This window comes from Methylomicrobium lacus (genome assembly GCF_041897535.1).
In the GTDB taxonomy this organism is placed as follows: Bacteria; Pseudomonadota; Gammaproteobacteria; order Methylococcales; family Methylomonadaceae; genus Methylomicrobium; species Methylomicrobium lacus_A.
Genome location: NZ_CP169217.1, coordinates 746462 through 804132, shown reverse-complemented (window position 1 = coordinate 804132; position 57671 = coordinate 746462). Strand labels below are relative to the sequence as shown.

General features: G+C 55.0%; 41 protein-coding genes (2 of these 41 running past the window's edge). 25 read left to right on the top strand and 16 right to left on the bottom strand.

Translation table 11 applies throughout. From position 1 onward, the window contains the following. The 4 genes in view from modC to ACEPPP_RS03490 are tightly spaced (at most 38 nt apart) and all read right to left on the bottom strand, a layout consistent with a single transcriptional unit that may run on beyond the window. On the bottom strand, nucleotides 1-541 hold the 5' portion of the coding sequence (gene modC / locus ACEPPP_RS03505; protein ID WP_374089671.1) for a molybdenum ABC transporter ATP-binding protein. The gene continues 539 nt to the left of window position 1, outside the view; only the first 541 of its 1080 coding nucleotides appear in the window; it begins with the start codon at nucleotides 539-541; the stop codon falls past the left edge of the window. After that, on the bottom strand, nucleotides 538-1224 hold the full coding sequence (gene modB / locus ACEPPP_RS03500) for a molybdate ABC transporter permease subunit (protein ID WP_374089670.1): 687 nt from the start codon (nucleotides 1222-1224) through the stop codon (nucleotides 538-540). The genes modC and modB overlap by 4 nt, the downstream gene beginning before the upstream one ends. A 16-nt stretch (nucleotides 1225-1240) precedes the next feature. After that, entirely contained in the window at nucleotides 1241-2011 is a 771-nt protein-coding gene (modA, locus tag ACEPPP_RS03495; RefSeq protein ID WP_374089669.1) for a molybdate ABC transporter substrate-binding protein, read from the bottom strand. Between the two features lie 38 nt (nucleotides 2012-2049). After that, a complete protein-coding gene (locus ACEPPP_RS03490; protein WP_374089668.1) occupies nucleotides 2050-3558 on the bottom strand; it encodes an alginate export family protein in 1509 nt (502 codons plus the stop codon). Nucleotides 3559-3743: 185 nt separating this feature from the next. Between ACEPPP_RS03490 and ACEPPP_RS03485 the strand changes: the two genes are divergently transcribed. Then, complete coding sequence (locus tag ACEPPP_RS03485; protein ID WP_374089667.1) at nucleotides 3744-4556, top strand: TOBE domain-containing protein; 813 nt, start codon at nucleotides 3744-3746, stop codon at nucleotides 4554-4556. A 33-nt stretch (nucleotides 4557-4589) separates the two neighbouring features. Continuing rightward, nucleotides 4590-4844, top strand: a complete 255-nt coding sequence (locus tag ACEPPP_RS03480) for a hypothetical protein (protein ID WP_374089666.1) — start codon at nucleotides 4590-4592, stop codon at nucleotides 4842-4844. Between the two features lie 51 nt (nucleotides 4845-4895). Here the strand turns inward: ACEPPP_RS03480 and ACEPPP_RS03475 are convergent, their stop codons facing one another. The 4 genes from ACEPPP_RS03475 to ACEPPP_RS03460 form a co-directional block, all read right to left on the bottom strand. Continuing rightward, nucleotides 4896-6500 (bottom strand): SagB/ThcOx family dehydrogenase, encoded by a 1605-nt coding sequence (locus ACEPPP_RS03475; RefSeq protein ID WP_374089665.1) that lies wholly within the window; start codon nucleotides 6498-6500, stop codon nucleotides 4896-4898. 132 nt (nucleotides 6501-6632) lie between these two features. After that, nucleotides 6633-7046 (bottom strand): response regulator transcription factor, encoded by a 414-nt coding sequence (locus ACEPPP_RS03470; RefSeq protein WP_374089664.1) that lies wholly within the window; start codon nucleotides 7044-7046, stop codon nucleotides 6633-6635. A gap of 264 nt (nucleotides 7047-7310) precedes the next feature. Further along, on the bottom strand, nucleotides 7311-9788 hold the full coding sequence (locus ACEPPP_RS03465; RefSeq protein ID WP_374089663.1) for a fibronectin type III domain-containing protein: 2478 nt from the start codon (nucleotides 9786-9788) through the stop codon (nucleotides 7311-7313). A gap of 853 nt (nucleotides 9789-10641) precedes the next feature. Next, nucleotides 10642-11229, bottom strand: coding sequence for a septal ring lytic transglycosylase RlpA family protein (locus ACEPPP_RS03460; RefSeq protein ID WP_374089662.1), 588 nt, complete (start codon nucleotides 11227-11229; stop codon nucleotides 10642-10644). Nucleotides 11230-11563: 334 nt separating this feature from the next. On the opposite strand from ACEPPP_RS03460, the gene ACEPPP_RS03455 reads away from it, so the two are divergent. The 13 genes from ACEPPP_RS03455 to ACEPPP_RS03395 all read left to right on the top strand — a co-directional run bounded on the left by ACEPPP_RS03455 (nucleotide 11564) and on the right by ACEPPP_RS03395 (nucleotide 36954). Further along, nucleotides 11564-11956 carry a hypothetical protein gene (locus ACEPPP_RS03455; RefSeq protein ID WP_374089661.1) on the top strand — a complete coding sequence of 131 codons (393 nt, stop codon included), beginning with the start codon at nucleotides 11564-11566 and terminating at the stop codon, nucleotides 11954-11956. Nucleotides 11957-12353: 397 nt separating this feature from the next. Further along, entirely contained in the window at nucleotides 12354-14948 is a 2595-nt protein-coding gene (locus ACEPPP_RS03450; RefSeq protein WP_374089660.1) for a cation-translocating P-type ATPase, read from the top strand. A 292-nt stretch (nucleotides 14949-15240) separates the two neighbouring features. Further along, nucleotides 15241-17181 (top strand): 1,4-alpha-glucan branching protein GlgB, encoded by a 1941-nt coding sequence (gene glgB, locus ACEPPP_RS03445; RefSeq protein ID WP_374089659.1) that lies wholly within the window; start codon nucleotides 15241-15243, stop codon nucleotides 17179-17181. Next, on the top strand, nucleotides 17178-19169 hold the full coding sequence (locus tag ACEPPP_RS03440) for an alpha-1,4-glucan--maltose-1-phosphate maltosyltransferase (RefSeq protein WP_374089658.1): 1992 nt from the start codon (nucleotides 17178-17180) through the stop codon (nucleotides 19167-19169). Before glgB ends, ACEPPP_RS03440 begins: the two co-directional genes overlap by 4 nt. 9 nt (nucleotides 19170-19178) lie before the next feature. Then, on the top strand, nucleotides 19179-22514 hold the full coding sequence (treS, locus tag ACEPPP_RS03435; RefSeq protein WP_374089657.1) for a maltose alpha-D-glucosyltransferase: 3336 nt from the start codon (nucleotides 19179-19181) through the stop codon (nucleotides 22512-22514). A gap of 29 nt (nucleotides 22515-22543) precedes the next feature. Next, nucleotides 22544-24661, top strand: coding sequence for a glycogen debranching protein GlgX (glgX, locus tag ACEPPP_RS03430; protein WP_374089656.1), 2118 nt, complete (start codon nucleotides 22544-22546; stop codon nucleotides 24659-24661). 5 nt (nucleotides 24662-24666) lie between these two features. Then, nucleotides 24667-26496, top strand: a complete 1830-nt coding sequence (gene treZ, locus ACEPPP_RS03425) for a malto-oligosyltrehalose trehalohydrolase (RefSeq protein WP_374089655.1) — start codon at nucleotides 24667-24669, stop codon at nucleotides 26494-26496. Beyond that, nucleotides 26493-29426 carry a malto-oligosyltrehalose synthase gene (gene treY, locus ACEPPP_RS03420; RefSeq protein WP_374089654.1) on the top strand — a complete coding sequence of 978 codons (2934 nt, stop codon included), beginning with the start codon at nucleotides 26493-26495 and terminating at the stop codon, nucleotides 29424-29426. Before treZ (ACEPPP_RS03425) ends, treY begins: the two co-directional genes overlap by 4 nt. 14 nt (nucleotides 29427-29440) lie before the next feature. Beyond that, entirely contained in the window at nucleotides 29441-31390 is a 1950-nt protein-coding gene (gene treZ / locus ACEPPP_RS03415) for a malto-oligosyltrehalose trehalohydrolase (protein WP_374089653.1), read from the top strand. Then, a complete protein-coding gene (locus ACEPPP_RS03410) occupies nucleotides 31380-33440 on the top strand; it encodes an amylo-alpha-1,6-glucosidase (protein WP_374089652.1) in 2061 nt (686 codons plus the stop codon). Before treZ (ACEPPP_RS03415) ends, ACEPPP_RS03410 begins: the two co-directional genes overlap by 11 nt. Before the next feature lie 68 nt (nucleotides 33441-33508). Continuing rightward, the gene (gene shc, locus ACEPPP_RS03405; RefSeq protein WP_374089651.1) at nucleotides 33509-35479 is read left to right on the top strand and encodes a squalene--hopene cyclase; all 1971 of its coding nucleotides are present in this window, start codon (nucleotides 33509-33511) and stop codon (nucleotides 35477-35479) included. A 250-nt stretch (nucleotides 35480-35729) separates the two neighbouring features. After that, nucleotides 35730-36254, top strand: coding sequence for a helix-turn-helix domain-containing protein (locus ACEPPP_RS03400; RefSeq protein ID WP_374088053.1), 525 nt, complete (start codon nucleotides 35730-35732; stop codon nucleotides 36252-36254). Continuing rightward, nucleotides 36193-36954: a transposase gene (locus ACEPPP_RS03395; RefSeq protein WP_374088051.1), complete on the top strand. Its 762-nt coding sequence runs from the start codon at nucleotides 36193-36195 to the stop codon at nucleotides 36952-36954. The genes ACEPPP_RS03400 and ACEPPP_RS03395 overlap by 62 nt, the downstream gene beginning before the upstream one ends. Before the next feature lie 579 nt (nucleotides 36955-37533). Here ACEPPP_RS03395 and ACEPPP_RS03390 read toward each other — a convergent pair. The 3 genes from ACEPPP_RS03390 to ACEPPP_RS03380 form a co-directional block, all read right to left on the bottom strand. Beyond that, entirely contained in the window at nucleotides 37534-38145 is a 612-nt protein-coding gene (locus ACEPPP_RS03390; RefSeq protein WP_374089650.1) for an OmpA family protein, read from the bottom strand. Nucleotides 38146-38347: 202 nt separating this feature from the next. After that, a complete protein-coding gene (locus ACEPPP_RS03385) occupies nucleotides 38348-39085 on the bottom strand; it encodes a Crp/Fnr family transcriptional regulator (RefSeq protein WP_374089649.1) in 738 nt (245 codons plus the stop codon). Nucleotides 39086-39187: 102 nt separating this feature from the next. Then, nucleotides 39188-39844: a hemolysin III family protein gene (locus tag ACEPPP_RS03380; RefSeq protein WP_374089647.1), complete on the bottom strand. Its 657-nt coding sequence runs from the start codon at nucleotides 39842-39844 to the stop codon at nucleotides 39188-39190. 640 nt (nucleotides 39845-40484) lie between these two features. Between ACEPPP_RS03380 and ACEPPP_RS03375 the strand changes: the two genes are divergently transcribed. Both ACEPPP_RS03375 and ACEPPP_RS03370 read left to right on the top strand, forming a co-directional pair. Continuing rightward, entirely contained in the window at nucleotides 40485-40751 is a 267-nt protein-coding gene (locus ACEPPP_RS03375; RefSeq protein ID WP_374089646.1) for a VPEID-CTERM sorting domain-containing protein, read from the top strand. Nucleotides 40752-40778: 27 nt separating this feature from the next. Further along, the gene (locus ACEPPP_RS03370) at nucleotides 40779-41045 is read left to right on the top strand and encodes a DUF2934 domain-containing protein (RefSeq protein WP_374089645.1); all 267 of its coding nucleotides are present in this window, start codon (nucleotides 40779-40781) and stop codon (nucleotides 41043-41045) included. A 311-nt stretch (nucleotides 41046-41356) separates the two neighbouring features. Here the strand turns inward: ACEPPP_RS03370 and ACEPPP_RS03365 are convergent, their stop codons facing one another. Together ACEPPP_RS03365 and ACEPPP_RS03360 are read right to left on the bottom strand one after the other, a co-directional pair. Beyond that, the gene (locus ACEPPP_RS03365; protein ID WP_374089644.1) at nucleotides 41357-41905 is read right to left on the bottom strand and encodes a hypothetical protein; all 549 of its coding nucleotides are present in this window, start codon (nucleotides 41903-41905) and stop codon (nucleotides 41357-41359) included. A gap of 153 nt (nucleotides 41906-42058) precedes the next feature. Next, on the bottom strand, nucleotides 42059-42805 hold the full coding sequence (locus ACEPPP_RS03360) for a class I SAM-dependent methyltransferase (RefSeq protein ID WP_374089643.1): 747 nt from the start codon (nucleotides 42803-42805) through the stop codon (nucleotides 42059-42061). A gap of 433 nt (nucleotides 42806-43238) precedes the next feature. Between ACEPPP_RS03360 and ACEPPP_RS03355 the strand changes: the two genes are divergently transcribed. The 3 genes from ACEPPP_RS03355 (at nucleotide 43239) to ACEPPP_RS03345 (ending at nucleotide 52838) form a co-directional block, all read left to right on the top strand. Next, on the top strand, nucleotides 43239-43397 hold the full coding sequence (locus ACEPPP_RS03355; protein ID WP_374089642.1) for a DUF3309 family protein: 159 nt from the start codon (nucleotides 43239-43241) through the stop codon (nucleotides 43395-43397). 131 nt (nucleotides 43398-43528) lie between these two features. Then, on the top strand, nucleotides 43529-52252 hold the full coding sequence (locus ACEPPP_RS03350) for a GH36-type glycosyl hydrolase domain-containing protein (protein ID WP_374089641.1): 8724 nt from the start codon (nucleotides 43529-43531) through the stop codon (nucleotides 52250-52252). Between the two features lie 49 nt (nucleotides 52253-52301). Then, nucleotides 52302-52838, top strand: a complete 537-nt coding sequence (locus ACEPPP_RS03345) for a Thivi_2564 family membrane protein (RefSeq protein ID WP_374089640.1) — start codon at nucleotides 52302-52304, stop codon at nucleotides 52836-52838. 278 nt (nucleotides 52839-53116) lie between these two features. On the opposite strand, the gene ACEPPP_RS03340 is transcribed toward ACEPPP_RS03345, so the two are convergent. Both ACEPPP_RS03340 and ACEPPP_RS03335 read right to left on the bottom strand, forming a co-directional pair. Further along, complete coding sequence (locus tag ACEPPP_RS03340) at nucleotides 53117-53317, bottom strand: CsbD family protein (RefSeq protein WP_374089639.1); 201 nt, start codon at nucleotides 53315-53317, stop codon at nucleotides 53117-53119. Nucleotides 53318-53391: 74 nt separating this feature from the next. Further along, entirely contained in the window at nucleotides 53392-53937 is a 546-nt protein-coding gene (locus ACEPPP_RS03335) for a PRC-barrel domain-containing protein (protein WP_374089638.1), read from the bottom strand. Nucleotides 53938-54223: 286 nt separating this feature from the next. On the opposite strand from ACEPPP_RS03335, the gene ACEPPP_RS03330 reads away from it, so the two are divergent. Then, a complete protein-coding gene (locus ACEPPP_RS03330; RefSeq protein WP_374089637.1) occupies nucleotides 54224-54481 on the top strand; it encodes a CsbD family protein in 258 nt (85 codons plus the stop codon). Nucleotides 54482-54660: 179 nt separating this feature from the next. Continuing rightward, entirely contained in the window at nucleotides 54661-54807 is a 147-nt protein-coding gene (locus ACEPPP_RS03325; protein ID WP_374089636.1) for a lmo0937 family membrane protein, read from the top strand. A gap of 608 nt (nucleotides 54808-55415) precedes the next feature. Here ACEPPP_RS03325 and ACEPPP_RS03320 read toward each other — a convergent pair. Beyond that, the gene (locus tag ACEPPP_RS03320) at nucleotides 55416-55835 is read right to left on the bottom strand and encodes a TRL-like family protein (RefSeq protein WP_374089635.1); all 420 of its coding nucleotides are present in this window, start codon (nucleotides 55833-55835) and stop codon (nucleotides 55416-55418) included. Between the two features lie 232 nt (nucleotides 55836-56067). Here ACEPPP_RS03320 and ACEPPP_RS03315 point away from each other — a divergent pair, with 232 nt between their 5' ends. The 3 genes in view from ACEPPP_RS03315 to ACEPPP_RS03305 are tightly spaced (at most 32 nt apart) and all read left to right on the top strand, a layout consistent with a single transcriptional unit that may run on beyond the window. Beyond that, nucleotides 56068-56844: a lysophospholipid acyltransferase family protein gene (locus ACEPPP_RS03315; protein ID WP_374089634.1), complete on the top strand. Its 777-nt coding sequence runs from the start codon at nucleotides 56068-56070 to the stop codon at nucleotides 56842-56844. 5 nt (nucleotides 56845-56849) lie between these two features. Continuing rightward, the gene (locus ACEPPP_RS03310; RefSeq protein ID WP_374089633.1) at nucleotides 56850-57098 is read left to right on the top strand and encodes a phosphopantetheine-binding protein; all 249 of its coding nucleotides are present in this window, start codon (nucleotides 56850-56852) and stop codon (nucleotides 57096-57098) included. 32 nt (nucleotides 57099-57130) lie between these two features. Continuing rightward, nucleotides 57131-57671 carry the 5' portion of a glycosyltransferase family 2 protein gene (locus ACEPPP_RS03305; RefSeq protein ID WP_374089632.1) on the top strand. Its footprint extends 194 nt past the window's final position, so only the first 541 of its 735 coding nucleotides appear in the window; the start codon lies at nucleotides 57131-57133; its stop codon lies beyond the right edge, outside the window.

Here is a 57671-nt window from a genome sequence, read left to right as displayed (position 1 = left end):
GGCGCGTCAGGTAGGGCAGAATCTCCTGCTTGCGCTGGAAATCCAGCGCGGCCAAGGGCTCGTCCATCAGCAGGATGTCCGGCTGCAAGACTAGCGCCCGGGCGATCGCGACCCGTTGGCGTTCGCCTCCTGAAAGGCGGGCCGGCATCCGATCCAGCAGATGGCCGATGCCCAGCAGCTCGATCGTTGGGTCGAGGCCGGCGTCGGCGGGCCGTTTGCCGATGCGTTTCAGGCCGAAACAGACGTTGCGGTACACGTTCAGATGCGGAAACAGGTTGGCTTCCTGAAACACGTAGCCTAGCGCGCGCTGATAAGTGGGCAGGAATATGTTGCGTGCGCTGTCCTGCCAAATTTTGCCGTTGACGGAAAGAAAGCCGTGCGGCGACCGTTGCAGGCCGGCGATGCAGCGCAGCAATGTGGTTTTGCCGGAACCTGACGGGCCGAACAACACCGTGATGCCGGAACCCGGCAGGGTAAGATCGGCGTCGAAACGAAAGTCTCCATAGTCGAGGCGAAAGCGGGCGCTGATGGTTTGAGTCATTTGCTTGGATGGGCGACGGGATGCGTTTTCAATAGGGTGTACATCAGCAAGAGCACGGTAAAGGAGAATGCCAGCAAGCCGCCTGCCAGCCAGTGCGCTTGTTCGTACTCCAGCGCTTCGACATGGTTGTAGATTTGTACCGACACCACGCGCGTTTTATCGGGTATGTTACCGCCGACCATCAGCACCACACCGAATTCGCCGACGGTATGCGCAAAGCCTAAAATGACCGCGGTCAAAAATCCTGGCTTCGCCAGCGGCACGGCCACACTGAAAAACGTATCCAAGGGGCCGGCGCGTAAAGTAGCCGCAGCTTCCAGAATGCGCTCGTCGATCGCAGTGAACGCGGCTTGCAATGGCTGTACCACAAAAGGCATCGAATACAGCACAGACGCGATCACCAGGCCGGAAAAAGTGAACGGCAAGGTGCCGATGCCTAGCCAGTCGGTGAGGCGGCCGATGATGCCGTTCGGCCCCATCAGCACCAGTAAATAAAAGCCCAACACCGTCGGCGGCAGCACCAGCGGCAGCGCCACCAGCGCATTGATGACGCCTTTCCATTGGGAATGCGTGCGCGCCAGCCACCAGGCCAGCGGCGTGCCGATCAACAGCAGGACTAAAGTGGCGAGACTTGCTACTTTAAAGGTCAAAAAAAGGGTAATGATGTCGGCTTGGTTAAACATATGGCTGACCGGTTGTTTAGTTGGGGCGGCCGAATCCATACTTTTCGATGATCGCCAAGGCGGCGGGCGATTTGAGGAAATCCACCAAAGCCAGTGCGGCAGGATTGCCGGCGCCTTTTTTCAACAACACGGCCGTTTGTCTGAAAGGCCCGTGCAGATCGCTGGGAATGAGCCAGCCGGAACCTGTGCCGATGTTGCCGCTGCCGGTGTCGATCACTTGCGCGAGCGCGATAAAGCCCAGTTCGGCATTGCCGGTGCTGACAAACTGAAAGGTTTGCGCGATATTTTCGCCCTGTACGAACAAGGGCCGCAGCTTGTCCAAAACGCCCAGGTTTTGCATCACCTCTTCCGCCGCCACGCCGTAGGGCGCATGGGTGGGGTCGGCGAGAGCAATGTGCTTAAAGCCGCCCGTTTTCAGAATATTTCCTTGCACGTCGACATAGCCCGGCGTTGCCGACCACAACACCAGCTTGCCGATGGCGTAAACGAAATGACTGTCGGCCACGGCGTGACCGGATTTTTCCAGTTCCAGCGGGTATTTTTCGCTGGCCGAGAGATAGACTTCAAACGGCGCCCCGCTTTGAATTTGCGCGAACGCTTTACCGGACGAGCCGAACGACAGTTTGGCGCTGTGCCCGGTGGTTTTTTCAAAAGCGGCAGCAATTTCGGTCATGGGTTTGGTGAAGTCCGAGGCGACTGCGGCCAGCGTCGTGTCCGCGAAGGCCGGCGAGGCCGCGAACAGCACGGCGGCTATGACCGCCAAACGATAACGATAGTTGCTAAACATAGAGAGGCTCCTGTGAAAGGGAAGAGTGTTTGGGCCTGTCAAAACCGGAGTTGGCTTTGCACATAAAAATAATCCACGTCCTGGCTGTCCGGCGCGCCAGCGGTCGTTTTCGCGAATGGGCCTTTGAAGAGATGCGCCCAGCCGGTTTCAAAATTCAAACTGCTGTTGCAGTTCCAACGCGCCGACATTTCCAGCTGCTGGCCGATGAAATTATTGGTTTTGCCTGTTTTGTCGCGCAGGCCCGCCGTCGTCCAACTGTCCTTGTCTTCGGCCAACCAATAAAAACGGTGGCTGACGAAGGCCTGCACGGATCGATGCGGATTAAAGCCGATACGGTAGCCCGGTGTGTTGATGTTGCTGCGCGCAAACGCGCCGTAGATGCCGGTCGGACCGAACTCGAAGCGGCGCGCGCCGAACAGGGTGTCGAATTGCTGATCCTTATTGTCTTTAGGATCGTGATCGCCGCTGGCATAGTCGTACTCGAACGCGAAGCGCGGCGTCCAGGGCATATCGAAGGTGTAGCCGACGTCGAGATGCTGGTACCAGGCTGAGTGATCCAGATCCTTGCCGTCGCCGGACTCTTTGGTCGCCCGCACCGTGCCGAACTGGCCGATCGTTTCGCTTTGGAAGTCGAATTCCCCCTTGGCGGGCTTGATGTACCAGCGCATGCCGGGCGTAAAATAGCGGCGGTTGCGGGTTTGGCTACGCTTGCGGTCGCCTTCGGCGAGATGGTACAGGTACAATTCGGCGTTGAGCTTGCCGGGCAAATCGTACACTTCGAAAAAACCGCCGGAAAACCACGCCTGCTCCTCGGGTTCGTCGAAGCTGTGGAAGTGATCGAGCAGTTGCTCGGAATCGTTCGGATAGCGTCCGACCGGCTTGGTCACGAAGGCATTGAATTGCCAACGGTTGTAATCGACGACTCGGAGCCGGAAGCCGTCGAAGCTGTTGATCGTGTTGCGCATCGCATTGCGGGCGATCAGGCGGCGGCTGCCGAAATTCAGGGTCTGCCGGCCGGCGATCGCTTCGACGCCGAAACCGCTATGGGCCAGGTTCTGCTCGGACCAGGCCAGGTAACCCTGGATGAAATCAGCCTCATCGACATGGGTATTGTTGATTTGGGAGCCTTTGTCGGCGCCGAATTGCCGTGCATCCAGAAATTCGCCGCCCAGCCGCCAGCGCTCGGAATGCGCTTCCAGCCACAGGTCGGTCTGCAACGGAATCTGCTGATCGCCGCCTTTGCCGTCCTTGCGGAAGCTGCCGTCCATCGTTTCGTAGCGGGTGCGCTGTTCGAGCGAGAGGGACAGCCATTCGGGCAAGCCCAGTGCATCGTGCAGGTTCCAGACCGGTCTCTCGTATTTGTAAGAGCCGAGCAGGGCGTCCGGCATTTGACTCGAAAACGCCGCGAACGGCGGTTGCGTGTAGCTTTTCTTTTCCGCGGCCGCATGGGTCGGGCCGGGATGGATGACGACACCGGCGGAAATGCCGAGCAGCCCGATCACGCGGCCAAAACGGGAAGGGAGAGTGGGTTGACTTTGAGAATTCATGGACGCCTCGCCAAACGCCGTTCTTGTGGTAGTCGATGTCAAAAAGGATGTTGCCCAAGCATGTCATTGAATTGGGACGGCGCCAGTATATATCGTTATATACAAAAATACATAACGATATTTTGCGATACATTATTTCCATTCGTGAAACAATAAAACACCGAGTTTTTTTGATTGGACAGACCATGAGTGTGAACGACAACGCATCCCAACAATGGATAGAAGGCCGATTGCGGCTCGCGGGCATGCTGGATGACCGGGTGATCGGCCTGCTGCGGGCGATCGAGCAGAGCGGCTCGATCAATCAGGCCGCCAAACAAATGGGCTTGAGCTATAAAGGCGCCTGGCAAATCCTCGAACGCGCCAACAACGGCGCGCCGCAAGCCTTATTGAACACCGCGACCGGCGGCAGCAAGGGCGGCGGCAGCGCTTTGACCCCGGCCGGGCGCGCGTTGCTGGCGTTGTTCAACCGTCTGGAACGTCAGCATGATGCCTTCATCGCCGAACTGAACCGCAGCCTTGCCGACGACCCGGATACGGTCCTGCTGCTGCAGCGTTTGGTGGTCAAAACCAGCACGCGCAACCAGTTGTTCGGAACTGTTACCGCCATCGACCGGGCGGAAGAGGATACCGAGGTGACCGTGCTGCTGAAAGGCGGGGAGCGGATCGTCGCCTCACTCGGCTCGGCGCAGCTTGGCGAGATGGGCATCGGCATCGGCGTCGATGCGGTGCTGATGATCAACAGCGCCGACATCGTGTTGTCGCTTGACGCCGGCCATCAACGCATCTCGGCCCGCAACCGCCTGTTCGGCAACGTGCTGCGCATCCGCCATGACGTGGTGGATTCCGAAGTCATCGTGTTGCTGCCCAGCGGCGAAATTCTGGCCGCGAGGGTGACCGAGCAAAGCCTGCAAAATCTGGCGCTGGCGCCGGGGATGCCGGTATGGGCGCTGTTTAAAGCTCATGCGCCGATGTTGGGCATCAGGCCGGCGGTTTAGCCTTGCCGGTAACCTCGTGCGTAGGACGAAAAGATGCAGCAACCGCGTTTGCAGTCGATGAATCAAGGCAAACGCCAGCAGCAACACAGACAACGCTATTTCCGGCAGCCAGTCGTCTGCCATCGCCTGCGGCAGCAGACGATCGGCAAGACCACGCCCGCCAGCATCAGTTATATCCGCCCAACGAGCCGCAATTTACCGAAGATCAGCTCTCGGACAGGTTGGTCAAGGCTTTGCTTAGAGCGTAGTTTTTTTGAAGAGACGGGCTTTTCAATCGTCACCGTTTGAAAAGCCTCCGCTTGGCGAAAGGATGGGCTCTGCATGAGGGCAATGGAGAAATCACCGCAAATGGCCGTAAGCCGGCAGGCTTTGCAGCCTTGCATCTTCCAGCGCTTCGCCGATGGTAAAGTGATACAGGCTTTGCCAATGGTTGTCCGTTAATCCCAGGACGCCGTGAACCGCATCGTCAAAGAAGCAGCCGATACCGGTGCCGCGCACGCCGGCGGCTTCGGCCTCCAGATAGAGAATCTGCCCCAACAGGCCGCACTCCCAGAATAAACGTCGATAGCGCCACGGCTCCGCGGTGATATTGTCGGCAAAACGCGCCAACATGCCCAGACTGAATGCGCTGTCGCCGGCAATGTTTTGATGGCAGGATAAGGTTTTGGCGGCCTGCCGGACATTGCCGGCAACCAAGCGGAATAAGGCGAAAGGGCTGGCAACGGTTTCCCAGGTAAAATCCTCTGAAAACGCCTGCCGCAATTCGCTTACGGCGTTGGTATCGCGCGGCAAGCAATACAAACCCGGTTCCATTCCTTCTACACGGTGGACAAAGAGCAGCAAATGCACCTGCGGCGGCCAGTTCCAGGCGGTAAAAGGCGCTTTGGCGTTGGGCAGCACCGCTTGCAGTATCCGTTGGAAGTCGGTCAGCGCTAATTCCTTGGCCCGGGCGTTGAAGTGCTGAGCGCTGCGGCGCTGCCGGATCAAACGGCTTGCACATTGATCATGACTGACGCCGGGTAGGGGCCAAAAGGACGCTTGCCAGCGTTCGGCCCGCGTGGAGGGTTTTTGCGCGTGTTGGGAGATCTCATCGATGATCGACCAGTGATAAAAATGATGTTGGCTCAAACGTTGAGCCTTGCCGAACCACTGCGCATTTTGCAGGCTTGCCGACAAATCAGCGGGTTCGAAATTGCCATGACGTGTGTCGATATGCAGGCGGCAAAACAAATCCGGCGCTTCTTGTTCATGTTCGACAAAATCTTCACTTCGATCCAAGCCCAGCCAGCTTGCCAGGTCGGCGTCGGCGGTTTCGCCGAGCAATTCTATCCGCCAGCCCAAACAGGCCGCGGCATAGCTCAAGGCCGCCAGGGCATGGCCTATATCATGTTGGCAATAGCGGAAAGCGCGTTCGCCGTATTTCCAGGCTTCGCGCCAGTGAATGGAGGTCAAGCCGATGAAGAGCGCGGACTCTATTGTTTCAGGGGTAAAACCGCAGCGCCGTTCCAGCAAGTGATCGTGGCTAAGATAGTGATAAACGCCCGCGGGCAGAATGGAGGCATCGGTGCAGACCAAATACCCTTCGGTAGGATGGAGATTGCCGCTGGAGGGATTACAGCGCAGCGCCCAGCGATCCGGACCGTAGCGTTTCCAGGCGGACAAGCCCAACGCCAACTCCAGGAATAAGCCCAGCGACTTCAGGTTAAGCGGCTGAGGCGCAATCTTGCCGGGCCGATCCAGGTCGCCGAACAGCCATGCGACATCCTCACCCGGCATTGGCAACGGGACGGTTTCACAGCCTTCAAAACGGCGAAATGGGTTGGGTTGATCGTCCCAATCCAATGATTCCGGCCCTTTGGCATACGCATTGAACTGGTGCTTGGTCCGTTGGTGGTAATCAAGCACGGCTTCGCTTTTTGTCAGGCTGTTGTTTTCGATAGGCATGGTCGCGGCGGTCAAGGCATCGGGTGAATGCTCTATCGTAGCGCGGAAATGCGGAATTACGGAAAATTGACCGAAATATTATTACTGGTTTATCTGAGTTCTTGAGCGGCTCATGCGATGATTTCTTCAGAACTATTTTCTCTGCAAGCGACGTGCTGGCACTGTATGAGTCGGGCAGACTTGGCTTAGTGCGTCATGGATGCGTGCGTATAGAATCGATCCTGAAATGGGTTTAATCAGAAAATCAACTGCCCCGGCCTTTAAAGAGGCTGTGGCATCCTGAGCCGTCCCGTATCCTGTCATGAAAATAATAGGCATCTGAATGTTGCGCCTGTTGAGTTCCTGCTGCACCTCCAGACCGTTCATTCGCGGCATGTGTAAGTCTATCAGCAAGCACCCTGGACGATACTCGCCATAGGCGTTCAAGAAATCCGGTCCGGATGCATAAGTCTCGATTGTAAATCCAGCGAGTCGCAAGGAAAGGCTCAATGAGTCTCGGATGACTTCATTGTCGTCGACCAAAAATACGATGCATTCATTATCCATAGCTTTTCCTATCCAATTGGTGGTTGCACAAAATTAGATCAAGCCGATGCTTAAATCCGCGTCCATCAGGAGATCGTCAAAAGTACTCGCCAAACAGCATCAGGAGCTATCGATTCTAAACCGTCAATTCAGGCCGAATTCAAGATGGAATCCGGCCCGTTTGGGTGTGTTTTCCTTGCCCATCATCCTTGTGTTTCAGGATGATGGGCGGATTTACCATTTGGCTCGCCATCAAGTCGCTTCGTACATGATGACAGAGCGAACTTAAGGTTTCACGGTAAGGGTCACTGTTTTAGAATTGTTTGAGGGATTAGGATCGGTTCCGTTGAATGTCACCGAGCCGGTCGTCGAAACATCGCCTACCACCGTTGGTGTCACGTTAATCGTGATACTTGACTGGGCTTTTGCGGCAAGATTTCCCAGATTACAGACTACCGATCCGCCCAGTTGGCCGGCCACTGTCGTCCCGCCACAAACATTGCCACCAGCGCTTGCCGAGGTGAATTTCAGGGTACTCGGCAGTTGCGCGTTGAAAACGGTATCATTGGCGACATCGGTTCCGTTTCTCACTTGGAAGGTATAAGAAATTCCGGTATTCACCTGGGGGCCGCCATTGCTCGCGGATCCGGATATCTGCACGTCAGTTGTGGTTTGCGGCGCGGGCGGTGGAGGTGCAATGGAAGTGGTGACCGATCCGGTGTTGTCGACGGGTAGCGCATCGTCCAATTGAGTTAGGCCATCGGCTTGATAAGCCGCGACACTGGCGTTGTCGGTGACAGTCGTTGTCACATTGGTTAAAGTTACCGTCACCGTGCCGGTTTGACCTGGATTCATCGGACCTAGGTTGCAGGTCAGATTCGTTCCGGCCAATGGCAAGCATGCACCGCGTGTGGTTGAGAAAGACGCCGAGCCGAATCCGCCGGCTGGCAAGATATTGTCGACGCGCACTTGTGGTACAGGCAGGCCGCCGGTGTTGGTGACCAACAAGCTGTAAACGGCGTCAGCGCCGGATTGGACTTCGGCCGGGCCGCTCATCGAAAGCGCCAAGTCCAGCGAGGCGGCTGCCCCCGTTGGATTTAGGTTCACCGTATTTGAATAGGGGCCTGGGCCAACGGCATTCACCGCATGCACTTGCGCGGTATAGAGTGTACCGTTGGTCAAGCCGGTGATGGTTGTCCCGGTCACATTGCCTGGGACACTGAGCGTCTTCAAGGTAATGCTATCTGTATATTCAACCGTATAGGAAGTGATCGGGCTGCCGCCATCTGAAATCGGTGGTTGCCATGCCAACGCTGCGGCCGCGTTGCCAGACGTTCCCGTCAAGCCTTGCGGTGCGTCCGGCGGCAACGCGGCTTGCGGCGTGACTGGCGGGGTGGCAGGCTCTGAAAGGGCGCTGGTTCCAACTGAATTGGTGGCGCTGACTTTGAATGCATAAGCGGTTCCATTGGCGAGGCCGGTTACGGTTAACGTGGTAGGCACAGGCGATGCGGCAGTTGTCGTCTGGCTGCCGACCTCATTAACTAAATCGGGCGGCACAAACTCATGAACGGTATAACTCGATGTCGGTGCACTTCCATTCGGGCCCGGAGTCCAGTTCACGACGGCCACACTGTCGCCTGCCTTCGCGCTGACGTTAGTCGGCGTTCCCGGCGCGGTGGGAGTGATTTGTTCGCTGACGGTGTATATTCGCCCCTGAAGCTGGCCAGCTCCGGCCGTTGGATCGTCGGCTATAAACACATCAGGGACGGAGACGGCAGCCGTGTCTACATTGATGCTGGAGGGCAGGGACATGCCCGTGGCCCAATTCTTCGTAATCTGTGCCGTACCATTGGGATCATCGATTTTAGTAACCGAAGCGGCATCAGAAATATACAGTGTCGTGCCGTTTGGTGTGGCTCCTAATTGATTGCTGCCGATTCCGGAAGGAATGATCGCTGCGGTGGTAAATATAGACGATGCTGTACAAGAACCGGGGTTAGCGGCCGTGACGCACTTATCGGCGTTGGCTATTATCCAGGGAAAGCCGCCGTCCAGGCCGTACAAAGCGTGATTGATCCAAGCAAGTCCCAGCGTTCTCTTGCCGTCGGTACCTGCCCCGATCGTTTGGAAACTGCTGCAAGGCACGGTAGCATCGCCCGGTCCCCTGATGCGTAAAATATTGCCGCTTTTAAAAAATCCCAGATAAAGGTTGCCATCTGGCCCCATTGCCATGGAGGAAGGACGGTTGCTGGGAACGCCGCAACTTGAAGCGTCGCCAAGACGCGTTGCTTGCCCGTCAACCGTTCCATGACCGCCGCCACCGGTCGGCAGAAATTTTTGGCGCACCACGCCTTTATTCAGCTTATTCGCCACGTCATCGGCAATGTAGACTTTCTGCCCTTGCGGATCATAAACGGCCGGGCCACCGGTTGTACACGTTGCCGAATTGATGGCCGCGCTGCCTGGGGGGAGCGTGGCCGCGGTATCCAGATCTGGGTCGATGCGGCATAAGCCTTGCAAATGGTCGGAAACCCATAGATGGCGGAACGGCGTACCCGTGCTGGGATTGATGGCGCTGCCACTGGCGACGAAACCATTTAATGGTGCGGTTATTCCACTGGGAACCATGGTGGTTGTCGTTGCGGCAATAGATGCAGCTGAATTGATGCCCAGGATCAATAAGGCGGCCCCTTTCGGCAATGCCGTTCTTGGGTTTAGCTTTGCCAAGGGGGGGATTAATACTTTATGCTGTGACAGTTTCATTATGATTCACCATTTAAGTAAGGATTGATTAACGTCTAACTAAACTCCATGATTTAATGCATTTTCATGCGCAGTAGTGCTGTATTGATGATTGAACTACAAATTGGGATGGCATAAAGTTTTCACCCTATAATGCCTCCAACTCGTACCTGTCATCACCATCGGCACTAATCCATCAGCTATTTAACCCATCAATTTTTTGAGATTGGGTCGCTGTCCGTTGGTCTCCATCCAGTAAAGATATTCGGCGATATAGGTGGGGTTTCTTAACGCCGGACATGTTCCCCAGCCTTGCAATGGCTCGATGCCTTACTTGATTACGCCGATGTGCGGGGTTTTGTCCCTATCAAGAACCGGATCCGAAAAATAAAGTCACAGAAGTTCTCAATCTAAAGTTTTGACTTCAGACCATAGAATCAAAAAACTTAAATTTAACTTAATAAGTTGTCCTGTTAATTCTGCCGGCTTGTAAGAAGGTTCAATGCGACTAAAAAAAATATGGGAATGTCAGGTAATGATGTAATCCAGTGATGATCAACTACAGCAGAATGCGGGCAAAACGAAGGATGAGTTTTTCCTGTGTTGGTCTCCGAGGTCAGAGGTGAATAAGGAAAGCTTTGAAATCTTGCTGAAATGGTGGGATTTGTCACTCGGTAGTCACTAGTACTGCTGGAGAGGTCTGGTCAACGCCCAGCCCCCGGTGATGCGGGCCTGCACCCAACTGACTCACTTGGGCGACTCCAAATTAGGGTATATCAGACCGGAGCTTTTGAAGCTAAAAAAGTCGCTTAGGGGCGTGTCCGTGAAAGCAGGTAAGATAAGTCAATTCGATGGTGGGGTCTTATTTTGCGCCCTATTTTTTGCTGGATTGGTTGGCTGATCCCTTCTTCTTGATAGATTTGGTCTCAATCTTGACCTGGCTGGTGCCGTCCTCTTTCATGCCCAGCTTTTTAGCGGCTGCGCGGGAGAGATCGATGACGCGTTCCTCGGCATAGGGCCCACGGTCATTGATCCTGACAACGACCTTCTTGTCATTCTCGAGGTTGGTCACTGTGGCCTTGGTCCCCATCGGCAAACTCGGATGGGCGGCGGTCATCTCTTTTTGATCAAAGGTCTCGCCACTGGCGGTCTCCTGACCTTGAAATCCCGGTCCATACCAAGACGCCTCGCCCACTTCCTTATGAACAGATTTGGCCGCGGAACGCCCCTTCTCTTGCTGCGATAGTTTGTCTTTCCCGTCCGAGTGTTCGGAGGAACAGCCGGCAATAGCCAAGGCGCCGATCAGGGTTATTCGCGAGGCACCTAAAAGCCATTTACGGAGGGTCATGAGACTGCTGAGCGCTATCCTGACTTTACAGGACAAGCGCTGTAAACCGGAAATCAAGCGGCGTTTATCGCCGTCGGGCGATACATCGGTGGGTTGTACTGGTTGATATGGCATGTTATCACCTGCTGGTGTAAAGGTAAGGGGTGTATTTTCAGACACAGTTAATCGGCATTTGGTGCCGCTTATCACCGACAACGGCTTTATGTGCGTTACCCTACCGACGGCGCCTAATATTGCGGCTAAGATATTTTCTAGCGTCTGTAACGACGAGCAAATGACTTGCGGCACCCAAGATAAATCCATGGAATCCAAAGACGCGTACATAAAAAGTCTGGCTTCGGAACTGAAAGAGCGGAGCGTCTAGTCGGTTGAAATGGAGAGCTTAACGTACTGATTTTCTATTATTTATCCTTAATATCCTGATTGCGGCATAACCGCCGGAGGTTTTATGAAACATATCACGTTATACGCCAAACTGAGTCTGCTGACCCTGTCGGCTATGTTGGTTCTGTCGGGTTGTAGCCAATCCCTGATCAAGGATGACACGCGCGATGCCACTGAAGGCACCAGTCATTGCTCAGGTTCGGAGTGGGTGGATGACTCTTCCCTGGCTGTGCTGCCAATCCCCGTGGTGGCGTTTTTTATGCCACACACCGACCTGAATGAGATCAAAAGCGATGATTACCTCAAGCGGTGCGGGGAGGGCAACCAGTTGATCAACCGAGATGTGAGCATCGGACGCGCGATGTGTTTCCCAACCGCGCTGACCCGGATCGTGACGCTGGGCGTCTGGCAATGGTGTCCGGCGCGCGTTTCCTGGGAAGCTGATGTGCAGCCCTAAGCATCAGTCCACAGTCGGCCTAGCCATCGGAGTTTACCGTCCAATAAGGATTTTGCCAAAAATGACTTCCCGAAACTGGTCGGCTATGTGGATAGTGGGAGCGGTTTGGATCCGCGACCAAAGATTACGTGCTCGCGGTAGTGCGGTCACGTCGCGCTTAAAATGCGCTCCCACCGTCCATACTCCGACATGCAGCGATGGCTAAGTCGAGCGGCTTTATGTGCTTTCCTACTGGCTGGCCGCCAAGCAGTTGCGGGACGAACCGGGCGATTGGCAGATCCAGCGCCCCAATATGCAGGGCGGAGGCCGGGGGGCATTGTCAGCAGCCGCTGCATCGATTATTTGCACAACGAGCGCCTAGTCGCCGCATAAAGAACCGTGGCATATGGAACCCTCTATGAAAGAACATGCACCCATTACCGGCCTGAGTAGTGCAGCGGCGGCAAAACATCTGAAACTGGACGGATACAATGAGTTGCCGAGGTCAGACAAGCGGGGATTTTGGCGCATCTTGTTCGAAGTGCTGCGCCAACCCATGTTTGCGCTGCTAATAGGCGGAGGTATCGTCTATTTTTTAATGGGCGATCGAATCGAAGCCATACTCTTGCTTATCTTCGCATCCCTCTCGGTAATGATCACCCTGGTTCAGGAGACGCGCAGTGAAAAAGTATTGGAAGCGCTGCGAAATCTCGCGAGTCCCCGGGCGCTGGTCATCCGGGACGGCAAGAGGATTCTCATTGCCGGCCGGGAGGTGGTGCGAGACGACCTGATCGTCATTTCCGAGGGTGACCGGATTGCGGCAGATGCCACTCTGGTCGAGTCGCATGACCTATTGCTCGATGAATCGCTGCTGACCGGCGAATCCATGCCGGTGCGCAAATTGGCTCAGGATGGCTCAGCTACGACTCCAGATCAGCGCGCCGTGCCGAAGCCGGGCGGTGAAGACTTACCCTATATTTTTGCCGGAACGCTGGTGGTGCGCGGTACCGGACAAGCTCTGGTGCACGCGACCGGCATGCGCAGTGAAATGGGCAAAATCGGACGCGCCCTTGGCGCCATCGAAACGGAACAACCGCGTTTACAACGCCAGATACATTCGTTTGTGAGGACCTTCGCCCTTATCGGCGTTCTCGTAGGATCGCTAACGGTATTATTGTTTGGGCTGCTGCGCGGCTCCTGGCTTGAGGCCATACTGGGCGGCATCGCGATCGGCATGTCCATGCTGCCGGAAGAGTTCCCTCTCGTCATGACCGTATTCATGGCGATGGGCGCGTGGCGTATTTCCCAGGTCCGCGTACTGACCCGCCGCGCGTCAGCGATAGAGACGCTGGGAGCCACCACGGTATTATGCACCGACAAGACCGGCACGCTCACCGAAAATCGTATGACGGTCGTTTCCCTATGCAGCGAGGAGGCACGCTGGGATCAAGATGAAAAAAATAAGCTATCGGATAAGCCGCGAGAAATCCTGGAAGCGGCCCTTTTCGCTTGTCCGCGCGAACCCACCGATCCGATGGACATGGCCGTGCACGCGCTCTGGGAGGCGCAAGGGGGGTCGAGCAAGGCCAGCTTCGCCGAGCGCACCCTGATTCGCGCTTACGGTCTCCGGCCGGATTTGTTCGCGGTTGCGAACATACTGTCCAGCGGTGGCGATGCAAACGGCACGGTCTATGCCAAGGGCGCTCTCGAAGCCATAGCGGAGCTGTGTCAACTGCCCCCTGAGCGCCTGGTTAAAATTCGCGCACAGGTTGATGCACTGGCGCATGATGGAGTTCGCGTACTGGGGGTCGCCAAGGCGACCGTCCTAAATGCCGCGCAGCAACACGACCTGCCGGAAACGCCTCGCGGCTTTGAGTTTGAATATGTGGGACTGATTGGATTTGCCGACCCCATACGCGCCAATGTACCAGCGGCCGTCGCCGAATGCCGTTCTGCAGGCATCCGGGTGGTGATGATTACCGGAGACTATCCGGCCACGGCCCGCGCCATTGGCCTGAAGGCCGGGCTCGACTCGACGGAGGTGCTGGCCGGTGAAGAAATTGACGCCATGTCGGAAGATAGTCTTGCCGTGCGCATGAAATCAACATCGATATTTGCGCGCATCCAGCCCAATCAAAAACTTCGTATTGTCCAGAGTCTGAAGGCAAATGGCGAAATCGTCGCCATGACCGGGGATGGGGTTAACGACGCGCCGGCAATCAAGGCCGCCCACATTGGTATTGCCATGGGCGGGCGCGGCACTGACGTCGCACGGGAAGCCTCCGCAATCGTCCTGCTCGACGATGATTTCGGCTCAATCGTGACGACGATCCGCTTGGGGCGGCGCATCTACGATAATCTGCGCAAGGCGATTGAGTACATCATCGCTGTGCATATCCCGATAGCCGGTCTCGCGCTTCTGCCGCTTTTAATGGGGCTGCCGCTGATGCTCACGCCGATTCATATCGCCTTTCTCGAAATGGTGATTGACCCGGCGTGTTCGGTGGTGTTTGAAGCCGAAAAGGAGGAGGACGACGTGATGCAGCGTCCCCCGCGTGATCCCGAGAGTCCGTTGCTGCTGCCGAAGCGAATTTTATGGGCGATCCTGCAAGGTCTGATTGTTCTCGCGATCCTGGCGGGCGTTTTGATCAGCGCGTCGCGCATGGGAATGCCTGAGGCGGATTTGCGCGCGCTGGTCTTCACCTCTCTGGTGCTGATGAACATCGGGCTGATTTTGATCAATCGCTCGTTCAAAGCTTCTCTGTTTCGGGCGTTTCTGCGGCCCAACCGCTCGCTCTGGATTCTCCTAGGCAGTGTCATTGTGCTCCTGGCGACGGCTGTATTCTGGCGCCCGGCGCAATTGCTTTTCCATTTTGGCCGATTGCATTGGGACGATCTGGCGGTAAGCGCAGCCGCCGGCTTCTTCAGCTTGCTGCTATTGGTAGCGATCAAGTCACTATGGTTTCGCGTTGGCGGCAGGGATAACAAGGCAAAATTGCCGAGGCGGACTTGATCGAAGTTAAGTTGGCGCGTATGGGGGATCCCTGATAGTGATCGTATGTACGACACCGTACATACGACGTCCGATCTTCCCGATAAATTACTTAAAGGAGGGCCACCATGAATATCGCGATCGAACCCCTTCTGGCGTCTTAATGAAAGGGGTATTAATTTTGCTGGCGCTAAATTTATCCGTGGTCGTGTATTTGATTGCTGTGGGTATCTTGGGGGCTAATGCACCATCCCCTTATGTGAGGCGGTGAACCCAAGAGTTCAATTCGCAAAAAAACAATGAGGGTAAGCGAATGTCCACGTTAATGAATCTTCCCGTGGAAGCCGTGTTTCACGCCAGCCTGCTTACGGATCTCGATATTTATTTGTTTAAACAAGGCAGTCATTTTCGCCTGTATGAAAAACTGGGCTCGCACCTGATCACCGTTGATGGCGTAAAAGGTTGCAGCTTCGCCGTGTGGGCGCCCAATGCCTCTGCCATCTCGGTGATCGGTGAGTTCAATCAATGGGAGGCAACAGCGAATGCATTGCGTCTTCGTGACGACGGCTCGGGGATTTGGGAAGGATTCGTTGCCGATGTGATGGTCGGGGCAGGCTATAAATACCGTATAGTTTCCCGCGACGGAAACATTGCCGACAAGGGCGATCCCTTTGCGTTCTGCTGGGAGATGCCGCCGTTAACCGCTTCCCGTGTCTGGGAACTGGACTATGCCTGGAATGATGCTGCGTGGATGGCGCGGCGAGGAGGGAAAAACCAGCTGAACGCGCCTTTTTCCATTTACGAAGTCCATCTGGGCTCCTGGCGCCGGGTACCGGAAGACGGCAACCGTTTCCTGAGCTACCGAGAAATGGCGGAATGGCTGCCGCGTTATCTCGAAGAGATGAATTTTACCCACGTCGAATTCATGCCGGTGACAGAGCATCCTTTCTATGGATCGTGGGGCTACGAAACCACCGGCTATTTTGCGCCCACCGCGCGCTACGGCACGCCGCAGGACTTCATGTTTCTGGTGGATGCCTTGCATCAGCAGGGTATCGGCGTGATCCTGGACTGGGTGCCTGCGCATTTTCCAGGTGACGCCCATGGCCTCGGTCATTTCGATGGAACCTATCTCTACGAGCACGCCGACCCCCGTCAGGGCTATCAACCGGATTGGCATAGCTCGATTTTTAATTATGGCCGGCACGAGGTGGGCGCATTCCTGACCAGCAGTGCGATGTTTTGGCTTGATAAATATCATATTGACGGCCTGCGCATCGATGCCGTGTCGTCGATGCTTTACCTGGATTTTGGACGCAAGGAAGGGGAATGGATTTCCAATCGCAATGGCGGCCGGGAAAACCTGGATGCGGTTTCTTTTCTGCGCCACCTGAACGAGGCGGTCTATCGTGAATACCCCGATACTCAGACTTTCGCGGAAGAATCCACGGCCTGGCCCATGGTCTCCCGGCCCGTATCGGCGGGAGGGCTGGGGTTCGGTTTGAAGTGGAATATGGGGTGGATGCACGATACCCTGCGGTATTTTTCGGAAGATCCGCTGAATCGGAAATATCACCACGGCCAGCTTGTATTCAGCATCTGGTATGCCTTCTCGGAAAACTTCGTGCTGCCTTTTTCACACGATGAAGTGGTGCACGGCCAGGGTTCGCTGATCGGAAAAATGCCGGGCGACGAATGGCAACAATTCGCCAATCTACGCTTATTGTATGGCTATATGTGGGGCCATCCGGGCAAGAAATTATTGTTCATGGGCTGCGAATTCGGACAGAAACGCGAGTGGCAGCACGACGAGAGCCTGGAATGGCAGGTGCTGCAATATTCTCATCACTACGGGCTACGGCGTTGGGTCGCTGATCTCAATCGTTTTTACCGCAGTGAACCGGCGCTGTATCGGCAAGACTTCAGTCTTGACGGCTTTCAATGGCTGGATTGCAACGATGCGGAAAAAAGTGTGCTGAGCTTTGTACGCCGAGGGCTACACCCGAACGATACGGTTTTGGTGGTATGCAATTTTACGCCGGTCGTCCGCGAGAATTATCGGGTCGGAGCGCCGAGCGGCGGTGTCTGGCATGAAGTGCTGAACAGCGACGCCGAGTGCTATGGCGGCAGCGGCGTGGGGAATTTTGGCGCCGTAGAAGCGAGCCCAGTCTCTGCCGGTGACATGTATCATTCCCTGATGCTGCATCTTCCGCCGCTTGGCGTCCTGTTTTTGCGGCAAGGCAGCGCATCATGACAGGCACACAACGCCTCGACGGCAGATGCCGGGTGGTTATCGAAAATGTGCAACCGGCAATCGATTGCGGGCGCTTTCCGATCAAGCGCGTCATCGGTCAGAGCGTGGATGTGGAAGCGGATGCATTCACCGACGGACAGGATGCGCTAGCCTGCGTGTTGCGCTACCGGCACGCATCGGAAACCGGTTGGCGCGAGGTCGCCATGGCGCCGTTGGGTAATGATCGTTGGCGTGCATCGTTCCAGGTCACCGAACTTGGCCGGTATGTCTACACCATTACCGCCTGGAGTGATGTTTTTTTTTCCTGGAGGCAAGAATTTATCCGGCGAAGCGATGCGGCGGATATCGCCATGGCGCTTCAGGCCGGTGGGGTGCTGGTGGCAGAGGCTGCGGCGCGCGCAGCCGGCGAAAATAAGTTGCAGCTACAGCAGTTTGCCGAAGCACTGCGAACTGCCAAACCGGATGCAGGTTCTGCAGCGGCGCTTTCCGAAAACCTGGCGAGCCTGATGCGGCGCCATTCGGATCGAAGCCTGGCTACAGATTATCCTGGGTTGCTAAGCCTATGGGTAGAGCCGGTAAAAGCACGGTACAGCACATGGTACGAATTTTTCCCCCGCTCCTGCGTGGACGAGGGCATGCATCACGGCACCTTCGCCGAATGCGAAAAGCGCTTGCCCTATGTGGCGGCGATGGGATTCGACGTGGTGTATTTGCCGCCTATCCATCCGATCGGGCTGACTAAACGCAAAGGAGCGAATAACGCGCCGGTAGCGGCCGAGACCGATGTGGGCAGTCCGTGGGCGGTAGGTTCGGCGGATGGCGGCCACAAATCGATCGATCCGCAACTGGGCACGCTGGACGACTTCCGGTGCCTGGTGGTGAAGGCGCATGAACTGGGTATCGATATCGCGCTGGACATCGCCTTCCAGTGTTCGCAGGATCATCCCTACGTGCACGAGCACCCGGAATGGTTCCGCCGGCGAGCGGACGGCAGTATTCAGTATGCCGAGAATCCGCCGAAGAAATACGAGGACATTGTCCCGTTCAATTTTGACAGCGGCGCCTGGAGTGAGTTATGGCAGGAACTGCTGGATGTGTTCCTGTTCTGGATCGGGCAGGGGGTGCACATATTCCGTGTCGACAACCCGCACACCAAACCGTTTCCGTTTTGGGAATGGCTGATAGGCGAGGTGAAGCGCGGGCACCCCGAGACGATTTTTCTGGCTGAAGCCTTTACCCGTCCGAAAATCATTTACCGTCTTGCCAAACTGGGCTTCAGCCAGTCCTACAATTATTTCCCGTGGCGCAATACGAAAAGCGAACTCGAAACCTATTTCACCGAACTCACCCGCACGGAAGTGCGGGAATATTTCCGGCCCAATCTGTGGCCGAATACCCCCGACATCCTGCCCGAGTATTTGCAATTCGGAGGCCGCCCGGCATTTATGATGCGCCTGGTGCTGGCGGCCACGCTGGGCGCGAATTATGGCATCTATGGACCGGCCTACGAGTTGATGGAGGCTGTCCCTCGCGATGCTGGCGCAGAAGAATATCTCGATTCCGAGAAATACCAAGTGCGCCGCTGGGAGCTTGACCGTGCAGACAGTTTGAAGGATTTTATCGCGCGGGTGAACCGCATACGCAGGGAAAACCCGGCATTGCAGCAGGATCATCGTCTGACCTTTTTTGCGGTGGACAATGAGAATCTGCTTTGTTACGCAAAAACCACGGAGGATAACGCTGAAATCATCCTGGTGGTAGCCAATCTGGATCCGCAGCATACCCAGACCGGCTGGGTCACGCTGTCGCCGGATGTGCTTGGCCTGGAAGCCCGCCCTTATCAAATGCATGATCAACTGACGGGCGCCCGCTATTTGTGGAATGGTGCGCGCAACTTCGTTGAGATCAATCCCTGGGTGGCGCCGGCGCATATTTTCAAATTGCGCCGGCGCGTGCGTACCGAACACGACTTCGATTACTTTCTGTAAGAGGGAACCATGAGCGAGACAAAAGCCAGCGAGATAAACAAAACGCTCGTGGAAAACAAGCAATGGATGGACGATCCGCTCTGGTATAAAGACGCCGTTATTTACGAACTGCACGTCAAAGCATTTTTTGACAGCGACAATAATGGCGTCGGAGATTTTGCCGGCCTGATCCAGAAGCTCGATTATCTCCAGGATTTAGGTGTGAACACGCTCTGGTTATTGCCCTTCAACCCTTCTCCGATGCGCGACGACGGTTATGATATCGCCGACTATGGCAAAGTCCATTCCGCTTACGGGACCATGGCCGATTTCAGGCAGTTCGTGAAGGCTGCGCATCGCCGCCATCTGAAGGTCATTACCGAGCTGGTCATTAATCACACCTCCGATCAGCATCCCTGGTTTCAGGCTGCTCGGCGAGCGCCGGCAGGTTCTAGCAAGCGTAATTTCTACGTGTGGAGTGATACCGACCGGAAGTTTCCCGAAACGCGGATTATTTTCACCGATAGCGAGAAATCCAACTGGAGCTGGGATGAGGAAGCCCATGCCTATTACTGGCATCGCTTTTTCTCCCATCAACCTGACCTCAACTTCAATAACCCGCGGGTGGTGAAGGCGGTTATCAAACTGATGCGTTTTTGGCTGGACCATGGCGTTGACGGCGTGCGTTTGGACGCGATTCCCTATCTGTGCGTGCGTGAGGGCACCCAGAACGAAAACCTGCCCGAAACGCATGCCGTGATCAAGCAAATGCGCGCGGTCCTCGATCAGCACTACCGAAACCGCGTGTTTCTCGCCGAAGTCAATCAGTGGCCGGAAGACGTGCGCGACTACTTCAGTGAAGGCGATGAATGTCACATGGCTTACCACTTCCCCCTGATGCCGCGGATGTACATGGCGATTGCTCAGGAAGATCGACATCCGATCGTGGACATCATCCGCCAGACGCCTGACATACCGGAAACCTGCCAATGGGCTATTTTTTTGCGCAATCACGACGAGTTGACCCTGGAGATGGTCACTGACAAGGAACGCGACTATATGTACCAGATGTATGCCGGCGATCCGCTCTCGCGGCTGAACATCGGCATCCGCCGCCGGCTGGCGCCGTTGATGGACAATGAGATTAACAAGATCCGCTTGATGAACAGTTTGCTGCTGTCCCTGCTGGGGTCTCCGATCATCTATTACGGCGACGAAATCGGCATGGGGGACAATTTCTTTCTGGGCGACCGTAACGGTGTACGCACCCCCATGCAGTGGAGTCCGGACCGTAATGCCGGCTTCTCCCGCGCCGACCCGCAACGCCTGTATCTGCCTCCTATCATGGACCCGGTATATGGCTACGGGGCGGTCAATGTGGAGGCGCAGCTGCGCGAGCGAGCTTCGCTGTTGAACTGGATGCAGCGAGTACTGGCGGTGCGCAAAAATCATCAGGCATTCGGGCGCGGAAAACTGGTGTTTTTACACCCAGGCAATCGAAAGATACTCGCCTATCTCAGAACATACGAAGACGACATTATTCTTTGCGTTAGCAATCTGTCGCGCGCCGCGCAAGCGGTCGAACTCGATCTTTCGGCGTATAAGGGCTGCGTGCCGGTGGAGTTGATGGGCCGCTCGGCTTTTCCGCCCATAGGCGAATTGCCCTATGTGCTCACCTTGCCCGGCCATAACTTCTACTGGTTTCGGCTGACCAGGGGCGAAGAGCTTCCGGTCTGGTACGGCGAACACTTGCCTCCCGAGGAGTTGCCGACGCTGGTGCTGTTCGACGGCTGGCGCAGTTTGTTCCGGGACAGGGTTGTGTCCTGGCGCATGGCGATGGCCGAGAAGCTGCGTATCTTGCTCGAACAAGACGCACTGCCGCGCTTTGTCGCTGCGCAACGCTGGTTTGGAGGCAAGGGTGAGGTGGTAAGCCGCGTGGTCATCAGCGATTATGCCGAATGGGGCGGTCAGGTCGATAACTGGCTGGTAGCCCTGTTCCGCATCGAAGCCGCGGCCGGCGAGCCGATGAACTGTTTTTTGCCCCTCGCATTGGCATGGGAAAATGGGAATCCGGAGCGCCTGCGCGCAATGTCGGCGACTACCGTCGCCAAGGTGCGCCGGCAGGCACAGGTTGGAATTCTGGGCGATGCATTTGCAGACGCGGCGTTTTGCCGGGCGTTGGTACAAGCCATCGGTGCGAATCAAACGCTATCCTGCGAACGGGGCGTGATCCGCTTTTCGTCCACCAGCGCTTATGCGGTTCTAGCCGGTAAGGTATCCGCAGACCTCCCGGTACGTCCTGCCGCGATGCAGGGGAGCAATACCGCAGTTGTAATGGGTGAAAGGCTATTCTTGAAAGGCTATCGGCATCTACAAGTCGGTACCCACCCTGAGTTGGACATCGGACGTTTTTTAACCGAGGTAGCCAAGTTTCCCCATATGGCGGCAGTGGCCGGCGCAGTCGAGTATGAGGCCGGCGACGGCAACTGCATGACGCTTGCCTTGCTGCAGGGCTATGTCGAAAACCAGGGCGACTGCTGGAGCTACACGCTGGATTACCTGCGGCGTTTCCTGGAGGAATGCCGCGCAACAGCCGCACAGCCCGTACCCGCGGCGCAAGCCCATGGCGCCTATCTGGTTTTGATGCGCACGCTCGGTCAGCGTACAGGCGAACTGCACAATGCGCTGGCTACCGCAACGGGTGATTCCGCCTTCGATCCAGAACCGGTAACCGACACCGATCTTGCGGACTGGATATTACGGGTGCAAACGGAGGCGGCAGCCACGCTGGCTCAACTCGAACGGCGGCAGGAAGGGCTTGCCGGGAACGTTCGCGAGATAGCACAAGCCTTGCTCGCCCAGCGAAATACCCTTGCGGACCGTCTCCAGGGGTGTATTTCCGGGCAGTTGAAAGCCGTCAAGACGCGCTACCATGGCGATTATCATCTGGGGCAAGTTCTGCTCACCAAGAATGATTTCGTGATCATCGATTTTGAGGGTGAGCCGACACGCCTGCTCGCCGAGCGTCGCCACAAACACTCGCCCTTGAGGGATGTGGCCGGCATGCTGCTTTCCTTCAACTATGCTGCGCAAACCGCAGTTGCGCACCACAGCTCCGAAAAAGCCGAGGACGCGGCTAGGTTTGAGCCTTTGCTGCGCGACTGGGAAGTAGAGGTTGGGCGAGTTTTCATCAAAGCCTACGATGAAACGGTGCGCGGTTCCGGATTGATCGCGCCGCAGTCAAGTCTGTGCGGCTTGCTAGACCTGTTCTTGCTGGAAAAGGCGTTTTACGAGGTGCGCTACGAACTCGACAATCGACCGGATTGGGTCGTCATGCCGTTGCGCGGCATCCTGTCGCTTTTATAAGGTGAATCATTCAGACCAGGAGGTTCAAGATGGCGAAGACAATAACGGCGGTATGGCCTGGGCGTCCCTATCCGCGAGGTGCCCATTGGGACGGCGAAGGGGTGAATTTTGCCATTTTTTCCGAGCATGCCGATAAAGTCGAGTTATGTTTGTTCGACGCCAAGGGCAAGAACGAAGTCCAGCGCGTCGAACTCAAAGAGCGTAGCGATTTAGTCTGGCATTGCTATCTGCCCGAGGCCCGTCCCGGACTGCTTTATGGTTTTCGGATGCATGGACCTTACCGTCCTCAGGAGGGGCATCGTTTCAATCCGAACAAGCTGCTGATAGAGCCCTATGCAAAAGATATTGTGGGGACGCCGCTCTGGAGCGACGCCCATTTCGGCTATCGCATAGGCGCCAAGGATGACGATCTATCTTTTAGTCGTCGCGACAATGCCAATGTGATGCCGAAGTGCCGGGTGATCGATCAGGCCTTCGCCTGGGGGAATGATCATCCCCCCGACATTCAATGGTGCGACATGGTGATTTATGAGCTGCACGTCAAAGGCTTTACCATGCAACATCCAGATATTCTGCCCAAGTTGCGCGGCACCTATGCCGGATTGGCGATGGACCCCGTCATCGAGCATCTCCAACGGCTAGGCGTGACGACCGTCGAACTGATGCCGGTGCATGCATTTCTTGATGATCGCCATCTGGTCGAACGCGGCATGCGCAATTACTGGGGATATAACTCGATAGGCTTTCTGGCGCCCGACTCCCGTTATTCGGCCAGCGGTCAAATCAGTGAATTTAAAACCATGGTAAAGACACTGCATAAAGCCGGTATCGAGGTGATTCTGGATGTGGTGTACAACCATACTGCCGAAGGCAATCAACTGGGGCCGACACTGTCCTTCCGGGGCATCGACAATGCTTCCTACTATCGCCTTGCGGGTGATAATCCACGCTTTTATATGGACTACACCGGCTGCGGCAATACCCTGGACATGCAGCAATCCTGCGTGCTGCAATTGATGATGGACAGCCTGCGTTATTGGGTGCTGGAAATGCATGTGGACGGTTTCCGTTTCGATCTGGCATCCTCACTGGCCCGGGAGTTACACGAAGTGAATCAGCTTGGCACCTTCTTCAATACCATCCGTCAGGATCCTGTGCTGAGCACCATCAAGCTGATTGCCGAACCCTGGGACCTGGGCGAAGGCGGCTATCAAGTCGGAAATTTTCCGCTGGGCTGGTCGGAATGGAACGATAAGTATCGCGATTGTATTCGTGCCTACTGGAAAGGCGATGAAGGGTTGATCGGGGAGCTGGCGCAACGCTTGACCGGATCCAGCGACCTCTACGAACGCAGTGGGCGAACTCATGCCAGCATCAATTTCCTCAGTGCGCACGACGGATTTACCTTGCATGACCTGGTGACCTATAACGACAAGCACAACGAGGCCAACCAAGAAGGCAATTCTGGTACTGACAATAACCATTCCTGGAATTGCGGCGTCGAGGGGGAAACCGACGATCCCGCGATCAATGCCTTGCGTGCCCGGCAAAAGCGCAATCTTCTTGCGACTCTGCTGTTTTCGCAAGGGGTTCCGATGCTGCAGGCAGGCGACGAGATCGGACGTACCCAGCAGGGTAATAACAATGCCTATTGTCAGGATAACGCGATTAGCTGGCTCTCATGGGAACTGAAGAAACAGGATCAGGATTTGCTTGCATTCACTCGGCGTATTATCGGCTTGCGCAACCAGCATCCCTTGTTTCGGCGACGTTATTTTTTTCAGGGAAGCCCCAATTATGGCGGCGAGATAAAAGATATCGTCTGGCTCAATTCCGATGGATCCGAAACGAGAGATGACGACTGGAATCAGGCATCTTCGCATTGTCTTGGCCTATATTTTGCGGGCGGTAAACTGGTCGAAACCGACGGGCGCGGACGGCGTTTAAAGGACAATAATCTGTTGTTGCTTCTGAATGCTTATCATGGGGAGATCGCATTTATGCTACCGCAATTCGAGGACCATGAATATTGGGAAGTGCTGCTCGACACGCGGGATGCTATCGGTACGCCGGATGTTACACGTTACCAGACGGAGCAAGCTTATCCATTGGGCGGACGATCGCTGGTGCTGCTGAAACAGGCGTAGACGATATGAAACGGGTGCATGAAATGCTATTTGGGGCGAGTTTGCTTTCCGATGGCAAGGTGCGCTTCCGTTTGTGGGCGCCGACGGCGTGCACGGTCGAGCTTTGCCTGGAAAATCGTGCGGGTGAAGAAATCGTTTTGCCGATGAACCGGCTCCCGGACGGCTGGTTCCTGCGCGAAACACCGGTAGGACAGGCAGGGCAGGGAACCCTTTACCGTTATCGGATAGATGGCGGCCAGAAGGTCCCCGATCCGGCTTCGCGATCAAATCCCCTGGACGTACATGGTCCCAGCCAGGTCGTTGACGCCGAGGCCTTCGCCTGGCGGGACGATGGCTGGCATGGCCGTTCCTGGCATGAAGCGGTCATTTATGAACTGCATGTGGGGGCGTTCACTGCCGCAGGTAACTTCGCGTCCGCCATGCAGCGTCTGGATTACTTGGTGGAATTAGGTATCACCGCCATTGAGCTGATGCCGCTGGCGGATTTTCCGGGAACGCGCAACTGGGGTTACGACGGCGTGCTGCCGTTTGCGCCCGACCACAGTTACGGCACCCCGGACGAACTGAAGGCGCTGGTGCAGGCGGCGCATGCGCGCGGATTGATGGTGCTGCTCGACGTGGTATACAACCATTTCGGGCCGGACGGCAATTATCTCCATCTCTATGCGCCGCAGTTCTTTAACGCGCGCCAACACACGCCTTGGGGAGCGGCGATCAATTTTGACGGCAAGGACAGCCGTATCGTGCGCGATTTTTACATTCACAACGCCTTGTACTGGCTTGAGGAATACCATTTCGACGGTCTGCGGGTCGACGCCGTGCACGCCATTTTAGACAATAGCCGCCCAAACATACTGGAAGAACTGGCGGCGGCGGTACAGGCCGGGCCGGGACGCAGTCGGCAGATCCATCTGGTTTTGGAGAATGACGGCAATGAAGCGCGATACTTGCAGCAAGGCGGCTTTGTCGCCCAATGGAACGACGATTTTCATCATGCTCTGCACCTGCTGCTGACCGGCGAAGTCGACGGCTATTACGCCGATTATGCCGATCAGCCGACACGGCATCTGGCGCGCTGTCTGGCCGAGGGCTTTGCCTTTCAGGGCGAGCCTTCAATGTTTCGCAATGGCCGGCTACGCGGCGAACCCAGCGGACACCTGCCGCCCGGCGCTTTCATTAATTTTTGCCAGACGCACGACCAGATAGGAAACCGCGCTTACGGCGAGCGCATTGCCCTGCTTACACAACCAAAACCACTGCACGTTGCACTAGCGGTGTTGCTGCTGGCGCCGTCGCCGCCCTTATTGTTCATGGGCGAGGAATTTGCCGCGGCAACGCCATTCCTGTTTTTCTGCGATTTTCACGGCGAACTGGCCGCTGCGGCCACCGAGGGGCGACGCCGCGAATTCGCCAGTTTCCGTGAATTCGCAGATCCGGCCGCTCGCACACGTATTCCAGATCCGAATGATCGGGCGACATTTGATCGTTGCAAGCTGAATTGGGGCTGCCTGGATGAGCCGCCGCACAAGGCCAGCCTTGAATATTACCGCAATTTATTGGCGTTACGGCGCACGCAGATTACGCCGCGCTTGCCGGCGATGGGCGGCGGAGAATTCGAACGGGTCGGAGAATCGGGTTTGGTTGTGCGCTGGCATCTGAGTGGCGGCGACCGGTTGATGCTATTGGCTAATCTGGGCGAGGGTTCGGTCGCAGGAAGCCTGCATGTTGCCGGCACGGCATTTTTTCTTAGCCAAGCCGACCTACCGGAAGCTTTCGCCGCCGGGGGCATGCCGCCCTGGTGCGCCGCTTGGTTCATAGAGGAGGCGCGGGCATGAAAAATAAATCACAGCACACAGGTATACCGCAGAATCTTGAGCCACGCATTCCCTTGTCCACCTATCGGCTGCAATTCAACGGCGATTTCACTTTTAATCAGGCCCGCGAAATCGTTCCCTATCTGAGCGCGCTGGGCATTTCCCACCTGTATGCTTCGCCCTATTTGAAGGCGCGTCCGGGTAGTCGGCACGGCTATGACATCATCGATCACAATGCCTTGAATCCCGAGATCGGCACGGACGACGAATTTGAGCGGCTTTGCGAAACGCTCGCCCGGCACGGCATGGGGCAGGTGCTGGATGTGGTGCCTAATCATATGGGCGTGCTGGGCGGGGATAATGCCTGGTGGCTGGACGTGCTGGAAAACGGTCAGACCGCCGCGCATGCCGGATTCTTCGATATTGACTGGGCGCCGAGCAAGGCTAAACTGCACGGCAAGGTGCTATTGCCGGTGTTGGGTGAGCGTTACGGCGCGGTGCTGGAAAATGCCGAATTGCAACTACGCTTCGATGCGGAGCGCGGGGAATTCGGTATTTATTACTTCGAGCATCACTTTCCTGTGGACCCGGCGCAATACCCGTGTATCCTGGCGTTTCGGATGGAGGCCTTGAGCGCATGCTTGGGGGCGGGGAGCCAGTTATTGATGGACTATCAGAGTCTGGTCACCGCGTTCCACAATCTGCCGTCCCGGGATGAGGGATCGTCTGAGCGTCAGCTTGAACGCAGGCGCGACAAGGAAGTGCATAAGCGGCACCTTGCAGGTCTCGTTGCCCAATCCTCCGCCATTGCCCGGTTTCTGGAAGAGAACTTGCGCATCTTGAACGGCAAGGCCGGGGAGTCATCCAGTTTCGACCTGCTCCACGACTTGATCGAGAAGCAGGCTTACCGGCTGGCGTTCTGGCGGGTGGCCTCGGACGAGATTAATTACCGGCGGTTTTTCGATATCAACGATCTTGCCGGGCTCTGCATCGAAAACGACGAGGTCTTCGATGCGACCCATCGGTTAGTGTTGCGGCTGGTTCAGGAAGGCAAACTGGATGGCCTGCGTATTGATCATCCTGATGGTTTGTACGATCCTGAAGCGTATTTTTACAGGCTGGTCGAACACTGCAACCGCGCCGGGCGTGCGCCCTATCTGGTGGTCGAAAAAATCCTGGCGGCAGACGAGAATTTGCGCGGCAGCTGGCCGGTGCAGGGGACTACGGGTTACGAATTCACAAATCTACTCAACGGCCTGTTTGTGGCTACCAGCGCCGCCAAAAGTATGGAGCGCGTGTATAAAAGCTTCATCGGAGAGCCTGTCAACTTCGACGATCTGCTCTACCGCTCCAAGAAGCTGATCATGAAATCCGCGCTGTCGGGGGAACTGAATGTGTTGGCCAACCTGCTCTCGAAAATCGCCGAAGCCGACCGCCAGACCTGCGATTACACGCTGAACGGATTGCTTACGGCATTGGCTGAGATCGTTGCCTGTTTCCCTGTTTACCGTGGCTACATCAGCGCCCGCGAGGTGGCGCCGGAAGATCGCCGCAACATCGAACAGGCAACCGCAGCGGCTAAACGCAGAAGCGCGACAGCCGATCCCAGCATTTTCGATTTTTTGCGCGAGGTGCTGACCCTTGCCGCGGCAGATGGAAAATCGCCCGTGTACGCCGAGCAGGTGCTGGTATTTTCGATGAAATTCCAGCAATTCACCAGCCCGGTGATGGCCAAAGGCCTGGAGGACACCAGCGCCTATATCTACCACCGCTTGCTGTCGCTGAATGAAGTGGGCGGCGATCCGCGTCGATTCGGCGCGACCCGTAGCGCGTTTCATCGGGCCAATCGGGTGCGCGCGGAACGTCGACCCCATTCGATGTTGACCACTTCCTCTCACGACACAAAACGCAGCGAGGATATGCGCGCCCGCCTGAATGTGCTGTCTGAAATACCGGCGGCCTGGCGATTGGCGCTACGACACTGGAGCCGGGCCAACCAAAGTCTTAAACGCAGCGTGGACGGCATGCGGGTGCCGACCCTCAACGATGAATATTTCATCTATCAGACCTTGCTGGGCATCTGGCCGCCTGGCGAGCCGGACGGCAATGAAATAGCGCGTTTGGGCGTCCGGTTGCAGGAATACCTGGTCAAGGCGGTGCGCGAAGCCAAGGTGTATACCAGCTGGATAAACCCCAATACAGCCTATGAAGACGCGGTCGTCGCATTCGCGATTGCCCTGATCAATGCGCCGGCGGAGAGCGTGTTCATGACCGATTTTCGGCCTTTGCAGCGGCGGATTGCCTGGCTCGGGATGTTCAACAGCCTGTCGCAGACATTGATCAAGCTCACGGCGCCGGGTGTGCCGGATATATATCAAGGCTGCGAATGTTGGGATTTCAGCTTGGTGGATCCCGATAACCGGCGCCCGGTTGATTTCGGCAGCCGGAAGATCATGCTGGCTGCCTTGCAGAATCTTGCCGCACAGACATTACAGGAACGCCTTGCAGGGGTAAGAGCCATGTGCGACACACTGGAAGACGGCCGGGCCAAACTGTGGGTCGTTAGCTCGGCGCTGGCGTTGCGGAAGCGCTGGCCGGAAGTGTTTCAGCAAGGAAGCTATTTGCCCCTTTCTGTCAGGGGAGAACATGCGGCTCATCTGTGCGCCTATGCGCGCATTGCCGGCGGCCGTATCGCCATCACGCTGGCGGCGCGTTTCTTCGCGCAACTGCTGGGTAACACCGATAGGCTGCCTCTGGGAGAAAAGGTTTGGGGGGCGACAACAGTCGAACTGCCTTTTCATCGGCCCGATAAGCAGTACACCTGCGTCTTTACCGGGAAGGTTCTGAAACCTCAGAAGCAGCAGTCTCGTTGGCATATGTCCGTCGCTCAAGTGCTGGCGGAATTTCCGGTGGGGTTGATTATCGGTGAGACCGTGCCATCCGGAGACTGAGGAGAGCAATAAAGATGAGCGAACAGATAACTACAGAATTAGTCAATGGCCGCCGATTTCCTATTGGGGCGGAGCGAGTGCCCGAAAAAGGCGTGCATTTTCGGGTCTGGGCACCTGAAAGAAAGACAGTGAGACTGGTCATGAATGCTCAGGCTGAAGCGATTGATCCTCCCCATCCGCCGGCTGAAATCGAATTGCAAAATGAAGGCAACGGTTATTTTTCGGTCATGGTGCAAGAGGCTTGTGTAGGAAGCTTGTACCGCTACCTGCTGGATGATGACCCGCAACCGTACCCGGATCCCGCCTCGCGTTTTCAACCCCAGGGTCCGCATGGACCGTCGCAAGTGGTCGATGCTTCAACGTTCGACTGGACGGACACGGCCTGGACGGGAATCGAAGCCCAAGGCCAGGTCATTTATGAGATGCATATCGGCACGTTTACTGATGAAGGCAATTGGGTCGCGGCGGCCAAAGAACTGCCAGAGCTGGCCGCATTGGGCGTGACGGTGTTGGAGATCATGCCGGTGGCCGATTTTCCGGGCCGGTACGGCTGGGGTTACGACGGTGTCAATTGGTTCGCGCCGACACGGCTTTATGGAACCCCGGACGAATTTCGCTATTTCGTTAACCAGGCTCATGCCGTGGGTCTCGGCGTCATTCTGGATGTGGTATTCAATCATTTGGGCCCGGATGGCAATTATCTGGGGAAATTCTCCAGCGATTACTTTTCTACTCGCTACCGGTGCGATTGGGGCGATCCGCTAAATTTTGACGGGCCGAACTCGGACCCCGTACGTGAGTATGTGCTCGCCAATAGCGCGTATTGGATTCAAGAGTTCCACCTTGACGGCCTACGCCTCGATGCAACTCAGCAAATTTATGACAGCTCCGCTGAACATATTATCGCCGCCATCGTGCAGGCAGTGCGTAGCGCCGGGGCTCCGCGCCTGACCTTTATTGTCGGCGAGAATGAGCCGCAGGATGCAACATTGTTTTTACCTCCAGAACACGGAGGCTTCGGCCTGGACGCATTATGGAACGATGATTTCCACCATACCGCGATGGTAGCGATGACAGGGCGCGCGGATGCTTACTATAGCGATTACCGGGGCGTCGCTCAGGAATTTATATCTACGTTGAAGCGAGGTTTTTTGTATCAGGGTCAATGGTACTCATGGCAAGATAATACACGCGGAACTCCAGCGCTGGACATGCTTCCGGCCAAGTTCGTCAACTTCATCCAAAATCACGATCAATTGGCCAATTCCGGCAGTGGTAAGCGTGTACATGCATTGACCAGCCCTAACCGCTACCGGGCTTTGACAACCCTGTTTTTATTGGCTCCGCAGACGCCTATGTTGTTTCAAGGCCAGGAGTTCGCCGCCACCAGTCCGTTCTTTTATTTTGCCGACCATAAAGCTGAAATCGCCCATTGGGTGGCGCGAGGACGCGCTGAGTCTCTGGCCCAATTTCGTGCCTTGGCCACGCCAGAAATGCAGGCCCGACTGCCGGATCCGGGCGACCCGCAAACGTTTACCCATTCAAAACTGAACTTAAATGAACGCAATCTGCATAAGGAAGCCTATGCCTTACACTGCGATTTGTTACGCCTGCGCCGCAATGATCCGGCGTTTCAGGTCAGCCGGCAAAGCCACCGTATCGATGGCGCCGTGTTAAGCCCGGATGCCTGGGTGATACGTTTTTTCGGGGAAAATCCGGGTGACGACCGTCTTTTATTGGTCAACCTGAGCCGGGATCTTCATCTGGTTCCGGCGCCGGAACCGCTATTGGCTCCGCCGAAGGGCTGCGTTTGGGATGCCATGTGGTTCAGCGACGATCCTCGATACGGGGGCATGGGCATGCCGCCCTGGCCCCTGCAAGGCAATTGGTATCTTCAAGGCGAATCTGCCGTTGTACTGCATCCTGTTAACCCGGCAAAGGAGAGTGTTGATCATGAACAGTGATATGGTTATTCGAACGCATTGGACGGGGGATCTTGCCGAGCAGGAAGCGTTGCTAACACGCGAATGGTTGGTCACTAACGGTCTTGGCGGCTATGCGTCCGGCACGATCTCGGGCGTGCCCACCCGCCGTTTCCACAGCTTTTTAACCGCCGCGCTTTCCGATCCTCGAGGCCGCTTCGTGATGCTCAATCAACTCAGTGAGTTGGTTCGGTTTCCCGATGGCAGCAGCCAGAAAATAGGCGGCATCGAGTTGGCGGGCGGAGCGCTCGATCTACACGGCATGTCCAGTCTGCGCGAATTTCGCCTGGAATCCGGCTTGCCGGTATGGCGCTATGAACTGGCAAACCATGTGATTGAAAAATGGATCGTGATGCCTTATATGAGCAATACGGTTCTTGTGCGCTACCGACTGGTTGCAGGCACAGGGCCGGTACGGCTCAAGATTCGCTTGGCCGTGCATTTTCGTCGTCATGAGGCTTCTTTGGCCGAAGGGTTTCCGATGGATTCCTACGATCTTAAAGCCTCTGCCGGACGTCTTGAAATTCATGGGTTTTCAATTCCGCCCTTACGGCTTTACGTCGATGGCGAGAACCCGGCATTCACGATTGAAACCAAACGCTTTAGCGACATTCTTTACCGTATAGAAGGACAAAGAGGCTATGAAGCCCAGGGCAATCTATGGAGCCCCGGCTATTTTCGTGTTGATCTTGCGGCCGGTAAAGATGTCACCTTGATCGCTTCTTCGGAAAACCGGGAAAGCACCATGGCGCTGTCTCCCGCGGAAACATTTCAGGCCGAACTGGAACGGCGTCGACGTTTACTGGCGGCGGCGCGTCCGGAATTGGCTAAAGGCTTGGCCAAGCAGTTGGTGCTGGCAGCCGATCAGTTTATTATCGCGCCGACCGAGCGGGTTGTCGAAACGCCCCGTATCTGTGCAACCGGCGGCGATGTGCGCACCATTATCGCCGGATATCACTGGTTTACCGATTGGGGACGGGACACCATGATCAGCCTCGAAGGCCTGACTTTGACGACAGGGCGATATACGGAGGCGGGACATATTCTGCGTACTTTTGCCCATCATCTGCGTGACGGCCTGATTCCCAACTTGTTCCCGGAAGGTGAAAGCGAAGGCGTGTATTACACCGCCGATGCGACACTCTGGTTTTTCCATGCGCTGGAGCGTTATCTCGAATATACCGGAGATCGGGGTTTGCTCAAGGAATTGCTGCCCAAGCTGCTGGATATCATTGACCATCACATTCGGGGCACCCGCTTCGGCATTCATTGCGATCCCGGCGACGGTCTGCTGGTCCAGGGCGATCCGCGTTACGCGTTGACCTGGATGGATGCCAAACTAGGCGATTGGGTCGTTACCCCGCGTCGCGGCAAAGCGGTTGAAATCAACGCCTTGTGGTACAACGCGTTGCGCCTGATGCAAAAGTGGATGCAGGAGGAAAACTTAAGCCCAAACGTGAGCGAGATTGCAAAGCGCGCCGATGTCACCCGGCTTAGCTTCAATCAACGGTTTTGGAATGCTGGGACAGGATACCTGTATGATGTGGTCGACGGTGAAAACGGTGAAAACGACCCGGCGTGCCGGCCCAATCAAGTGTTCGCGCTATCGTTATCCCATCCGGTATTGGATCAAGCGCATTGGCATTCCGTATTTCAGATTATCAAAGATCGGCTGTTGACGCCGGTGGGGCTGAGGACATTATCCCCGGATCATCCAGACTATAAAGCCGTTTACCATGGCGACCTTCGCGCCCGCGATGCCTCTTATCATCAAGGCACGGTCTGGCCCTGGCTGCTGGGACCCTACATCGATGCCTGGTTACGCGTTTATCCCGAACAGCGAAAAGACGCGCGCGACTTTCTTGATCGATTATTGGCGAGACATCTGCATGAAGCCTGCATCGGCTCCGTCAGCGAAGTTTTCGATGCCGAAGGCTCATTCACCCCGCGCGGCTGTATCGCTCAGGCATGGAGCGTAGCGGAGATTCTTCGCGCCTGGGTGAAGGTAGCTGAAAACCACGAGAGGGGTTAAGTCTACGTCAGGTTAGAATTTTTATAACCAACTTGAACATCAAATAAAAAGTGAGGGAAATACAAGCCATGTTGAAAGAGACATCTTCACTTTCAGGTTCAAAGCAAGACTTCACCGGCACCCTTGTTTCATCCGCAAAACTCGACAGCGCGATTGTCCGAGCCAGTGCGCAACTTCTCGCCCTGCAAAATGAAGAAGGTTATTGGGTATTCGAACTCGAAGCGGATTGCACGATACCTTCCGAGTACATCCTGATGATGCATTACATGGACGAAATCAACGAAGCGCTTCAGGCCAAGATCGCCAATTATCTTCGCGCACAACAAGGCGCGGACGGCAGTTATGCTCTTTTTAAAGGCGGCGCGGGTGATATCAGTTGTACGATCAAAGCTTATTACGCGATGAAAATGGCCGGCGACTCCGTGCAGGCCGTGCATATGGTCAAGGCGCGCGAGTGGATACTTGCCCGGGGCGGCGCGGCCAAGGCCAATGTGTTCACTCGCATCATGCTGGCCATGTTTGAGCAAATCCCCTGGCGCGGGGTCCCCTTCATTCCGGTGGAAATCATGCTGCTGCCCAAGTGGTTTCCGTTTCATATCGACAAAGTATCGTACTGGTCGCGCACCGTGATCGTTCCGCTGTCCATCCTCTGTACCTATAAGGTCAAGGCCCGTAATCCACACAAAATAGGCATCGGAGAATTGTTCGTTACCCCGCCGGATAAAGAAAAGAACTATTTTTCTTACGTCAAAACGCCTCTAGGCAAGGCCATTCTGGCCGGCGAGCGCCTGCTGCGCCTACTGGAGCCTTTGATTCCCGCTTTCGTCCGCCGCAAGGCTACCGTCAAGGCGCGTGACTGGTTCATGGCCAGATTGAATGGTTACTATGGTCTGGGGGGGATCTTCACGGCCATGGTCAACGCCTACGAGGCCATGGATTACTTGGGGCTCCCTCCCGACAATGAACGGCGACGGATCGCCAGAGCAGCGATCGACCGGTTGCTGGTTATCAAGGAGGATATTGCCTATTGCCAGCCCTGTGTTTCTCCCGTCTGGGATACCGGCCTCGCTGCTTTGGCCTTGCAGGAAGTCGACCGCAACGAACGTGATCCACGCACACAACAAGCGCTTAAATCGGCACTGCGCTGGCTGGCAGGCAAGCAGTTAAAGGATGAAGCGGGCGACTGGCAAATCCAGCGTCCCAGCCTGCCGGGCGGCGGCTGGGCTTTCCAGTTCGGCAACAGCTATTACCCCGACGCCGATGATACGGCGGTGGTTGCCTTTGCGATGGTTCAGGCCGGCGACCGGGAGTATGCCGGAAATATCGAGCGCGCCGGCGCCTGGATCGCCGGTATGCAATCCCGCAATGGCGGCTATGGTGCTTATGACGCCGACAACATCCATGACTATCTGAACCAGCTACCGTTTGCCGACCACGAAGCCCTGATCGACCCGCCCACCGCCGATGTCAGCGGTCGCTCTATCATGCTGCTGGGCAAACTTTTAAATCGGCATCCGGAATACCGGGCGACCATCGACAAATGCATCGATTACTTGCGCAGTCAGCAGGAAACGGATGGCTCCTGGTTCGGTCGCTGGGGCACAAATTATATTTACGGCACCTGGTCGGTTCTGACCGGTTTTGAAAGCGCAGGCGTGCCTAGGGACGACCCCGGCATTCGCAAAGCCGTCGCCTGGATAAAATCGAAGCAACGTCCTGACGGCGGCTGGGGCGAGGATAATTACAGTTACAGCTATCCAAAATTCCGCAGCCAATTCCATACCAGCACGGCATTCCATACCGCTCTTGCCCTCCTGGCGTTACTCTCGGCAGGTGAGGCAGACTGCCTTGAAGTCGAGAGCGGAGTGAATTACCTGCTCACAAACCAGCAGGCCGATGGGTTCTGGGAAGACGATGGTTCCAATGCTCCCGGATTTCCCAAAGTTTTTTATCTGAAATACCACGGTTACGATAAATTTTTTCCGCTCTGGGCGCTTGGCCGCTACCGTCACGAGCGCAAGCGCCTGTTTCTCTTCTGACACGTAAAGAAATACAGGTAATGTCCTGAAAGAATTCCAGAATTTATTGCCTAGAAAGTGGCAATCAGGGATGATAGATGGAAACCCTATACGACTTGTTAAACGGTCCCATGTGTAAAGAGGGTGGGACCGATAAAACGCATACCTTTATACACAACTCCTTCATTCCGGCGGATTGCCGGAATCTAGTACTACAAACCTAAAAAATGAAGGATAATAGCAAGCCCGAAAATCATCCCGCAAGGAAGCGATGCGCCCACTCACTCCGCTTATTTTGACGCAAGCCCAACAATCGACGCTGGAAGCCATTGTTCGAAGTCGGCAACTGCCGCACAGTTTAGTGCAGCGGGCGCGCATCGTCTTAAATGCGGGAGCCGGCCGTCGCAACAAGGCCAGCGCGCAGGGTCTGAACATCAAGGAAGAGACGGTCGGTTTGTGGCGTCGTCGTTGGCTGTCGGCCCAAGAGGCGCTGGCTGCCTGCGAAGATGATCCCGAACGTTTACGCCGGCAGATCGAGACGATTCTGGCGGATGCGGAACGTCCGGGTGCACCACAGACCTTCAGCGCCGAACAGGTCTGCCAACTGCTGGCGTTGGCTTGTGAAACGCCGCCTTCACCCTTGACGCATTGGACGCGCAAAGATTTGGCACGGGAAGCCGTTAAGCAAGGCATTGTCGACCGTATCTCAGCGACCAGTATTGGTCGTTTTTTAAATGCAGGGTCAGCTAAAGCCGCATCGAACGCGCTATTGGCTGAATCCCACCATCGACGATGAAGCCACCTTCCAGGTCAACGTCGAAGCGGTATGCGACCTGTATCGGCAAGCCCCGGCGCTGCATGCGCAAGGCATTCACGTGATCAGCATCGATGAAAAAACCGGCATTCAGGCCCTGGAGCGCATTCACCCCGCACAGCCCATGCAACCCGGACAGCCGGAACGGATCGAGTACGAATACCGGCGCCACGGCACCCAAGCCCTGATTGCCAACTTCGAGGTGGCAACAGGCAAGGTCATTGCGCCCACTGTTCAGGACACACGAACAGAAGCTGACTTTGTCGCCCACGTGCAGCAAACCGTCGCCACAGACCCTCAGGGGCAATGGCTGTTTGTGGCCGATCAGTTGAACACCCATAAATCCGCGACGCTGGTGGAATGGATCGCCAAAGCCTGCGGAATTGACGAGGACTTGGGCGTGAAAGGGGAACGCGGAGTACTACGGGATATGAACTCCCGCGCGGCTTTTTTGCAGGACGAAAGCCATCGCATTCGCTTTGTTTATACGCCCAAGCATTGCTCGTGGCTGAATCAGATCGAGATTTGGTTTGGCATTCTATCCCGTCGCTTGCTCAAACGGGCAAGCTTCACCTCGAGAGCAGATTTGAAAGGACGTATTTTTCAGTTTATCGATTTCTTCAATGAAACCCTCGCTAAGCCTTTTCGCTGGACTTATACCGGAAGGCCTCTGGTGGTTTAAAAATTATTCGGAGAATTTCCGGTGCGTTGTACTAGGCTACAGGGACGTATTGAGCTTGCCATCCCTGGCCCTCACTGCCATTAAGTTAAGCCGTCATCCCGGCATGGATTGCCGGGATCCAGACTACAGGGATGTATTAAGGCTCGCCATCCCTGGCCCTGGATACCCGCTTCCCGGCGGGTATGACGGCATTTGTGTATAAGGGCATGGATAAAACGTACCCATACCCACTTTAAGAAAACTCGAAATGCCCCCTCTAAAAAAATATTACTTTATCCGCTTTTTGTGCCTGGTTGGCTTGCTGCTTCTCGCTTTAATCGAAATTCAACCGGTCCCCATTACGACTTTAACTGCCCTCTATATTTTGCTATTTCGTCCCTACTGGTTTAAAAATTTGATAGATCAAGTTTATTCAAGCAAGCCCTTGTTGGATTTGCCCCAAATCTTCAAAAAACAAAAACCGTAATTAACAAAGTGGCGTAAGTCAGTTAGGGTGAGCAACGCGCTTCCTTGCTTACCGCCCGCCCGTCAACTGCTGCCGCCATGACGCGTTTGACTCGGCACCCGCATAAATTTCGCTCAATTCTTTTCGACCGTGATCTCGACGCGCCGATTCTGCTGGCGACCTTGCGGGTTGTCGCTACCGTCGGGGTTGGTGTTCGGCGCAACGGGCTTCGTCTCACCGAAACCGTCGGTCGTGATGACCGATTCGGCAACGCCTTTCTGTTTGACCAGCCAGTCTTTCACCGCCTGGGCGCGCCGTTTTGAAAGCTCGAGGTTTACTTTCTGCGAGCCTTTGGAATCGGTATATCCTTCGATGAGCACCTTGCCCTCGGGAAACTGTGCGATCACCGTCCCGACCTTGTCGAGAGTCTGCTCCGCCTTGGACTTGATATCGGCTTTACCGAAATCAAAAACCACGTCGCCTTCGAGTTTCATGGTGACGGCTTTTTCTGTTTCCTTCAACTGAAGCTCCTTGCGAGCGGATTCCTCGATCTGAAGTTGCTTGCGTTGCAACTCCAACTGCTTCTTATCCAGCTCGAGCTGCTGTCTATCGAGTTCGATCTGCTTCTTTTGAGTCTCGAGTGGGATTTCAGTTTCCTGCGCATGCGCTGTAGCTAAGCATGCCCACGCCAGCAGCGATGTGCAGACGGATAATCCGGTAAACGGACGAAATTGTGATGGCTTCATAATTTCAAATTCCTCGAATTTCAGAGAATGTACGGGTTCTGGTATGCCAGGCATACCAGAACGGCAGTGATGCTGACCTCGCTGCCGTCGGTGTTTACGGCGAGAATGCGGAGCTTAACAAATTTTTATCTAGGTCTGACAACCTGGCCATCCGATAAATTCAGTGGACAAAGATTTGTTTCAAGCGTTCGAACGAACGAAGTCAAATGGCTTTACGGGGGAGATGGAGCAGGCGATCGGATTCCATTTTGACCACTTGGTAGCACTCACAGACCCGTGCCTCCAATCCCGGTCTATCCAGAACCGTTATGTGCCCCCGTCTATAATGAATCAATCCTGCTCGCTGCAGATTCCCCGCCGCCGCCGTAACGCCTTCACGGCGAACGCCCAGCATATTGGCAATCAATTCATGGGTCATATTCAACTCATTCGAAGAAAGCCGATCGAGGCTTAGCAATATCCAGCGACATAATTGTTGTTCCACCTCATGATGCCGGTTGCAGGCCGCTGTCTGTGTCACCTGGGTAATGAGCGCCTGGGTATAGCGTAGCAACAAATGACTCAGCGCCCCGCAGCGGCGCCCCCCGGAGCGGCTAAATTCCTTCATCAGCATAGGCGCATTCAACCGATAGGCATAGCCTGCGCTTTGCACAACGGCTCGATTAGGCATGCTCAGCCCCCCCATGAAGAGAGGGACACCAATGAGGCCATCGTTTCCGACAACCGCAATTTCGGTCGACGCGCCATTCTCCATTACATAAAGTAGGGAGACGATGCTGTTCGTTGGGAAATAAGCGTGTTGCAACTTTTCACCCGACTCGTAAACGACTTCACCGAGCGGCATCGGGACCAGCTTAAGATTGGGCAGAAGTCGCTCGAATTCGACAGCGGGCAGGCAGTTGAGAAGATGATTTTGCCGAGGATTATCAAAGTCATTCATGAACAATTTTCTAAATAGGCTAAAAAAATTGGCGGATGTCTCATAGGCGGATGTCTCATAACAGTTGAATCCGGCATGACACCACTGGCGGACGGGTAAGCGCTAGGCTGCGTACCAAAGCACTGCGAAGTAGTGGCAGGTAGTACCTGCGATAACGCACAAGTGCCAGATTAAATGCCCATACCGCAGGTGAGAATCGATTGCCAGGAAAGCTACGCCGACGGTGTAAGCCACGCCTCCCGCAACCAGCAAGAGTACGCCGGACTGTGGTACAGCCGCAAACAAGGGATCGAATGCGATCACGATCAGCCATCCCATGAGCAGATAAATACCGGTAGGGACCATCGGATGGGACATTTTATCGAATACCACCAGTGCAACCCCGATCGTGGCAAGCCCCCAAATAAGGCTGAGAAGCGTCCAGCCCCAGGTGCCGTGAAGAACCCCCAGTGTGAACGGTGTATAGGTGCTGGCGATGAAGATGAAGATCACCGCTTGCTCGAATGCGCGAAATACGCGCTTGGTCCTCCCTATCGGTAAAGCATGATAGAAGGTCGAGAGAAGATAAAGCAGCACCATGGTCGATGCGAAGAGGCTCGCGCCGATCATGAAGTCTGAATTGCCGTGGCGTGCGGCATGCCTGATCAGAAAAGGTGCTCCCAACAGGGCCGCGACCAGTCCAAGACCGTGGCTGACGCTGTTCGCGATTTCTTCCTGTCGCGATTGATCACGCACCGGCGCTGAAAATAGTCTACGCATACAAAGCCCTCCTCCGGTCTAACGTTAAATACTGCCAACCGCCCTGAATAGCGATGTTAAATATTTCTTAACTGGAAAATATGACGTCATCGTAGCCACTAAAGTTCATAAGCTCATAAGCAGGGTTGGAACCTAACGTAATCCCAGCTTTTCCGCTGGTAATTCTTTAGCACTGACAATCAACAATAGGGTAAAAGGCTGGAGCTGATGATGGTGTTATTCAGCCATTCGCGCGCATCTGGTGGCGGGGAATGACGGCGAAAGCGGCGATGCGAAGTCATAAGGACACTGATGCACGCTGGACGAAGGAGCGGTTACCGATTTCAGCGGATTGTCAAAGCCGATGTCTATCGAGTGCTGTCAAAGACACAGTGAATCATCAACTGACCAAGTCTGGCGTAATAATGGGGCGATTGTTCAGTTTTATGTATGCTTTCGAACAGACACCCTCGAGAGGAACGGAAATAATGCGATTGTAAATGAAGGTGGTCAATTTGCAATCGACGTTAACAACTTATGTCGGAATGCAAGATTTAATTCCAAGTGGCCAAGTATCTGAATAATCGAATTGTTGTTTGCTAAATCGATAATTTACAGACAATAGCTTGGCTTTTTTCGTTAACAAAAAGAGAGGTGTGTTATGAAAATCCGACAACTATTAATAACGGGTGTAGCGGTTATATTGTTGACTACGAGCAGTGCTTTCGCCAAGCCCCACGACAGCTCCCATGATCTGCCGCACTTCAGGTCGCACGATAGGCCGCAAAATCATGGGAACGGCAATTCCGGCAAGAGTCATGGTTTTAAGGCACCAGAAATTGATGCCGCATCCGGAACCACTGCGCTAGCTTTGCTAACAGGCGTTTTGTTGCTGGCGGGTGAAAGATCTCGCTCGAGACGTTCTTAGTATTCCTTGGCATTGAGAATTAAAGTCGTGAAACATAGTAATCAAAATATACATCAAACCACAGAAATTTTGACTCCAGATGAATCCGGCACAACACTTGACCCTCTGGATAACACGGCCAAGATTTCCGAACTTGCTTATTACAAGGCAGAAAGACGGGGATTCGATCCGGGGCACGAGCTTGAGGATTGGCTTGAAGCGGAACGGGAATTAATGTCAAGTCTGGTAAGTCATGGGGAACGCTCCGGGTCCATTACAGCCCATATTGCCGGAGCAGTGGCAAAAAACCGTTGAAGAAAGTCCCCTCGACGAAATTACAACTTATGCAACTGTTTGGTCTGGTTCCAAATTGAAATCAGACCTTCAGTGATTTAAATTTTCAATTGGCTGAGTGTCTTAAGATGGCCGATACTCACTGCTTTATTTTAAAAAACGAAAACGTCGAAAAGCGCGAAAACTCATTTGGCCGTGCTCGGGGGCGGGGAGTCTGAATAAACACAATCGACCTTGCGGGCCGCGGAATTGGCGTTCAGGCCTTGCAATCCATCATTTTCGTGGCTGGATTCGCTTGGCTGCAAGGCCTGAGTCGATTTGTGACGAGTTCGTCAGCAGAGCACCACGAGCAAGATCAAGCCAGGGATGATTCCCAGAATCAAACCGACCACGATGGCGATAATCTCGCCCGTTGAGTAATTGCAACTCCCACCACCGGCGCTTGCCCGGACCGCACTGTCATCATCAAGTCCCGCTATCATCATGCCGTCGAATGCATCGGCGACCTGTTCTTGGGAGGATGCCACAATGATACGTGAGCGGGCATCACTAAGACGGGTTTCGGCCAAGCGAAGATCCTCGCTGAAAGGCATAATAGAACGAGCATTTCTGAGTGCGTCGATTGCATCGTTCGTCGGTGTCAGGGCCAGTGTACGGGCCTCATTGAGATTGCCTGCTGCTGAAATGGCATCACGCAAGCGAATAAGCTCCGGATTCTGTGCCGACCCTGTGGCGCACGTAGCCGTGGCCAAACCCAAAGACTCTATCGTAGGCGTAGGCCAAGCTTTCGCGGCGACGGCTGTTGTCGGCATCATAAAAATGCCGATAGGTGTGATCGCCATCATCATTAACACAAACAAAAATTTTTTACTTTTAGACATGGTCTCTCTCCTTCATCGTTCATGGCTATAGCGCGCCCCTTGAGTGCTGACTTCTACGATATGAAAAAAAAAGATAATTTACAATTAGTGCAAATACTTAATCAGCGGGTATTTTGTCTCATCATCAAAGCAGTAATCCTATAGCGCCAGACCTTATCGAGTATTACCGGGAAACATGCCCTTGCGGCAGACGATCAGGATTTCGCCGACCCCATCCGTATTGATCAGGCCTTCATGAAGCTGGAGGGGGCTTTGCAAACGTATCGTATACGGCATGATCCGGTTATACCACTTCATGGCTTTCTCCCGGCGATGTGTCAAAAACCACATACCGAGATCCAGCAACCATGAGGAACTGGGCTGCATGCCGAAGACGGCACTCCGTTCTATGGTAAAGCCATGATGTTGCAACAGCGTCTGGATCTCCTTCGGTTCATAGCGTCGTCGATGGCCGACGAAATCGTCAAAAGGCGTCCACATCTCGGGATGCAGCGGCATTGACAGCAACAGGGTTGCACCCTTTGCGGCGACACGCGCCAATTCCGCCATGGCCCTCCGATCATCATCCACGTGCTCGATAATATCGAGGGCACACAACAAATCAAAGGTTCCGTCGGCAAAGGGCAATCTGCCAATGGGGGACATCACCGGTCTCCCTCCGCAGGCGGCCAGTTTTGTCAACGCATTCATACTGATGTCGACAAAATCCGTGCCGTCAACGGGCAACCGTGGCCGTAACCCGGGCGCCACTTCCAGGCGACGAGTCGCCTTGGCCGCCAGCGGGCTGATCAATGGCCAAGTGTTGAAATGCTCCGGTTCAACCAGTTGGGCATCACGCCAGAGGGGCTCATAGAAATTCCGGTTCGCTACCAGAAGTTCGTGGTCATTAAGCGTGTTCAAAGGGGTCACGACTCCCGGGAGAAATTAGAGGATTACGCGGAATTTTTGAATCCATCTCATCAATTTATATTAATTCTTGGAGTCAAGACAAAGGACAATTGCAGCCTATGCGGCTTTGCCCGAGTCAGGGCTTCAGGAGTCGCCGACAGAGTCATTATGTACGATAGTGTACAGACTGCGTCCGATCTTAATGCCATTCTGTCTCTGAAGTTTTTTTACTTAAGCAATACTACCCTGACTATCGCGACCGAACCTTATTATATGCGGGCATCGAAAGTTTTCAGTTATTTCGTGGCCGTGTATTTGAACGTCGTGGGTCTGTTGGGCCTTATACGCCAAAGCCTCGTATGAGGAGTGGTGCCGGAGGCGCCAAGGCCGCGCAGTTTCGGAACCGATTTCAGATTAACTTTCTTTGTCTAGCAGGAGAGCTACCATGTCAGTTGGCACACTTTTACTCATCATTCTCATCCTTCTTCTCGTTGGCGTCATTCCAGTCTGGCCACACAGCCGGGGGTGGGGTTATGGCCCCACCGGAGGGCTCGGGACGATCTTGATCATCTTACTGGTTCTGGTCTTATTGGGCATCCTATAGCCTTAATAGTTTACCGTTCCGTTTTCACTTTCTGAGTCAAAGCCGATACGAGTCGCCTCATTACAGTGTGAGAAAGACTCTATCCGCTTTGCGAGGCAGGAAGCTTTAATTTAGGCTCGGAGAATAAAACCATGGCGAAGCGGAGAGAACAAAGGCGATACGCTAGGATCGATCATCCGGGGAATGATGAGGCGCCCATCCGCTTCGAGTTATTCAGCACCGAACGGCTCGAACAGCATGCGGTCAGTTTGGCGCAAGCGCAAAAAGTCAGTGATCGCAAGCAAGGACGCAAACTGATCCCGCGGGTGCGCGAGAATTGCCGGGTGCTGGCCGATGCCTATGAAGCCGTCGCCAAGGCGGTAAGTCAGCAGCGCGCCATCACGCCGGCGGCGGAATGGCTACTGGATAATTTTCATGTGATCCAGGAGCAGGTCAGCGACATCCAAGTCGATTTGCCCGAAAGTTATTACCGGGCGCTGCCCAAGTTGGCCGAAGGCGTACTCGAGGGCTATCCCCGCGTCTACGGCATCGCCTGGGCCTTGGTGGCCCATACCGACAGCCGCTTTGCACCGGAGTTGCTGACGCTTTTCGTGCGGGCGTATCAAAGCGTCGATCCTCTCACCCTCGGTGAACTTTGGGCGATACCGAGTACCCTACGCGTGTTGCTGGTCGAAAATCTGCGCCGTCTGGCGGTTCGCACCATGCGTTCTCAAACAGGTCGCCAGCTGGCGGACGAGTTCGTCGATCGGATCGAACAAATCATCGCTCAAACCGATAAACTGGAATCGCCTCTCCCCGCGCCGGAATTACCCGCCGCTTCGCTGCGGCAGGCATACGCCGTACAGATCTTGCAGCGATTACATGACCCGCATCCTGGCGCCGAACTCTCCCTCGATTATCTGAATGAATGGCTTAGCGAGCAAGGTGTCAGTCTGGATGAAATCGTGCACCGGGAACACGCCGACCAGATCGCCGATAACCTGACGGTCCGCAACATCATCCTCAGCATGCGCGCCATTTCCGCATTCGAATGGCCCCAGTTCGTCGAGGACGCGAGCCTGGTGGACGAGCGCCTGCGCGCTCACGACGGCTATGGGGTAATGGATTTTCTGACACGCGACCGCTATCGCCACGCCGTCGAAGATCTCGCCAAACGCTCTCCGCATGCGGAGGTGGAGATCGCACGCCGGGTAATAGCCAAAGTTCAACGCGCCAGTGAACAAGACTCAACCGACGCACGACAGCGGGATCCGGGCTATTACTTGATCGGCGCCGGCCGCTACGCGTTCGAAAAGGAAGTCGATTTTCGACCTTCGTTCAAACAATGGCTGCTGCGTGCCTATGTCGCCTACGCGGGGCTCGCTTATGCGGTTAGTCTTGCCTTATTGACAGGGCTGTTGCTCGCACTTCCCTTGAACTCATGTATAGCGGCAGGGGTCGGCGGATTTCAATTGTTCCTGCTTGCCTTATTCGGCGTGTTTCCCGCATCGGATATCGCGGTCGGCCTCGTTAACCGGCTCATTATTGCAGGCCTTCCACCGAGCCACCTGCCACGGCTCGAACTGAAGGACGGCGTGCCCGAGGCGCTGAGTACGTTCGTCGTCGTGCCGACAATGTTCGTGACCGAGACCGGAGTAAAGGAGCAGCTCGGGCAAATGGAGATCCGCTATCTGTCCAATCCTAACGGCCAGTTGCGCTTTGCCTTGTTGTCGGATTGGAGCGATGCGGAGCGAGAAACGATGCCGAACGACGCCCGGCTGCTGAGCATAGCCACTGCCGGAGTGGCGGCGCTCAACGCCAGGTATGGAGACCAACGCTTCTTTGTGTTTCACCGCAGGCGTTTGTGGAATCCATCCGAAGGCAAGTGGATGGGCTGGGAACGCAAGCGCGGCAAGTTGCACGAGTTTAACCGCTTATTGCGCGGCGCTGTCGATACGTCTTTTCTGCCGATCGATGGCAAGCCAGCGGCTGCGCCTTCCGGTGTTCGTTATGTGCTTACCCTCGATGCCGACACCAAGTTGCCCATGGGCGTTGTATCACAATTGGTGGGTGTGGCCGCCCATCCGCTGAACCGGCCGGTGATCGATCCGAAAACCCATTGCGCCGTGGATGGCTACAGCATTATCCAGCCTCGCGTGACGGCAACCCTGCCGCAGCGGCAGGAACGTTCGCTGTTTCACCGGATTTTTGCCGGCGCTTCCGGCACCGACGCTTACGCCAGCACGGTATCCGAACTTTATCAGGATCTATTCGGACTGGGCACTTATAGCGGCAAGGGCTTATATGATGTGGATGCGTTTGAAGCCGTTCTGGCCGGGCGCGTGCCGGAAAACACCCAGCTCAGTCATGACTTGTTCGAGAGCGTATTTGCGCGTTGCGCGCTGGTGAGCGATATCGAGTTTTTTGAAGAGTTTCCTTCCCATGCCGAGGTGGCGGCATCGCGGCAGCACCGCTGGGCGCGCGGTGATTGGCAGCTATTACCCTGGATTTTCGGGCCTCGCGGCAAGGATATGCCGATGATCGGGCGCTGGAAGATGCTCGACAATTTACGCCGATCCCTATCGGCCCCGGCAACCTTTTCCGCACTGGTCGCAACCTGGGCTATCCCGAATGCACCGCAAGGGGTCCTGATGGGTTTCTTCCTGACGGCGTTGGCTTTTCCCGCCATCCTGGCAATTACAAGCGGGTTCGCGTTGCCCCGTCGAGGCACTTCGCTAGTCACCCATCTCCGCGCAACGGGTGAGAATGTGTTATGGGGATTAGGCAGCAGTCTGGTGGAGCTGACCTTACTTGCCCAGCACGCCTGGCAGATGACGGACGCTATCGTCAGAACCCTAGTTCGGCTGTTCATTACCCGGCGTCGACTGCTGACATGGACCACCGCCCTGCAGGCAAAGGCAGCGGCAAGTCATACCATGAAGAATCTGATTCGCCCCCTGAGCATCTCGTCTACGGTCGCCATTGCCTTCGGTGTCGTAATCGTGCTGTTCAATCCGGCGGGCATCAGGTTTGCGACACCCTTCCTGCTATTGTGGTGGCTGGCGCCGGTCATCGCCCGCGCATTGAGCCTTCCGCCCAAACTGGATCTGGCTGAAACGCTACAGCCCGAGGATAGCGTTCAACTTCGCTTGATCGGAAGGCGTATCTGGCGCTTTTTCACGACCTTCGTGACCCGGGAGGAGCACTATCTACCGCCCGATAATTTTCAGGAAACCCCGCAACCCGTCATCGCCCATCGCAGTTCGCCCACCAATTTCGGCCTGTATCTGTTGTCCGTGGTAAGCGCCCGGGATTTCGGCTGGATAGGCTTGAGTGATACCGTCGCCCGACTCGAAGCTACACTGAAGACGCTGATCGCGCTACCGCGCCTGCACGGCCATTTTTACAATTGGTACGATACCCGCGATCTGCACATGCTGGAACCCCGTTATGTTTCGACCGTTGACAGCGGCAACCTGGCTGGGCATTTGCTTGCGCTGGCCCAGACATGCCGGGAAACTTTGAGGCGACCGCTTTCATTCTCCACGGCGTTGATGGGCCTTTCGGATACGCATCGACTACTCATGGATTCGCTCGCCAGCATTTCCGATGACCGGCGTACGCTTACCGTGAGTCTGAAAGAGCTGCGGCAAAAAGGCGTAGCCCTAGGGGAACTCTTGGGAAGCCAGCCTATGGACTACGAAGACTGGAGTCGCCTGTGGGGGCAGTTGACGGTCTGCGTTGACACGCTACAGGATCTGGCAAGCGCCTATGCCGATGAACGGGGCGATTCCGGCGACAGCGAAGTGCTCGTGTGGGTTACGTTGCTGCGCGATGACATTCGTTCTCATGTACGCGATGTGGAGTGTCTGGTGCCCTGGATCCATTTTGCGGGCCAACTGGACGCTTGGGCCGAAACGGAGGTGCAAGGCCTTCAGCTTGAGGCGTTTTGGAAAGAGTTGAGTCTCGATACTCGCCTGTGTGACTTAGCCGACACCTATGCATTGGCTTTGGCTCACCTTGAGACATTGCCACAAGAGCCTTTGGCTTTGTCTGGTGAACAGGAAACTCTGTCGATGATGCTGCGGCGCGCCGGAGAGCAGGCCGAAACGCTCACGAAGCGTCTGGAAGCCATGGCTGCACAATTGGATGCCTTATTCCACGAAATGGACTTCCGCTTCCTCTATGATGAGGCGCGGCATATGTTTGCGCTGGGTTACCGGGTGACGGAAGGGGCGCTCGATGACAGCTATTACGATCTATTGGCCTCCGAGGCACGCCTCTCCAGTTTCATCGCGATCGCCAAGCGTGATGTGCCGAGCCTGCACTGGTTCCACCTTGGGCGCAGGGTGACACGTGCGGCGCATGGCACCGTGCTGTTGTCGTGGTCGGGATCGATGTTCGAATATCTGATGCCTTCTCTGGTGACCTATACGCCGCGTTACAGTTTGCTCGATCAGACCTGCCGGCTGGTCGTGAAGCGGCAGATCGAATATGGTAAAGAACGCGGCGTGCCGTGGGGGGTTTCCGAGTCAGCTTTCAATGTACGCGATCTTTTCTTCACCTATCAGTATTCCGCTTTTGGGGTACCCGGCTTGGGAATGAAGCGAGGGCTCGGTGAAGATCTGGTCATTGCCCCTTACGCGACGGCTTTGGCTTCCATGTATCTGCCGCATGCCGCCGTGGAAAACTTCCAGCGCCTGGAAAAGGAGGGCGCATTAGGTCCCTTCGGCTTCTATGAAGCGCTGGATTTCACCCCGATCCGGCTTGCAAGTGGGCAGCGGATGGCGATGGTGCGGTGCTACATGGCCCACCACCAGGGCATGTCCCTGGTGGCCTTCTCTAATGCAGTCCATGACGGTAGAATGCGCCACCGCTTCCATCAGGCACCGCTGATCCAGTCTGCCGAGCTGTTACTGCAGGAACGCATCCCGCGCGGCGCGGATACCCTCTGCCTGCCATTCCTCAAGGAGCTTCCCGAAGTCAAGGAATCGGCGCAGCCGCCCGTCCGGCGCGTACCTTCGCCCACATCGTTGGTCCCTTCCTCGCACTTGCTCTCCAACGGCCGTTACGCGGTGATGATCACGGCCGCCGGGTCGGGTTACAGCCTTTGCCAGAATCTGGCCGTAACACGCTGGCGCGAAGACGTGACGCGGGATGCCTGGGGGAGTTATATCTATCTGCGCGATATTGAAACCGGCCAGGTATGGTCTGCCGGGTATCAACCGACGACGATGGCGCCCGATGACTACGAGGTGGTTTTTGCCGAAGATCGCGCCCGTATCATCCGCACGGACGGCAGCATGGTCAGCACGCTGGAGATCCTCGTTTCGCCCGAGGATGATGCGGAAATCCGCCGCCTGAGTCTGACCAATAACGGGATGCAGGCTCGGGAAATCGAGATCACTTCCTACGCGGAGATCGTACTCGCACCCTTGCCGGCCGACATCGCGCATCCGGCTTTTTCCAACCTGTTCGTCCGGACCGAGTATTTTCCCCAGGCCTGTGCGTTGATAGCAAAGCGGCGCCAGCGTGCGGAAGGAGACCCGAACCTCTGGGCGGCGCATGTGCTGGCCTGTGTCGGAGCCGGAGACGGTCTCCAATACGAAACCGACCGGGCCCGTTTTATCGGACGTGGGCATACGCTGCGGGAGCCGATCGCGGTGATGGATGGGCGCCCGTTGACCAACACGGTCGGCTCGGTTCTCGATCCGATTTTCAGTTTGCGCACGCGGATTCGTATCGCGGCAGGCGCAACCGAACACGTCACGTTCACTACTCTGGTCGCCGCGTCACGCCAGAGTCTGGAGGAGCTGGCCGACAAATATCACAACGCGGCGGCGTTCGACCGCGTGTCTTCCCTGGCGTGGACTCACGCCCATGTGCAACTGCATTATTTGCGTACCAAGCCCGACGAAGCCCAGCTATTCCAGGATCTGGCCAACCGCTTGGTCTACGCCGATCCTTCGCTTCGGCCAACCGGCAGGATGATGCAGCTGAATACGTTGAATGTCACCTCGCTATGGCGGCATGGCATCTCGGGCGATCGCCCGATCGTGTTGCTGCGCGTATCAGAACCGGAAGATCGAATCCTCGTCGAACAATTATTGCGCGCCCACGAGTATTGGCGCATGAAAGGCCTCGCCGCTGACGTCGTGATTTTGAATGAAAAAGAGTTTTCTTACGCTGGAGACCTGCAGACCTTGCTGGAGGGCATGGTGCGGGAAAAACAGGCGCTTTGGTTTCATCAGGAACATAAAATTCAGGGCGCAATTTTTGTCTTGCGCGGCGATCAGCTCTCGGTCGAAGAACGGCGTATGCTGCAAACGGTCGCGCGCGCGGTGCTGGCCAGCAATCGCGGCACGTTGGCCGAACAACTGTTGAGACACCAGAGGCCGGCGGCCGCTTTCGTTGCGCCGAAAGCGTTGACCACTCCCCGCATGGATTCGGTACCGTTGTCTCTCCCTCCGCTCGAATTTTTTAACGGGCTCGGTGGTTTTGTCGAAGACGGGCGCGAATACGTGATCGTGCTCGATAAAGGCCAGTGGACGCCGGCCCCCTGGATCAATGTGATCGCCAATGCCGAATTTGGCTTTACGGTGTCGGAGTTGGGCAGCGGCTGCACCTGGTGCGGTAACAGCCGCGAAAACCAGCTGACGCCCTGGTCGAACGACCCGGTCAGCGATCCACCCGGCGAAGTATTCTATTTGCGTGACGATGAAACGAATGAATTGTGGAGCCCGACCGCTCTGCCGATCCGGGTCGAGAATACGAGCTATGTGATTCGCCACGGGCAGGGCTATAGTCGTTTCGAGCATGCCTCCCACGGGATACATAGCAACCTGCTGCAATTCGTCAGCCCGGACGATCCGGTCAAGATTTCGTCTTTGACCTTGACGAATGTTTCGGGGCGAACCCGCCGTCTGACGGTTGCGGCTTACGTGGAGTGGGTGCTCGGCTCTTCGCGCACGGTGACCGCCTCTCACGTTATCACCGAGATGGACCCGGAAACCGGGGCCCTGTTTGCGGTCAATCCCTGGGACATGGAATTCGGCCAGCGTATCGCTTTCGCCGATCTCGCCGGACGGCAAACCGGGTGGACTGCAAACCGGACTGAGTTCATCGGTCCTAACGGCAGCCTGGATGCTCCGGTAGGCTTGCTGAGCCCCAAGGCCCTGAAAAAACGCGTCGGTGCAGGGTTGGATCCTTGCGCGGCGCTGAAGACGGTCATCGAACTCGAACCCAACGGGCGGGCCGAGATTGTTTTCCTGTTGGGGCAAGGCAAAGATCGCGCCCATGCCGGCGAACTGGTCCGGCGCTACCGGGAAACCAAGGTAGCCACAACGTTTACCCGGGTGAAGCAGTCGTGGGAGCAAGTGCTTGCCAAAATTCAGGTGAAAACGCCGGACCGGGAGCTCGATCTCTTGCTGAACCGCTGGCTGCTGTATCAATCCCTGAGTTGCCGGATGTGGGCTCGGGCCGCGTTCTATCAGGTGGGTGGGGCATTCGGTTTTCGCGACCAGCTGCAGGACAGCATGGCACTGGCGGTCGCCGGGCCCGATCTGGCCCGCGCCCACATTCTTCGCGCCGCTTCGCGCCAGTTTGTCGAGGGTGATGTGCAACATTGGTGGCATCCACCCACAGGCCGCGGGGTGCGTACCCATTTTTCCGACGACCGGGTTTGGTTGCCCTATGTCGTCTCTCACTATGTGAAGGTAAGCGGCGATGCCGGCGTGCTCGAGGAGGTCGTGCCGTTTCTTGAGGGCCCTCAGCTTGAGCCGGAACAGGATGACGCCTATTACGAACCGACCCCGTCGATGCAGCACGCGAGCCTTTTCGAGCACTGCGCGCGTGCGCTCGACCTAAGCCTGAAAACGGGGGCGCACGGTTTACCCCTGATGGGGAGCGGCGACTGGAATGACGGTATGAATCGGGTCGGCAACCAGGGCAGGGGGGAGAGTGTCTGGATGGCCTGGTTTCTGCTCGCCACGCTGTCCGAATTCGCTCAAGTGGCGGAGGGCAGGGGCGAGCAGGAGCGTGCCAGCCGCTGGCGCGAACACGCCGCCCAACTGAAAGCCGCCGTGGAAGCGGAAGGCTGGGACGGTGCATGGTACCGGCGCGCCTTTTTCGATGACGGCAGCCCCTTGGGTTCTGCTGCCAACGCCGAGTGCCGCATCGATTCGATTGCGCAGAGCTGGGGGGTCATTTCCGGTGCCGCCGAGGACGAGCGCGCGCGGCGGGCGATGAATTCGGTGCGGGAATATCTCGTTCGCTACGGCGACGATTTGGTGTTGCTGTTCACCCCGCCTTTCGACAAGACCGAGCGCGATCCCGGTTATATCAAAAGCTATCCGCCAGGCGTGCGGGAGAACGGCGGGCAGTATACCCACGCGGCGATCTGGTCCGTCATCGCCTATGCCATGCTCGGTGAAGGGGATCAGGCCGCGGAATTGCTGCATATGCTCAATCCGATCAAGCGTACGTCTACCCGCACCGGCGTTTACGCCTACAAGGTCGAGCCGTATGTGCTGGCGGCGGATATCTATGCCGAGCCACCGCACGTGCGGCGTGGCGGCTGGACCTGGTACACAGGGGCTGCGGGTTGGTATTACCGTGCCGGAGTCGAATGGGTCTTGGGCTTACAGGTCCGCGCCGGCCAATTGGTCTTTGATCCCTGTATCCCCAGGGCTTGGCGCAGTTTCAGCATTTCTTATCAGCACGAAAATACGCGCTATGAAATCGCGGTTGAGAACCCTAACGGAGTGACACGCGGTGTGGTCACAATAGAACTCGATGGAGAACGCCAGCCAAACGGCAATAGCATTATTTTGCAGGATGACGGACGACTGCATCGGGTGCGGGTGGTACTGGGTTAACAACTTGTTTTTTACATCAATCATTTGATTTAATTTTAGGAGCAAGGCCATGGACTTAATTTCACTTGTAGTCGTACTTATCGTCGTCGGCGTGCTGCTGTGGCTGGTCAACAACTATATCCCGATGGATGGCCGCATCAAGCAGATACTGAACATCGTGGTGATCATCGCGGTGGTGCTGTGGCTGCTGAGTGCGTTCGGCGTTTTGGGCGTACTCCCGATCGGCTTGGTTTCGGTCGTGGTGAGCCTGATCGTCGTGGGTCTGCTATTGTGGCTGGTCAATACCTACATCCCGATGGAGTCACGAATCAAGCAGATACTGAACCTCGTCGTGATTATTGCGGTGGTGCTATGGTTGCTGAACATATTTGGTGTCATGAGCGCAATTCCGCCGGTATTGCTTTCGGTGGTGGTGGGCCTCGTCGTCGTCGGCATTCTGCTGTGGGTGGTCAACAGCTACATTCCAATGGATGCGCGTGTCAAGCAGATATTGAACATCGTAGTACTTATTGCGGTGGTGCTGTGGTTGCTGAGCGTATTCGGCGTTTTCAGTGGAATTCCACAGATTTACATTGGGAAAAGGTAGTTTTGATCTCAACGAGGCACTTCCCTAACGTTTTATTAGGGGAGTACCCTTTGACCCTCATCTCGGTTTATGTATTCGCGACGCTTCTCATGGCTCAAATGGTCAAGGCAAGGCCGTTCTGTCAAAACTCGATCAACTGGCCATCGCGATAGCGTGGGTTGGCAGGTCTTTAGTTTGATCTGGGGGATGGCGCTCTGCGGGGTTCTTAACGAAGGTGCCGCTCGTGATGCGAGCGGCACGGCTGTGCATCCATTCATTTTTGGCCAGAAAACAAACGATCAATCGAAAGACTTCTCGAATTCCTTGATCCGCTTATCGGCTTCGTCTTGCGCGATTCCGTATTTCTCTTGTATCTTGCCGAGGAGTATATCGCGCTTGCCGGCGATTTGGTCGAGTTCGTCATCGGTCAAATCCCCCCATGTTTCCTTAACCTTACCCTTGATTTGTTTCCAATTACCTTCTATACGATTCCAGCTCATTTCTGTTCTCCAATTGAGGTTAAAAATTATTGCCACGCCATTTCAAAGATCGCTAACGCCAGCCGAGCTTTCCGTCAACCCTTGGGGTGATAGAAAGGAAATTGATTAATCTCTTCACGCAACCGTTGCCATTTATTTGATGTGTCCGGCCAGTGCTTCTTATCAAAACCGGGAGCCTTCTTTAAGGTCTCTTTATCCAGATCGAGGATGTAATACTGCTTATCAGGATTCCAACTCAGCCCGTCCCATGGAATGGCAAACAGTTTGTTCCCCATGCCCAATACGCCGCCGAAGGAAACAACGCCATAGACCACTTGACCTCTCTCCGGGTCGATCACCAAGTCCTTGATGTCGCCGAGGTTTTCTCCGTTGAGATTTTTCACTTTGGCACCGATGATCTTGCTGGCGCGACTCACCTGCTGCATCGACTTGTTGGCCTCCTCGGTACGCTCGGCTGATTCCTTTTGGCGCTCTTCCTTGAGTTCATGCTGCTTTTCTTTTACCTCCTGTTGTTTCTCCTGAAGCTGCTGTTGCTTCTCCTGAACGCCACCCGCAAAGGAGCTACCCATGAATGCCGCACTCAAAAAAGACACAGCTACAATGGAAATGAATGTTTTCATACTATCCTCCTAATTATTTCAAATATCCGGTATTTCGGTAAATTTCGAGATTTACTTGATACGGTGCGATGTTTCACGAACACAAAAACAGTTTAACCAACTCACCATATAGAGTCGGTACGGCACTGCACATAACCTACCGGAGATATACCTCGAAATCAGTTATCCGCATTGCTGCGATGAATCCCGCCCATAGGCAAGACCGCGTTCATGATGAAAATCCCTGCTCTATGTTTGCTGACGAACCGACTCTGAACGGATAAAGGAGTATCGTGCTAATCGAGCGATGGAAAACATCATTCAATATTCAAGTTATGACCATGCGGTCATGGCTAACAATCATCAGGAGACAGACATGAGCAAAGAACAAGTGAAAGGCCGAGTCGAAGAAGCCAAAGGTAAAGTCAAGGAAGCCGCCGGGGTGTTGCTGGACGACAAAGGCATGGAGATAGAAGGCAATGTCCAAAAGAACGTCGGCAAGGCGCGGGCGGGTCTTGCCGATCTCAAGGAGGATATTAAGGATGCCATTAATAAAGACGACTGAAACGATGAGTTTTGAGTTGTGCAGACGAGGCCGGATAGGCTAGTCTGCATGCGGCATCAAATAACTTTCTCACAGAAGATGAGCATGAAGCTAACCTAATCGCTATAAGGTATAAAGTTTATGCTCTTATTTGTGAATCATAACGCCGTCAAGTGACGGCCTCTTACGGAGAAGCACACATGCTTGAAACATTAGTGGTCATCCTAATTATCCTCTGGCTGCTGGGTTTGGTTTCCTCGTATACACTGGGCGGGTTCATTCACATACTATTGGTTATCGCGATCATTATAATCGTGCTGCGTGTGATTCAAGGCCGAAGGGTCTAGCGACGCCAACCTACGCTAAGGATTTCGTCAAAAATAACTTCCCAAAAACACCCGTCTTGAGAGGGTGCACGGAATTTTAGCGCGGATTTCATCGAAAACGATCCCGATGTTTTCGGTGAAATCCGCGCTGTGCTTTTTTCCTGTCTTATAAACGACCGCCAAAATAGCCACGGCGACTTTCAATCCGGCGGGCGCCTTCGTCTTTTCCGTCAATTTCTAGTGTAACCACTGCATGTGTGACTGGTTACGAGACTGATGCGCATGATTCGCAAAGGTCAAATGATCATTGCAAAAGATCAAATGTCTTTCGGAGGGGCAATTTTATACCTTGGCAGGATAGGATCATCCGGTTTGATGGAACGACTGATTTGCTTGTCCGAATGATGTATTTATTTCGGTTAATGCGACAGAACTGCTGGGGTAGTCGAGGACATTAATAGTTGCGAAATTTTTCACCGCTTGCTTTGGGCTGATGTGCCCAAAGCAAGCTTTGGTGAAAATAGCGTTCCGCTTGATTCGCTGGTACAAATTATGCCTTTTTTCGGTTAATGTGACAGAGTCGGCTAATCTAATGGGTGACCCCGGCTTTGGGTCAAACGATAGATCGCCTAGCGGCCTTTTACTATCGTGCACCATTCGCCGACGATATTTAAGAAATTCCTCGCCGAGTGATCCACTGTAGTGACCTCCGTGATATTGCCGTTTTCCTTGGCCGCGCGAACACTGGCATCGCCACGCGCCAGCAAGCCCAGGATGGACTCCGCACAGGCTTTGCCTTCCTTAGTCACGCCGGGGGTGCCAGAACCGGCTTCTCCGGTCGCTATATCGCCCCAGATAACCTCGGTACCCAGCATACCCTTAATCGGCGAATCGACGATCATACACCCGCTCAGGCTGGTTGTCAGGATAGCCAGGCCTAGCGCCGAGCATACATTCTTTCGTTTTACTATCGGTGTATTTGCGTATTCAAGACTGTGTTTATCTGCAAATCGTTCTTTGCGTACTTCTTCGCTTTGTTCATAGTTCATTGTCGCTCTCCTTATTTTGGATAGGAAATTCAATGGGCTCAGACACCAATGTCGTGTTTGTTGGGTATTATAGGCGTAATACTCCAATTAAATTTTACGACGATTAGTGTAATCTTGTCAAGAAACCATTTTCGACCAAGTGCAACGCTTGCAGTATTCCCCAATAGATATATTATTTGTATTGGAAGAGGCGGTTTCGTAATGGTTTGGGCAATCAAAGGTATAGCTGAACATGGCACAAAAAATAATCAAAAAGCTAACATACGGCTGGCGTCTTTTGGCTACAGGCTTCAGCTTTTTCAGTTTCGGTCTGATCGGTTTGTTATTGAGGTTTCTGGTTTTTCCGGTGCTGTCCGTTTTGCCCGGCAATCGCTTGCAGCGAATAAGCCGTGGACAGCGCGTTGTGCATTACGGCGCTTATGTGTTCATCGGGTTGATGCACAGACTCGGCCTCATGACTTACGAAATCAAAAACCTGGAGAAGCTTAACCGCCCGGGACAAATGATCATTGCGAATCATCCAACCTTGATAGATATTTTGTTTTTAATTAGCCGGATTAAACAGGCAAACTGCATTGTCAAAGAAAGCCTGTGGCGTAATCCTTTCATGCGCGGGCCTATTTTAAACGCCGGCTATATCAGTAACGGCGATCCTAAAAAAATGATCACCGAGTGTGTAGCGTGGTTGCAGTCCGGCGGGACCCTAATTATTTTTCCGGAAGGAACGCGCTCGGTGCCGGGCAAACCGTGTCGTTTTCAGCGGGGAGCCGCTACCATAGCCTTGCAGGCCAACAAGATTGTAACGCCGGTCACACTGTCCTGTTATCCCAGTACCTTAACAAAGGCAGAGCCATGGTATCAAATTCCTTACCGACGATTTCATTTCACCATGGATGTTGGCGAGGATATTGCGCTGGATGAATTTATAACAATTAAGCCTAAATCGATTGCTGCGCGTCGCTTTAATCAGTTTTTAGAGGATTATTTTACTCAGCAGAGAGGTCTGTAAATCGTATGGAAAATGAATTAAAACAATTAATTATTGATGTGCTGGAGCTGGAAGATATTAGCGTGGCCGATATTGATAGTCACGAGGCCCTGTTTAAGGACGGCCTGGGCTTGGATTCCATCGATGCTCTTGAAATAGGTCTGGCTATCCGTAAAAAATACAATGTAAAAATTGATACTGAAAAAGAGGATGTGAAGAAGATTTTTGCTTCCATTTCGACGTTAGCCGATTACATCAAATCAGTACAGGGTTAATGCATTGACGCAACCCAATATCGAGAACACGCATGAAAACCTGCATCATCATCCCTGTTTATAATCATGAGCATGCGATTCCTCGGGTTATATCCAGATTAAAAGGATACGGCATTTACTGCCTGCTGGTGAATGACGGCAGTTCAGCCGCATGCTCCGAGGTGCTGGAAGCCTGCGCCCGGCAGGAATCAGGCTGGCTTACCCTGTTAAACCGGGCGGAAAATGGCGGCAAAGGTGCGGCGGTTATTGATGGTTTCAACGCGGCTATACGGCTGGGATACACGCATGCGCTACAAATCGACGCCGATGGACAGCATAATATCGATGACATTCCGCGCTTTCTTGAAGCCGGCAGGCTAAATCCGGAGGCAATGATTTTAGGCCAACCTGTTTTCGATGAATCCGTCCCTATAAGCCGGATGTACGGACACTCTTTAACGAATCTGTGTATAGTGATAAACACCTTGTCCTTGGCAATAGCCGACGGCATGTGCGGTTTTCGACTCTATCCGCTGGCCGCCGTAGACAAGTTAATCAGCACGACACCCATCGGCCAAGGCATGAATTATGATG

Excerpts from the sequence above, each read along its gene's own strand:
- glgX (WP_374089656.1), top strand. The coding sequence starts at position 22,544 with ATGGCGAAGACAATAACGGCGGTATGGCCTGGGCGTCCCTATCCGCGA.
- treZ (WP_374089653.1), top strand. The coding sequence starts at position 29,441 with ATGAGCGAACAGATAACTACAGAATTAGTCAATGGCCGCCGATTTCCT.
- ACEPPP_RS03325 (WP_374089636.1), top strand. The coding sequence starts at position 54,661 with ATGCTTGAAACATTAGTGGTCATCCTAATTATCCTCTGGCTGCTGGGT.
- ACEPPP_RS03380 (WP_374089647.1), bottom strand. The coding sequence starts at position 39,844 with ATGCGTAGACTATTTTCAGCGCCGGTGCGTGATCAATCGCGACAGGAA.
- ACEPPP_RS03340 (WP_374089639.1), bottom strand. The coding sequence starts at position 53,317 with ATGAGCTGGAATCGTATAGAAGGTAATTGGAAACAAATCAAGGGTAAG.
- ACEPPP_RS03485 (WP_374089667.1), top strand. The coding sequence starts at position 3,744 with ATGAGTGTGAACGACAACGCATCCCAACAATGGATAGAAGGCCGATTG.
- ACEPPP_RS03315 (WP_374089634.1), top strand. The coding sequence starts at position 56,068 with ATGGCACAAAAAATAATCAAAAAGCTAACATACGGCTGGCGTCTTTTG.
- treY (WP_374089654.1), top strand. The coding sequence starts at position 26,493 with ATGAAAAATAAATCACAGCACACAGGTATACCGCAGAATCTTGAGCCA.
- ACEPPP_RS03390 (WP_374089650.1), bottom strand. The coding sequence starts at position 38,145 with ATGAAGCCATCACAATTTCGTCCGTTTACCGGATTATCCGTCTGCACA.
- ACEPPP_RS03395 (WP_374088051.1), top strand. The coding sequence starts at position 36,193 with ATGCAGGGTCAGCTAAAGCCGCATCGAACGCGCTATTGGCTGAATCCC.
- ACEPPP_RS03480 (WP_374089666.1), top strand. The coding sequence starts at position 4,590 with ATGCAGCAACCGCGTTTGCAGTCGATGAATCAAGGCAAACGCCAGCAG.
- ACEPPP_RS03470 (WP_374089664.1), bottom strand. The coding sequence starts at position 7,046 with ATGGATAATGAATGCATCGTATTTTTGGTCGACGACAATGAAGTCATC.
- ACEPPP_RS03330 (WP_374089637.1), top strand. The coding sequence starts at position 54,224 with ATGGAAAACATCATTCAATATTCAAGTTATGACCATGCGGTCATGGCT.
- ACEPPP_RS03475 (WP_374089665.1), bottom strand. The coding sequence starts at position 6,500 with ATGCCTATCGAAAACAACAGCCTGACAAAAAGCGAAGCCGTGCTTGAT.
- ACEPPP_RS03335 (WP_374089638.1), bottom strand. The coding sequence starts at position 53,937 with ATGAAAACATTCATTTCCATTGTAGCTGTGTCTTTTTTGAGTGCGGCA.
- modA (WP_374089669.1), bottom strand. The coding sequence starts at position 2,011 with ATGTTTAGCAACTATCGTTATCGTTTGGCGGTCATAGCCGCCGTGCTG.
- glgB (WP_374089659.1), top strand. The coding sequence starts at position 15,241 with ATGTCCACGTTAATGAATCTTCCCGTGGAAGCCGTGTTTCACGCCAGC.
- ACEPPP_RS03365 (WP_374089644.1), bottom strand. The coding sequence starts at position 41,905 with ATGTCTAAAAGTAAAAAATTTTTGTTTGTGTTAATGATGATGGCGATC.
- treS (WP_374089657.1), top strand. The coding sequence starts at position 19,179 with ATGAGCGAGACAAAAGCCAGCGAGATAAACAAAACGCTCGTGGAAAAC.
- modB (WP_374089670.1), bottom strand. The coding sequence starts at position 1,224 with ATGTTTAACCAAGCCGACATCATTACCCTTTTTTTGACCTTTAAAGTA.
- ACEPPP_RS03375 (WP_374089646.1), top strand. The coding sequence starts at position 40,485 with ATGAAAATCCGACAACTATTAATAACGGGTGTAGCGGTTATATTGTTG.
- ACEPPP_RS03465 (WP_374089663.1), bottom strand. The coding sequence starts at position 9,788 with ATGAAACTGTCACAGCATAAAGTATTAATCCCCCCCTTGGCAAAGCTA.
- ACEPPP_RS03440 (WP_374089658.1), top strand. The coding sequence starts at position 17,178 with ATGACAGGCACACAACGCCTCGACGGCAGATGCCGGGTGGTTATCGAA.
- ACEPPP_RS03310 (WP_374089633.1), top strand. The coding sequence starts at position 56,850 with ATGGAAAATGAATTAAAACAATTAATTATTGATGTGCTGGAGCTGGAA.
- ACEPPP_RS03345 (WP_374089640.1), top strand. The coding sequence starts at position 52,302 with ATGGACTTAATTTCACTTGTAGTCGTACTTATCGTCGTCGGCGTGCTG.
- ACEPPP_RS03355 (WP_374089642.1), top strand. The coding sequence starts at position 43,239 with ATGTCAGTTGGCACACTTTTACTCATCATTCTCATCCTTCTTCTCGTT.
- ACEPPP_RS03455 (WP_374089661.1), top strand. The coding sequence starts at position 11,564 with ATGAAACATATCACGTTATACGCCAAACTGAGTCTGCTGACCCTGTCG.
- ACEPPP_RS03450 (WP_374089660.1), top strand. The coding sequence starts at position 12,354 with ATGAAAGAACATGCACCCATTACCGGCCTGAGTAGTGCAGCGGCGGCA.
- ACEPPP_RS03400 (WP_374088053.1), top strand. The coding sequence starts at position 35,730 with ATGCGCCCACTCACTCCGCTTATTTTGACGCAAGCCCAACAATCGACG.
- shc (WP_374089651.1), top strand. The coding sequence starts at position 33,509 with ATGTTGAAAGAGACATCTTCACTTTCAGGTTCAAAGCAAGACTTCACC.
- ACEPPP_RS03490 (WP_374089668.1), bottom strand. The coding sequence starts at position 3,558 with ATGAATTCTCAAAGTCAACCCACTCTCCCTTCCCGTTTTGGCCGCGTG.
- ACEPPP_RS03350 (WP_374089641.1), top strand. The coding sequence starts at position 43,529 with ATGGCGAAGCGGAGAGAACAAAGGCGATACGCTAGGATCGATCATCCG.
- ACEPPP_RS03320 (WP_374089635.1), bottom strand. The coding sequence starts at position 55,835 with ATGAACTATGAACAAAGCGAAGAAGTACGCAAAGAACGATTTGCAGAT.
- ACEPPP_RS03385 (WP_374089649.1), bottom strand. The coding sequence starts at position 39,085 with ATGAATGACTTTGATAATCCTCGGCAAAATCATCTTCTCAACTGCCTG.
- treZ (WP_374089655.1), top strand. The coding sequence starts at position 24,667 with ATGAAACGGGTGCATGAAATGCTATTTGGGGCGAGTTTGCTTTCCGAT.
- ACEPPP_RS03410 (WP_374089652.1), top strand. The coding sequence starts at position 31,380 with ATGAACAGTGATATGGTTATTCGAACGCATTGGACGGGGGATCTTGCC.
- ACEPPP_RS03460 (WP_374089662.1), bottom strand. The coding sequence starts at position 11,229 with ATGCCATATCAACCAGTACAACCCACCGATGTATCGCCCGACGGCGAT.